We start from the raw sequence: 57,671 nt of genomic DNA, 5'->3' as shown, positions 1-57,671 counted from the left end.
CGATAGGGTTTTCTTTTGGCACAAACTCCAAAAAACTTTAATCATAAGAAAATAAACACTTTAGGGAACAGTCCAAAAAACTGGACTCTAATTTGGCATAAGGCTTCAAAAATAACTTAATCATATGAAAAATTTCAATGATAGCCTTATCAAAAAAATGGAACGACTTGCTGAAATAACCATCAGCAGCCTGCAACTCGGGAAAATTACTCGTGTAAAAAGATGTCTCGAAATCGCCGAAGATTTATTGCTCAAAGGAAACTCAGAGATGAAAAATGCGATTACAAATGTCTATGTTTTTTCTGTTTCCCATTATATGGAATTCAACAGAATCGCAATTTCAAAGTTTTTTCCAAAGACACTTTACAAAGAATATGTAAAACAAATTAACACTTCTGGAGTATGATGACCGCCACTTTAATTCTCGTCGGGCTGATTCTTTTTGCCCTTGTGTATTTCTCGATTTATTATTTTGATAAAATCTAAAAAACTATGGTAGCCCTTTTAATTATTGCAATTGCGGTTTTTGTTTATATCATTTATGTTTTACTTAAACCCGAAAAATTTTAAAAAATGAATACAGAAATTTTAGGAATTGTAGCAATGTTTTTACTCACTTTGCTCCTGTCGATTCCATTAGGAAAATATATTGCGAAAGTATATTTAGGCCAGAAAACATTTTTAGATCACGTTTTAAATCCGATTGAGAAATTCTTCTACAAAATAAGCGGAATCGATTCAAAAAAAGAGATGAATTGGAAACAACATTTGGTAGCTTTATTAGCCATCAATGTGATTTGGTTTTTATTAGGAACCGCGATTTTAATGTGCCAAGGCTGGCTTCCGTTAAACCCTGATTCAAACCCAAATATGACGGCTGATTTAGCATTTAATACAATCATCTCTTTCTTGGTAAATTGTAATTTGCAGCATTATTCAGGAGAATCAGGTTTGAGTTATTTGAGCCAGCTTTTCTTGATGTTCTTGCAATTTGTCTCTGCGGGAATCGGATTAGCTACAGCCGCAGTTTTATTCAACGCTTTAAAGGAAAGAACCACCGAATTTCTTGGTAATTTTTATAACTATTTCATCAAATCTTGCACCAGAATTCTATTACCAATATCAATAATCGTTGCAGTAGTATTATTGTTCAACGGTACTCCGATGACTTTTGAAGGAAAGCAAGAAATGACGACTTTGCAAGGCGAAAAAGTAGAAGTTTCCACTGGGCCAGTCGCAGCATTTGTCGCCATAAAACACGTGGGAACAAACGGTGGCGGTTTCTTTGGAACAAATTCTGCACATCCTTTAGAAAATCCTAATTATTTGACAAATGTCGTTCAGATGATTGCTCAGATGATTATTCCTTTTGCGATGGTTTTTGCTTTAGGTTTTTATCTGAATAGGAAAAAATTATCGTGGATGATTTTCGGAGTGATGACTGTCGGATTCCTCGCTTTGACAATTCCAACAGTTATTACTGAAATGAACGGAAATCCGGCAATAACTCAAATGGGAATTGACACTTCTGCTGGAGCAACTGAAGGAAAAGAAGTTCGTTTTGGAGCTGCGGCTTCGGGATATTGGAGCATTGCAACAACGGTAATTTCCACAGGTTCAGTAAATTCTATGCACGACAGCGCAATGCCTTTGTCAGGAATGAACCAGCTTTTAGCAATGATGGTCAACTGTTTTTACGGAGGCTGTGGTGTTGGAATCTTGAATTTCTACATCTTCATCATTCTTGCGGTTTTCATTAGCGGTTTGATGGTGGGAAGAACGCCAGAATTTTTAGGAAAGAAAATCGAAGCTCGGGAAATGAAAATCGCGATGATTATTGCGCTACTTCATCCGTTTTTAATTTTGGTTGGAGTGGCACTTTCTACTGCATTTCCAGCACTTGGTGCGAGTACTTTAAACAATCCTGGCTTCCACGGATTCAGCGAAATTGTTTATGAATACACGTCTTCGGCTGCAAATAACGGCAGCGGTTTTGAAGGCCTTGGCGACAATAATCCCTGGTGGAATATCACAACCGGAATCGTTTTATTGCTTTCAAGATTTCTGCCAATCGTCGGCCCAATTGCCATCGCTGGAATTTTAGCTTCTAAAAAGCACATTCCAGAAAGCGCCGGAACTTTAAAAACCGATACGTCAACTTTTGGATTAATGGTTTTTGCCGTAATTTTTATCATTGCAGCATTGTCTTTCTTCCCAACATTGACTTTAGGTCCAATTGCAGAATATTTCACTTTATATTAATCTACTGATTTTCAAATTATATGAAAACTCAAAATAAATCATTATTTCAAAAAGAGCTCATGCGCGAAGCATTTCTTCAGTCTTTTTTTAAATTAAATCCAAAAACGCTCTTCCGAAATCCGATTATGTTTACGGTAGAAATCGGTACAGCCGTCATGCTTGCGGTTTGCATTTGGATTTTAACAGGCGAAACCTCGCAAGGAAGTTTTGCTTACAATTTCACCATATTCATCATCTTATTCATGACGCTTTTGTTCGCTAATTTCGCCGAAGCAATTGCCGAAGCAAGAGGAAAAGCACAAGCCGACAGCTTGAGAAAAACGCGAGAAGAAACACCAGCAAAGAAAATTTTTCCTGTTGGAGAAATGCGCGTTGATGAAATTCAAATTGTTTCATCTTCGAGTCTTGTGAAAGGCGACATTTTCATCTGCGAAGCCGGCGATGCGATTCCCACTGATGGTGAAATTATCGAAGGGCTTGCCACGATTGACGAAAGCGCAATTACTGGCGAAAGTGCTCCGGTAATTCGTGAAGCCGGTGGCGATAAAAGCTCGGTAACCGGCGGTACAAAAGTACTTTCTGATAAAATAAAAGTACAAGTTACTACCGAACCTGGCGAAAGCTTTTTAGATAAAATGATTGCCTTGGTCGAAGGCGCTTCTCGACAAAAAACACCAAATGAAATTGCTTTGACTATTCTTTTAGCGGGTTTTACCTTGGTTTTTATCATCGTATGCGTGACGCTGAAACCATTTGCCGATTACGCAAATATTAACATTACAATTGCAGCATTCATTTCCTTATTTATATGTTTAATTCCCACAACAATCGGTGGTTTATTATCAGCAATTGGAATTGCCGGAATGGACAGAGCTTTACGTGCTAATGTAATTACTAAATCTGGAAAAGCGGTAGAAACTGCTGGAGACATTGATGTTTTGCTTCTTGATAAAACGGGAACCATCACCATTGGAAACAGAAAAGCAACTCATTTTTATCCTTCAAAAGGAATTTTAGAAAGTGATTTTATAACTGCAAGCGTACTTTCATCTTTGGCTGATGAAACTCCTGAAGGAAAGTCAATTATTGAGCTAAGTGAAAAGTTAGACGTAAAAGGTGAGACCAAAGCTATTCTCTCACATCCATCATCTCACATTTTACAAACGATTAAATTTACGGCTGAAACCAGAAGCAGCGGCGTCAATCTTTCTAACGGAAAAATAATTAGAAAAGGTGCTTTTGATTCCATCCGAAATTTATCTGAAAAAGCAGGAAATCCTTTTCCGAAAGATACAGCCGAAAAAGTCACAGAAATTTCGAGTAACGGTGGAACGCCACTGGTAGTTTCTGAAAACGATAAAGTTTTAGGTGTAATAGAATTGCAAGACATAATCAAACCCGGAATTCAGGAACGCTTTGAACGACTTCGAAAAATGGGCGTAAAAACCGTGATGGTAACGGGAGATAATCCGTTGACTGCTAAATTTATTGCGGAAAAAGCAGGAGTTGATGATTTTATCGCCGAAGCAAAACCTGAAGATAAGATGAATTACATCAAAGACGAGCAAAAACTGGGCAAGCTTGTCGCAATGATGGGCGACGGTACCAATGACGCACCGGCTTTGGCGCAAGCAGATGTCGGCGTTGCGATGAACAGCGGCACTCAGGCTGCAAAAGAAGCCGGAAACATGGTCGATTTAGACAATGATCCTACAAAATTAATTGAAATTGTAGAAATCGGGAAACAGCTTTTGATGACACGTGGCACATTGACCACTTTCAGCATCGCCAATGACGTGGCCAAATATTTTGCCATCATCCCGGCTTTGTTTATCACAGCGATTCCTGCTTTGCAAAGCTTAAATATCATGCAATTGCACAGTCCCGAAAGCGCCATTTTATCAGCCGTAATTTTCAATGCAATTGTGATTCCGTTTTTGATTCCGCTTGCCTTAAAAGGTGTGACTTACAAGCCAATCGGCGCTTCAGCCCTGCTCCGACGCAATTTATTAATCTATGGTTTGGGAGGTGTGATCGTTCCTTTTATTGGAATTAAAATCATCGACATCATTGTAACTTTATTCCTTTAAATTATTTATAAAATGAAAAATCAGCTCATCATCGGATTAAAACTGACATTGGTCACTTTAATCTTTTTCTCGGGAATTTATACCGTTTTTATTTTCGGAATTGCCCAAATTTCTCCAAACCAAGGAAAAGGAATTATGGTGGAAAGTAACGGGAAAAAATTCTACAAAAATATAGGACAATCCTTCACTGAAGCCAAATATTTCAATTCACGTCCATCCGCAGTTGCCTATAACGCTGCGGGTTCAGGCGGAAGCAATAAAGGACCGAGTAACCCAGAATATTTGGCAGAAGTTCAGAAAAGAATTGATACCATTTTGATTCAAAATCCAGATATTAAAAAGAGTGAAATTCCTGCCGATTTGGTAACTGCAAGTGGTAGCGGTTTAGATCCAAATATTTCTGTAACAAGTGCAAAAGTTCAAATCAAAAGAATTGCAAAAGTCAGAAATCTTGAAGAAAAAAAATTAGAAGATTTGATTGCAACTACCACTGAAAAACCACTTTTTGGATTATTCGGACCTGAAAAAATAAACGTTTTAGCATTAAATATCGCTTTAGATAAATTGAAATAAAAAATGAAAAATGTAATTACAACCGCTTTTTTAGCGCTTACCACTTTGGGTCAAGCCCAAATTGACTCTACCGAAACCAAAAAAAATCCCTTAAAAATTTCAGGCTACGCCGAAGTTTATTACGCCTATGATTTTGGAACTCCAGAAAATAATACGCGTCCGAGTTTTATTTATTCGCACAATCGTCATAACGAAGTCGCGTTAAATTTAGGCTTCATAAAAGCAAATTATGAGAATGAAAAAGTGAGGGCAAATTTGGCAATAATGGCGGGAACGTATAGCAATGCAAATCTTTCTGCCGAAGAAGGTGTGATGAAAAATATTTTTGAAGCAAACGCCGGAGTGAAACTTTCTCCAACGAAAAACTTGTGGATTGATGCGGGAATTTTTTCTTCACACATTGGTTTTGAAAGTGCAATAAGCAAAGATTGCTGGACACTATCACGAAGTATTCTCGCCGAAAATTCTCCTTATTATGAAAGCGGTGCGAAAATTTCTTACACAACAGACAGCGGAAAATGGTTTGTCAGCGCTTTAGTTTTAAACGGCTGGCAAAGAATTAAGCGAGTCGACGGAAACAAAACACTTGCTTTTGGACATCAACTGACTTACAAACCAAACTCAAATATAACGTTAAACAGCAGTTCTTTCATCGGAAATGATAAGCCAAATAGTGATAAGAGAATGCGCTATTTCCACAATTTATATGGAATCTTTCAACTGAATCAGAAATGGGGGTTGACAGCTGGATTTGACATTGGGGCTGAGCAAAAATCAAAAGGAAGCGAAAGCTATAATTCGTGGTATTCTCCTGTTTTCATTGCAAAATATAAAGCTTCTGAGAAAGTAAGTTTGGCTGTCAGAGGCGAATATTATCAAGATGAAAACGGTTTAATCATTGCCACAGAAACTCCGAATGGATTTCAAACTTTTGGGTATTCTTTGAATTTTGATTATGCTATTTATGACAATGTGGTTTGGAGAATTGAAGGCAGAAATTTAAACAGCAAAGACGAAATTTTTACGGAAAACGGAAATCCAACGAAGCAAAATTTTATGGCAGTCACTTCATTAGCAATTTCATTTTAATCTATAAAAAAGAAAATTTTGGACGGAAATAAAGAAGATAACGTACAGCATTTTTTAAACCTAATCCAGAAATCAAGAAAAGGAAAGTTTAAGGTCTACATCGGAATGAGCGCCGGTGTAGGCAAAACTTTTCGTATGCTTCAGGAAGCGCATTCGCTGTTGAAAAACGGAATCGACATTAAAATTGGTTTTATTGAAACGCACAACCGAGAAGAAACGCACGATTTGCTAGACGGCTTGCCGATAATTCCGCGTAGAAAATTATTTTACAAAGGAAAAGAATTGGAAGAAATGGACGTTCAGGCAATTATCAGTTTGCGTCCCGAAGTGGTGATTGTCGATGAATTGGCGCACACCAATATTGAAGGAAGCAAAAACGAAAAACGCTGGCAAGATGTGATGGAAATCTTGGAAGCGGGAATCAATGTTATCAGTGCAATAAACATCCAACACATTGAAAGTCTGAATGAAGAGGTAAAATTTATTACTGGAATTGAAGTAAAAGAGCGAATTCCTGATAGTGTTTTGGCGCAAGCCGATGAAGTTGTAAACATAGATTTAACTGCTGACGAATTGATTTCCAGATTAAAAGAAGGAAAAATTTATAAGGCAGATAAAATTGAAATGGCTTTGAAAAATTTTTTCAAAAGCGAACATATTCTGCAGTTGCGAGAATTGTCTTTAAAGGAAGTTGCAAGCCAAGTGGAGCGAAAAGTGGAAATTGAAGTTCCGAAAAATAAAAGCGCACGACACGAAAAATTTATGGCTTGCATCAGCAGTAATGAAAAAAACGCCAAGAAAGTCATCCGGAAAACGGCACGTCTTGCCAATTATTACAATAGCAGTAAATGGTATGTTTTATATGTTCAAATGCCTCAAGAAAGTGCTGATAAAATTGCGTTAGACAAACAACGCCACTTGATTAACAATTTTAAATTGGCCACAGAATTAGGTGCAGAAGTTATTAAAATTGAGCATACAAAAATTGCCAAAGCAATAATCGAACAAGCTGAAAACAAAGATATAACAACAGTTTGCATTGGAAAACCAAGAATGAATCTTTTCAAAATCATTCTTTCCACAAATGTTTTTAAGGAGTTATTAAACAAACTATCTTCGAGTGAAATTGATTTAATTATCTTAAGTTGATAGCATTAACTAAAATAAAATGATTAATAATACTAACATAAAAGAAATCTCCTTTAATTTTGCAGTAAAAGTTATAGGCGTTTACCAACATATTGCTGAAGTGAAAAAAGATTTTTTACTTTCAAAACAGCTGGTAAAAAGCGCTACTTCCATCGGAGCATGCATTAATGAAGCCGTTTTGGGGATATCAAATAAAGATTTCCTGCAACACATGAACGAGGCTTTGAGGGATTCTCAAGAGACAGAATACTGGCTGCGCCTTTTATACAAAACAAATTATTTGTCAGAAAAAGAATTTAAAAGTATCTATAATGAAAGCGTAGAATTGATAAAAATGCTTTCGTCGATTATTGAGAGTTCAAAATTAAAACCACAATTATAAAATATCAGTTTTGAAAATTAAAGCAAAATTAAGACTTGGAATTGGATTATTATTTTCCTTGATTGTAATTCTCGTGGCGCTCGCTGTGAGGCAAGTTCACGTGATTGCTGAAGACACGGAAAATATTCTTGTTGCCAATTACAACTCACTGGATTATTCTCGAAATATGCTGAAAGAACTCGATAAAATTGAGCTTGAGCAACAGAATTTCGACAGTTTTGATGCTTTTTTAAACTTCCAAAATAATAACATTACGGAAGTTGGCGAGAAAGAATTGACCCAAAATCTTTTGGAAGATGTGAAAATTTTTAAAGAAAATCCAGATAATAAAATTGCCAGAAATCAAATCAGAAATGATTTAAACGACATCATGAAACTCAATATGGATTCTATCCAAAGGAAAAGTATTGTGGCAAAAAATTCTGCAGAAAGCGGTATTTTTTGGATTTCTATCACGGGGCTGACTTGCTTTATCATTGCGTTTACTTTGCTTGTAAATCTTCCGAGTGATATTGCGAATCCGATTAAAGATTTAACTGAAAGTATTCGCCAAATTGCCGATAAAAATTATTCGCAACGTGTTAATTTTGAGACCAATGACGAGTTTGGAAATCTGGCCAAATCGTTTAATACGATGGCGCAAAAACTTCAAGAATACAGTGACAGCAATCTGGATAAATTGATGATGGAAAAAAAGCGTATTGAAACTTTAATCGATAACATGCGCGACCCAGCGATTGGTTTGGATGAAAACGAAAAGATTCTTTTTGCTAATGAAGAAGCGTTGAAAATTTCTGGACTAAAAGCTTCAGATATTATAGGAAAAAATGCCAGTGACGTCGCACTTTCTAATGATTTGGTTCGTTCCCTACTTCAACATCTGGTGCAAGGAAATACAGAAAAAAAGCAAGAAACACTTAAAATTTATGCTGATAATAAAGAGAGTTATTTCGAAAAACAAGTGATTCCCATAATCATTTTGCCAACAGGCGAAGAAGAAAAAAAAGAAATTGGTTCGTTTATAATTCTCAGAAATGTGACTGCTTACAAAGAGCTAGATTTTGCAAAAACCAATTTTATTGCTATGGTTTCCCATGAATTTAAAACGCCAATTGCTTCGATGAAAATGAGCTTGCAATTGCTTGAAAATAAAAATATTGGAAACTTAAATACCGAACAAAAACAGTTGGTTTTAAGCATAAAAGACGATGCAAAACGATTGCTTCGAACCACCGGAGAATTGCTGAATATTACGCAGGTTGAAACTGGAAAAACGCAACTAAAAATAGAAAATTTTGATGCAAAAGAAAGTATCTCAGAAGCACTTGAAGCTACAAAAATTTTAGCGGAACAAAAAAACATTTCTATTAAAGTAAAACTTCATAAAGAAATCCCTAAAATTTTGGCAGACAAGGAAAAAACAACCTGGGTAATTTCAAATTTAATCTCAAATGCAATCCGTTATTCTTATGAAAATTCATTTGTAGAAATTTCAGCTGAAGAAAAAATTGATTTCCTACAAATAAAAGTAAAAGACAGCGGAATGGGGATTTCTCCTCAATATAAAAACAAAATCTTCGACAAATATTTTAGAATTCCGGGTTCTGAAAAAGAAGGAACCGGCTTGGGATTAGCCATTAGCAAAGAATTTATAGAAGCGCAAGGAGGCTCAATTTCTGTGGAAAGTGATTTGGGTTTTGGAAGCGAATTTTCGATAAAACTTCCAATAAACGTTTTAGACATAACTAATTTTTAATCAATTGCTTATAATTTCACTTTTTAATAAACTGAAAAAATCTGATTTATGTGACAGCCGTAAATAAAGCAATTTGTACATTTACATCTTGTTTAAACGATTTTTTAAGACGCTCCCAATTTATGGGCCACTCTTACATCTAAAATCATAAACCTTAAATAAAGATGTCTGTAGCAAAAAAAGATTATAAAAGAATTACGACCAAGTCATTAATTGAAATGAAAGCCAACGGCGAAAAAATTTCAATGCTTACTTCCTATGATTACACAATGGCAAAAATTGTTGATACTGCTGGTGTTGACGTGATTTTAGTTGGTGATTCAGCTTCAAATGTAATGGCGGGGCACGAAACTACGTTGCCAATTACGTTAGACCAAATGATTTATCATGCGTCAAGCGTAGTTCGTGCGGTTTCAAGAGCTTTGGTGGTAGTCGATTTGCCTTTTGGAAGCTATCAATCTGACCCAAAAGAAGCCCTTCGTTCCTCTATCAGAATCATGAAAGAAAGTGGCGGACACGCAGTAAAATTAGAAGGCGGAAGCGAAATCAAAGATTCTATCAAGAAGATTTTAAACGCAGGAATTCCGGTTATGGGACATTTAGGTTTGACACCGCAATCTATTTATAAATTTGGAACTTACACTGTTAGAGCGAAAGAAGATGCCGAAGCTGAAAAATTAATTGAAGACGCGCAATTATTAGAAAGATTGGGATGTTTTGCAGTGGTTTTGGAGAAAATTCCAGCACATTTGGCCGAAAAAGTAGCCAAAAGTATTACGATTCCAGTAATTGGAATTGGAGCTGGCGGTGGCGTTGACGGACAAGTTTTGGTAATCCACGATATGCTTGGAATGAACAATGAATTCAGCCCAAGATTTTTAAGAAGATACATGGATTTATACGATGGAATGACGACAGCAATTGGTCAATATGTGACGGATGTAAAAAGCAGTGATTTCCCGAATGAGAAGGAGCAATATTAATCAAATTATAAATTTTGGCAATTTGATAACTTGATAATGAAAGTCATCTCAGATAAAAATAATCTTCAAGTTTTACACGAAGACAATCACATTATCGTGGTCAACAAGCGCGTTGGCGATATCGTGCAAGGCGATAAAACCGGCGACAAACCGTTGAGCGACGTGGTCAAAGAATATATAAAAGATAAATACAATAAACCCGGTGAAGTTTTTCTTGGCGTCGTACATCGTTTAGACAGGCCGACCACCGGGATTGTTGTTTTTGCTCGAACTTCAAAGGCTTTGACTCGTTTAAATGAATTGTTTAAGAATCGGGAAACCCAGAAAACCTATTGGGCTGTTGTCAAAAATAAACCTTCGGAAAAAGAGGCCAAACTCGTTCACTACTTAAAAAGAAACGAGAAAAATAATACTTCAAAAGCACATTTAAAAGAAGTTCCAGATAGCAAAGTGGCGAGTTTAGATTATAAAATAATCAAGGAACTCAACAATTATTTTGCTCTGGAAATCAATCTTCATACTGGAAGGCATCATCAAATTCGCGCCCAACTGTCAGCAATTGGTTCTCCGATAAAAGGCGATTTGAAATATGGTTTTGACCGAAGCAATCCTGACGGTGGCATTCATCTACACGCCAGAAAATTGGTTTTTGTGCATCCGGTTACAAAAGAGAATATCCAAATTATTGCCCCAGTTCCCGATGACGCAATTTGGAAAGCGGTGTGAAAACCGAACGGTAAAATTTTTACGTTAATTTAAGATAATTCAGTATTAAATTTCCTAAATTCATAGTAAAATTTACCACCAATGAAAAATATACTATTATTATCTTGTTTCCTGACTGGATTCGGAGCTTTGGCACAAGAACATTTTTCAGGAATTTCCACTTCCAGAAGAGGCGGACTTTTAAATGCGGGAATGAATCCTGCCGAGCTTTCAAATCTTCAGACAAAGTACGAAGTTTCGGTTTTGTCCGCGAGTTTTAATCTGTCGAGCAACCGATTAGGATTCAATGATTTGGTTGGAGGAAGTAATCTCGAAGACAAGCTTTTTGAAGGAAATAAAGATGTTGATTTGCGTTTTGACGGAGAAATTTACGGTCCGGGTTTCGCAATAAAAGTAGAAAAATGGGCATTTTCTTTTCAAACAAAAACTTACGCCAAAGTCAATTTTGCAGACGTTGACCCCACAATTGGTGATGCAGTAACGAACAGCGCGGTCAATGCTTTATTTGGTTCTTCGACAATTCAAAATAACAATAATCAGCGCGCAAACGGAACCGCTTGGGGCGAAGTTGGGCTTGGGATTTCACGGATTTTATATGAAGATGACGAGCATAAATTTAGTGCCGGCGTGAACTTAAAATTACTTTTCCCTGGTTCGTATGCCAATCTTGGTGCCGATAAATTTCGAGGAACAATAAATAATGATTTAGGTCAAGTCACTTTAACAAATGCGACTGCCAATTTAAACATCGCTTATTCGGGTGAATTGGCGCAAGATTTTACAGAATTTAATAATTATACGAGTTCATTATTTGGAGGTTTAAATGGATTTGCAACTGATTTCGGAGTAAATTATCAATGGAAAGATTTGATGGATACTGACAATAATAGCTATAAATTAAATGTCGGTTTGGCCGTAAGAAACATTGGAAGCATGACTTTTAAATCGAGTAACAATCGTGCAACGAATTATATTTTGAATGTTCCCGAAGGTGAATTTTTAGACCTAAATCAATTCCAAGATGTTTCAAGTTTAGAAGAAGTGGAACAGTTGCTTTTGGAAAGTGGTTATTTGAATTCGCTGCCTGTTAGCCGTGATTTTAAAGTAAAATTGCCTGCCGTTTTTTCAGCGTATGCCGATGTAAAAGTCATTCCTAATTTATATGTAACCGTTTTTGGACAGCGAAAATTGAGGGAAGATGATGCTAATGACCAAGTTACAACACAAAATGTGATTTCTGTCACACCAAGATATTCAACCAAAAAATTTGAAGTATATTCGCCATTGGCATCCAATGAAATTTCTGGTTTTACCGCTGGATTGGGCGTTGGTGTCGGTGGATTTTTCATCGGTTCTGGTTCCATTTTAACCGCTTTGGGCAATGGCGAACAGGCTGATATTTACTTAGGTTTTAGATTAGGATTGCAATAATTTTCAACTATGAACAACAACGAAATTAACGTAAGAAAAGAGAAATTAAAGAAGTTTCTGCACACAATTAATGAAAATGAAGAAGCCATAATCAAGGCTTTATCTGACGATTTTAAGAAACCTCCATTTGAAACTTTTTTGACAGAAATCAATGTGGTTCAAAGTGATTTGAAAGATGCCATCAAAAACATAAAATCTTGGGCAAAGCCAAAAAAAGTCAGGTCGTCTATTTTAAATTTTCCTTCTTCGGATTATATTTACAATGAACCTTACGGAAAAACTTTGGTGATTTCTCCGTGGAATTATCCGTTTCAATTGGCACTTTGTCCAGTAATTGCTTCGTATGCGATGGGAAATTCTGTCGTTTTAAAACCATCTGAATTAACTCCGAATACTTCTTCATTGATTTCAAAATTAATTCGAGAAACTTTTGACGTAAAAGAAATCGTAGCAGTTTTAGGCGATGCCGAAGTTTCAAAATCGTTGCTAGAAAAAAGATGGGATTACATTTTTTTCACCGGAAGCGTTTCGGTCGGAAAGGAAGTTGCTAAAGCTGCGGCTAAAAACCTGACTCCGATAACTTTAGAATTAGGCGGAAAAAATCCTTGCATAATCGACAAAAGTGCGAATCTTCAAATCGCAGCGAAAAGAATTGTTTGGGGTAAATTTTTAAATGCGGGACAAACTTGCATCGCTCCAGATTATTTATTGATTCACAGCAAAGTGAAAGCCAAATTTATTTCGTTATTGTTCAATGAAATTGAAAATGCGTATGGCGAAAAACCTGAACTTTCTCATGATTACACCAGAATTGTAAACAAAAATCACTGGATGCGTTTGGTCGATTTAATTGAAAATAATAAAGTGGTCGCTGGCGGAAACTATGAAGAAGAAAATCTCTACATCGCTCCCACTTTGATTGATGAACCGTCTTTGGAAAGTAAAATTATGAAGGATGAAATCTTTGGGCCATTGCTTCCGATGCTTTCCTTTGACACTGAAAATGATTTTAAAAAAGTAATTTCCCGATATGAAAAACCGCTTTCGTTATATGTTTTTTCAGACGATAAATCCTTTTCTGAAAAAATAATTCAGGATTTTTCTTTTGGCGGAGGTTGTGTAAATGACACAATTATACACTTTTCAAACAAACGATTGCCTTTCGGAGGTGTTGGAAATAGTGGAATTGGAGCGTACCACGGAAAGAAAAGTTATGAAACATTTTCACACCAAAAATCAGTTGTAAAAAAAGGAAACTGGTTTGACAATCCGGTTCGATACGCGCCTTATAAAAATAAATTGAAATGGATAAGAAAAATGCTGAAATGGTTTTAGTTAGACCTTTTTTATACTTAATTTTGCAGCATCAATTTCAAGAGATTAAATGAAGAATACGACCAAGCTAAAGCTGGAGGAAATCAAGAAAAACGGTTATAATTTAAATGTCGGTGACGTGCTGTCTGAGACTTTAAAAAATTACAAAAAAACAGTTTGGGTAAACGGTGCAGGATTTTTACTTTTTGCATTTGTTTTGGTCGGAATTACCATGGGTTTATCAGCAATTGTTTTTGGAGCTGATACTTTTTCAAACGCTTTTGGAGATTTTCAAATCGCTAATTTTTCTTTAGTCCAAGTTTTATTTTCGCTTTTAATCGCGGTGGTAATTGCAGCAATTATTTATCCGTTTTACGCTGGTCTTTTAAAAGTTTCACATCACGCTTCCACTCACAAAACCTACAGTTTTAGCACTGTTTTTGATTATTATAAAAGTGATTTGCTAAGACAATTGATTATTTCTGGCGTTTTAATTTCGTCTGCTTCGAGTCTAATTGTCACTTTGATAAAGTTTTCAGGATATATTTTTTTAGTGGAATTCATTACTTATTTTATCCAATTTCTTACTGTATTTACAATTCCATTTATCATTTTTGGAAAATTAAAAGCATTGGAAGCAATTGAAGCAAGTATTCTGATTGTTTCCCGAAACTTTTTTGCAATACTTCTGTTGATGATTATTTCGATCATCTTAACCGCGTTTGGATTGATTGCGCTGTTAATCGGAATCTTTTTTACACTTCCGATTATTTTTTCAATGCAATATATAATCTACAAAAAAGCTGTGGGAATCTATGATGACGACAGCATTGACGACATTGGAATCGATATCCAAAACCTTTAATATTTATCCGAGACTTTATTTCAATTGCAATAATTTAACATTTTTTCCTGTTTTGATTTGAAATTTATTTTTTGAATCTAAAAATTCCTTTTATTTGTATTAAAATTTACAAATATGAAATGGTCAGGCAGACGTCAAAGTGAAAATATGGAAGACCGCAGGGGAATCTCTGGCGGAAAAGTCGCCGTTGGTGGCGGTGTAATTGGAATCATCATTCTATTGGTGAATATGTTTGGTGGCGAAAGCGCTCAAAACTTGGCCCCAATTTTAGAACAGTTACAACAAGGGCAGTCTGCACCCACAGAACAGCGCGATTTAACTGCAAAAGAGAAAGAGGAAGGCGAATTTGTCAACGCACTTTTAGTTGACAACGAAGATGTTTGGACAAAAATTTTCAAAGAAAATGGCTGGAATTATGAAGCTCCAAAATTAGTTTTATTCAGTGGTCAAGTGCAAACGGCTTGTGGTGGTGCGAGTTCTGCTTCGGGTCCATTTTACTGCCCCGGAGATAAAAAAGTTTATATGGATATGACTTTTTTCGAAGAATTAAAATCTAAATTCGGTGCCAAAGGTGGCGATTTTGCCGTGGCTTATGTTGTGGCGCACGAAATTGGTCATCACGTTCAAACACTTTTAGGAACTTCGGCAAAAATGAGACAAATGCAACAAGGTTTAAGCGAGGCTGAAGCCAATAAACTTTCAGTTGCTTTAGAGTTACAAGCTGATTTTTATGCCGGCGTTTGGACACATTACAATGAAGAAATGAACCAAATCCTGGAACCAGGCGACATCGAAGAAGCATTGAGCGCAGCGAATGCAGTTGGCGATGACGCGATTCAAAACAAAATGCAAGGTCAGGTTGTTCCAGATTCATTCACACACGGAACTTCTGAACAGCGAATGTATTGGTTTAACAGAGGATTTAAATCTGGAGATATTAAGAAAGGTGATACTTTTGCAGCAATTAAATAAAAAAATCGGAACCCATTTGGTTCCGATTTTTTTTTATAAAGATTTATAAAATTCTGACTCCTTAAATGACTTTTCGTATTCTTTTTGCGAAGCGGGCATCATCGGAAAAAAGAAAATTTCTTTATCTCTAAAAGTAAAAGTACACGTGTAGTTTTTTCCTTTTTTAATTGTTTTCAACGCTTTATCAATGTCTTTCTTTAGCTTTTTCTTGTCTTCTTTTTCAGCTTTTAGATATTCATTGATCGTTTTTGTAGCCAATTCATGATTGCGCTGACTGTCGATTATAAGGCCTATTAAAAATCCATAAGCTTCATTATTTTTACCAAAATAATAGTTTGATTTTGCGATATCGTAAATAATTCTTTCAGCATCTTGGACAACCCCTGTCCCACTCGATTCTTCGTAAGGAAATTCAAATATTGATTTCTTATAGTATTCAATCGCATTTTCGTATTGTTCCTTTCCAAAATAAAAATCGGCCAGAGCATGCGCGGCTAAATGTTTGACATTAAAAACTTCTTCATTGTTAAATGGCTTAACATGTTTTTCGAGCTCCTTTTTTGAAATAGCAGAAGAAAGTAAAAATTTAAATTCTTCAACATAGTCTTTGATGTTATATCTTGTAATGGGTTCGTTCAATTTCTCGAAGCTTTGAATTAACAACTTATCCGATTTATAAGGCTCAATCGTTATTATTTCTGCTAGTCCATCTCTAATTTCGTCAGTTCTGACGTCGTGATAAAGCGGAAATTTATTTGATTCTGCTTTTTCAGAAGCAATCAATTTCAATCGTCTATCTTCAATATTTCCCATCGAATTTCCCGCATTAAAAATATCTTCTCCAGAAATCGAAATTTTAAAAGCATAAATAATAATTCGAGGATTTGGATAACTATCATACTGATTATCAATACTCACAATGTACATCCAATCTGAATTCCCGCGAACAAACGACAACGAAAGTGGTTCGTCAACAGCAATTTCTGTCTTGTTTTCAACATAATTGCCTTCCGCTTCAAACTCAGCAAGCATCATTTTTCGAAACAGATTTGTACTTCCAATTGTTTCAATTGTATGCAAATACTTTTGCACATAATCTTGAATATCAGCTTCTTTAGCATTCATTGCCGAAATATTTACCTTTTCATTATCATACGAAAATTTGGCTGGAGCTATTGTTGGCTTCTCATCTCCTTTTGAAATCACGAACGCAATTCCCACATTGTCTTTTGTGAAATCATCTTTGCTTAGTTTCACAGATTTATCAAATTTATTTTTTACAATTTTAAGGAATTTCAGTTCGTCAGTTTCCTTTGAATACGAATCAATTGCTGATTTAACAATAGCATCAATTTCTGAATAATTATTTTGCCCAAAACAAATGCTCGAAAAAATTAAAGCAAAAAGTGTAATTATTTTTTTCATAAGTAAAATTTTAAATTAACCCAGCCAACCATCACGATCCAAACTTCTATATTGAATTGCTTCTGCAATATGATGTGACAGCACATTTTCAGAGTTCTCTAAGTCAGCGATTGTTCGTGAAACTTTTAAAATTCGGTCATAAGCGCGCGCTGAAAGATTTAATCGTTCCATTGCAGATTTCAATAATTGTTTGGAATTTTCATCCAAAACACAAAACTCACGAATCTGTTTTGTATTCATTTGTGCGTTGTAATTCACTTTTTCATTCTCGGTAAAGCGAACTGTTTGAAGCTCTCGCGCTTGCGTTACGCGCTGTCTGATACTTGAACTGCTCTCCGCTTTTCTATCATCAGAAAGCTTCTCAAACGGAACGGGTGTTACTTCAATATGGATATCAATTCGGTCCAAAAGTGGTCCAGAAATCTTGCTTAAATAACGATTCATTTCATTTGGCGACGAAGTATTTGGACTTCCCGGATCATTAAAAAATCCACTCGGACTTGGATTCATACTCGCGACCAACATAAATGACGACGGATAAGTCACAGTGAATTTTGCCCTAGAAATCGTAACTTCGCGATCTTCCAGAGGTTGGCGCATCACTTCCAAAACTTCTCGTTTAAATTCTGGTAATTCATCCAAAAAAAGTACTCCGTTATGGGCCATAGAAATTTCGCCAGGTTGCGGATAACTTCCTCCTCCAACTAATGCTACATTTGAAATAGTGTGGTGAGGCGAACGAAAAGGTCGTTGATTCATCAAGCCCGCTTCTTTTATCTTTCCAACGACGCTATGAATTTTTGTAGTTTCCAAAGCTTCTCGCAATGTCATCGGTGGTAAAATACTCGGCAATCTTTTGGCAAGCATTGTTTTTCCTGCTCCAGGTGGACCGATCAAAATTAAATTGTGCCCTCCTGCGGCCGCAATTTCCATACATCTTTTTATAGATTCTTGACCTTTTACATCACTAAAATCATATTCAGGAAAATCTAAAGTCTTGTAAAATTCCTCTCTTGTATCAAAAATGGTGGGTTCAATTGTGCCTTTTCCTTCGAAAAAATCAATAATTTCTTGGACATTTTCAATTCCGTAAACGTCTAAACCAGAAACTATTGCTGCTTCTTTTACATTTTGCTTTGGCAGAAAAAAACCTTTAAAACCTTCTTCCTTTGCTTTGATTGCAATTGGCAAAGCGCCGCGAATGGGCTGTAAACTTCCATCTAGAGAAAGTTCGCCCATTATTATATATTTATCGACTTCTCCGGATTGAATTTGACCAGACGCCACCAGAATTCCCATTGCCAAAGTTAGATCATAAGCAGAACCTTCTTTTCTTAAATCGGCGGGTGCCATATTGATGGTAATTTTTTTTCCGGGAAGTTGATATCCGTTGTTTTTTAAGGCGGCCGCAATGCGATAACTGCTTTCTTTTATCGCGTTATCAGGAAGACCAACCAAGTGGTAGCCGATTCCTTTGTCAATATTTACTTCAACGGTTACGGTTGTTGCTTCAACCCCAAAAACTGCGCTTCCAAAGACTTTTACTAACATGGCTTGTAAATTTAGTTTTGTTAAAAATAATAAAAAATACGAACAAACAAAAGATTATTAAAACAATTGATTGTCGATGTTAAATTATCTCCTGTTTTTAAATTATCCCAAGTTAAAATAGACTGGTTGCACTTGATAACTTGATCATAAACATATTATAAAGTTCGTGTAAATGACGCTTGTCTTATCAATTTTATTTAAATTTAAGAAATACGAAAAAAATAAAATCTATAAATGACGTATTCAGACCTTTTCGATTTCAGCACTTACAACATTCATCTTTTGCTAATTGGAATCGTTGTACTTCTCGCAGCAACAATTCCTAATTTACTAAAAAACAAAAATATCTCAGAGCCAATTATTTATATTGCAATTGGTGTTTTAATTTTCCTTTTAGGAAATAATTATTCTTCCATTGCGCCCTTAAATAATGTGAAGGTCATCGAACAAATTACTGAGTTTGTGGTTATAATCGCTTTAACGAACGCCGGATTAAAAATTAAAAATCCGTTTTCTTGGAAGACTTGGAAATATTCTTTTTGGCTTTTGGCAATCGCAATGCCACTGACAATCGTCGCCTCGGCATTTGTAAGTTCTTGGATTTTAGGCTTTGCTCCTGCTACAGCAATTTTGTTCGGCTCGTTAATTTCACCAACTGATCCAGTTTTAGCAGCCGATTTACAAACAACAAAACCAAGCCAAAATGACATTTCAAAAACAAGATTAGCTTTAACTTCAGAAGCAGGAATCAACGATGGCCTCGCTTTTCCTTTCACTTACTTCGCGATTTTTTTGGCAACTCGAGGGGATCATTATTCAGAGTGGATTGGCGAATGGTTTTTAGTAGATTTTCTTTTAAAAACTATTATTGGAGTCGTCGTTGGCCTTACTTTGGGTTGGATTTTGTATAAAATCATTTTTCCGTTTACCTCAAAAAACCAACAGTCGAATATCACGCGTGGCATACTTTCTTTATCGCTGACATTAATTCCGTATGCCGTTACACAAATGCTTGGCGGTTATGGATTTATCGCTGTATTTTTAGCAGCAAGTGCTTTCAGCCATCGAGAAAAAGATGTGCAACACATGGATAATCTCCACGACTTTACCGAAGAAATTGAGCGTATTTTTGTGGCCTTGCTTTTTGTAATTTTAGGAATTTACCTTGGAGCCAACTTTCCAGAACTTTTAAATTATAAATTAATTTCAGTCGCATTGATCTTAATTTTAGTCATCAGACCAATTGCAGGATATTTGTCTTTATTGGGCAAAAAAATCAGCAGATTTGAGAAATTTGTCTTATCTTTTTATGGAATTAGAGGCGTCGGTTCCATATATTATTTAATGTTTGCTTTGGCGACCGTAAATTTCGCTGAATCAGAACAATTGATACAATTAACAGCCATAACAATCATACTTTCAGTATTGGTTCATGGCATTTCGGCTGCAACTATTCAACGAAAATTAGACAAATACGACGTAGATTAATACTAAAAAATTATGGAAAAATATAAATTGGTTATCATCGGAGGCGACGCAGCAGGAATGACCGCGGCGTCAAAAGTTCGTCGTGAAAATGAAAATTGCGAAATAATCGTCTTTGAAAAATCAGAATATGTTTCTTATTCCGCTTGTGGAATTCCTTATTTTATTTCAGGAAAAGTAACTTCTTCGGAAGAATTAATTGTCAGAACTCCCGAAGAATTTATCAAGAAATATAAAATTGATACCCGAATTTCCCACGAAGTTATTGAAATTGATACCGATAAAAATCAAGTTTTGGTTCATAAATCAGACGACAAAACTCAGTTTTGGGAATCGTATGACAAATTGTTGATTGCAACTGGAGGAAAAGCATATTGTCCGGATGTGGAAAATCGTGATGCTGATGGAATTTTTGGAATTTCAACTTTAAGAAGCGGTATAAAAGTCGATAATTTCATCAAAAATAAAAATCCTAAAAACGCTGTGATCGTTGGCGGAGGCTATATCGGCTTAGAAATGGCGGAAGCTTTGTTAATCAAAGGTTTGAAAGTTTCGCTTATCAATCGTTCCGAAGAAATCATGAACACTTTGGATCCAGATATGGGCGCGTTGGTGAATATGGCAATGAAAAATTTAGGCGTTAAAATTTATACTCAAGAAGAATTAAAAGGATTTACAGCTGATAAAAACGGAGTTACTTCGGTGGTTACGAATAAAAGAACTTTAAAAGCAGATTTGGTTATTTTAGGCATGGGAACCAGCCCAAATACTGCGTTTTTAAAAAATTCTAAAATTAAATTAGACGAAAAAGGTGCGGTAATTGTAGCAAAAACGCAACGCACAAATATCAGAAATGTTTGGTCCGCCGGAGATTGCGCAACGACAACGCATTTGGTTACCAAAAAACCATTTTACATCGCATTAGGAACTGTCGCAAATAAAACTGGGTTAGTTGCAGGAAAAAATATTGGTGGCGGAAAAGCCGTGTTTCCCGGCGTTGTGGGAACTGCCGTTTGCAAGATTTGCGTTTTTGAAGTAGCTCGAACGGGCTTATTGGAAAAGCAACTTCAAAAGTTAAATATAGATTATGTCGCAACGATGATCAAAACAAAATCACGCGCCGGATATTATCCAGATTCTAAAGATATCTACGTAAAATTAATTGCCGAAAAACGAACCGGAAGACTTCTCGGCGGACAAATTATCGGGGAAGAAGGCGCCGCGAAAAGAATCGACGTTTTGGCGACAGCACTAACATATAAATTGACTTTGCGAAATATTATCGATTTGGATTTATCGTATGCGCCTCCGTTTTCTCCAGTTTGGGATCCAGTTCAAACGGCTGCAAGAAAGCTGATTACACTTTTAAAAGAGAGTTGATTTTCAAATACTTAAACTATAAAAAATCTTATTTTTGTCAAAATTAATAGGATGCTTTTTCATTTTTTCGTAAATTTGCACCATCGAATAAATAAGGAAACTCCTTATTTTCTTATTGGCTATTTTCTGTAGCACCAAAATTTCCCTATTTCAGATGCATTGAAATAAATGTGGCTTTTTTAAAGTCGCACAGAAACTTGCGTTCGCTAAATTCAGAATTTGCCAAATATTAATGGTAAAAACTTAAATTATGGAAACCCAAACAATTAAATTCTGCGCTTACGAAAACACATTATTCAACAACGATCAAATTGCCGATTTTCTGCACGAACATCTCGACCAATTCGGCGATGAAAAAGATGCAATTTTAAAATGTCTGGAATTTGTTCAGGATAAAAATAAAGGTGGGGAAATTATTTTGGCTACAAATGAAAACGAGATTATCGGAGCGGTTGTCTTGAATAAAACAGGAATGGGCGGTTATATTCCTGAAAATATTTTGGTTTACATCGCCGTTGATAATTTTTATAGAGGAAAAGGAATCGGAAAAAAATTAATGCAATACGCCATTGAAACTTCCGAAGGAAATATTGCTTTGCATTGCGAACCAAATAATCCTGCGCTAAAACTCTATGAAAGCTTAGGTTTTACCAATAAATACCTTGAAATGCGATTAGAGAAATCGTATTAATTTTAATATTCTCCAAACAAAATTAAGATGGCTTTTATCAAATTAGACCAAAAAAAATTACAGCATAATTACAACTTTTTGCAAAATCTTTTTCAGTCTAGAACTATTGAATGGGGCGTTGTTTCAAAGATTTTATGTGGAAATAAACTTTTTATCAATGAAATAATAAATTTGGGTACCAAAGAAATTCACGACTCCCGAATTAGCAATCTGAAAACGATCAAAGAAATTTCTCCCGATGTTCAAACCGTTTACATAAAACCGCCCGCAAAGCGAAGTATTTCAAAGATTGTAAAATATGCCGACGTCAGTTTCAACACTGAAATTGATACTATAAAAATGCTTTCTGAAGAAGCTGGAAGGCAAAATAAAATCCACAAAATCATCATCATGATTGAAATGGGCGATTTGCGCGAAGGCGTGATGGGCGAAGATTTAATTCAGTTTTATGGCGAAGTTTTAAGTCTTCCAAATATTGAAATTCGTGGTATCGGAACCAATTTGAATTGCTTGAGCGGCGTGATGCCAAATCAAGACAAATTGATTCAGTTGAGTTTGTACAAACAACTGATTGAGGCAAAATTTGACATTTCGATTCCGTGGGTTTCTGGAGGCACTTCGGTTGCAATTCCCTTGATTTTGAAAAATGCGCGACCAATGGCCGTGAATCATTTTAGAATTGGAGAAGCTTTATTTTTTGCAAATGATTTGTTCACCGGAAAAATTATTGAAGGAATGGAAAGTGAAGTTTTTAAACTCTACGCAGAAATCATTGAAATCACTGAAAAACCAGATATTCCGAGTGGTGAATTAGGAGAAAATGTGGCCGGAAATACCTTTGAAACAAATGAAAATCATGATTTGGGAAGTTCTTCGCTTCGCGCTATTTTAGACATCGGACTTCTTGATATGCAACCACAATACATCGAACCAGACGACAAAAATATCACGATGATTGACGCCAGTTCTGATATGCTGGTTGTGGACATTTCAAACTCTGAAAATAACTATAAAATTGGTGATTTGATTTCGTTCAAAATCAGATATATGGGCGCTTTGTATTTGCTAAATTCCAATTACATTGAAAAAATTGTGGCTTAATTAAAAAGATTCTTCCTTTTCAAACGGTTGATAGCTCCGTTTAACTCAAAGCCTAAAAGTAAAATCATGCAGTTTAGCCAGATGTAAATCATCAGAATCAAAAGTGTTCCGATAGAGCCATACAGTTCGTTATACTTTGCAAAACGCACGACATAAATACCAAAGACAAACGACGTTAGAATAATCAGAACGGTGGTAAAAATAGACCCGATGCTGAAGAAAGAATTGCGTCGGGTTTGCTTTGTTCCAAATTTAAACAGTATGGAAGTGGCCGTGAGAATCATAATGCCTACGAAGACAAACCTTCCGATGGAAACAAGATTGATATTATCAAAAATCCCTTGGCTTTTCATCGTTTGGATGATGTATTCAAAGACCACGATTGACGAAACCGTGATAATCAGCAGAAGCGAAAGTAGCATGGCAATGCCAATGGAAACCGCATATTGGCGAAAAAATCCGCGGGTAACGGTAATGTGTCTTGAGTTTTCGAAACCTCCCAAAATTGCGTTGACACCATTCGCCATTAAAAAGATAGACAGCAAAAAACCCGAAGAAAGCAGGCCTTGATATGAATTATTCAAGATATCGTTGATGATTTTATAAATTGCGTCATAGGTATTCGGCGGTACGCTTTCTTCCACAAATTGCAGAAAATCGGCTTGGAAATTTTCAATAGGAATATACGGAATCAAGTTCAAGATAAACAGCGCAAAAGGAAAAAGCGCCATAAAAAAGCTGAACGCAATGGCACTCGCACGATATGAAAATGCGCCTTTTGCAATCCCGATAAAGTACAATTCAAGCAAATCATAAAACGAAAGTCCTTCGAGCCACGGCAATTTTATCTTTTGCGTGAAATGCATCAGCGGACGTATGACCGGAATCTTTTCGAGCTTGTCTTCTATTATCTTGGTCACGTTTTTGTGTTTTTTAAATGGCTTTTAGGCTTAAATCCATGTTGTAAACCGAATGTGTCAATGCTCCAGAAGAGATATAATCAACGCCACATTCAGCATAATTTCTAATGGTTTTTTCATTGATATTTCCAGAAGATTCTGTTTGGCATTTGTCTCCAATCAAAGCGACAGCCGTCTTGGTATCTTCAAAATTAAAATTGTCAATCAAAATTCTGTGTATCGAATCTGATTGCAATATCTCCTTGATTTCATCTAGGTTTCTGGCTTCGACAATTACCTTTAGGTCTAAATTATTTTCTTTTAAATAAGAAGTCGTTTTGTCAATCGCTTTTGTGATTCCTCCTGCAAAATCAATATGGTTGTCCTTCAGCATCACCATATCATACAAGGCAAAACGGTGGTTCTCGCCTCCTCCAATCTTCACGGCCCATTTTTCGATGGCACGAATTCCTGGAGTGGTTTTTCTGGTATCAAGAACTTTTGTTTTTGTTCCTTCCAATAGATCAGCAAAGAATTTAGTCTTGGTTGCAATGGCCGACATACGTTGCATCGCATTCAAGACAAGGCGTTCTGATTTTAAGATAGATTGTGAACTTCCGGTAACGTGAAAAACCACGTCTCCATATTTTACAGGCGTTCCGTCTTGTATAAAAGTTTCTATTTGTAATTTTGGATCTACGTAGTTAAAAATCATTTTGGCAAATTCCACACCGGCAATCAGTCCGTCTTCCTTTACCAAAAGTTTTGCTTTTCCTTGTGCATCCGCAGGAATACAAGCTAAAGAACTGTGGTCTCCGTCGCCCACATCTTCGCGGATTCCGTTTTCTATGATTAATTTTAATTCGTTCTGAAATTGTGCTTCTGAAATCATTTTAAAAATTTAATTGAAGCTAAAATAATAAAATCTTTCTGACTACCACGTTATTTTTCTGTAATAAAACGAAGCGGTTCCGCATTCTGCAAGCTTTCAACTGATTCTGGAAACTTCTGCGCATAAAAAAACCCAATCGTTTGATTGGGCTTTTCAAAATTCAGTAAGAATATTATCTCGTTGGCGGTACGTTTGTTCCGGTGCCAATTGGCGTTGTTCCCGTTCCAGACGGTTGCATTGTTCCTGGATTTGTGGTCGTACCATTCGGATTTACTGTTCCATTCGGATTTGTGGTTGTTCTATTTGGATCCATTGAACTGTTTGGATCTGTTGTTGTTGGCGTTGAAGTCCCTGGATTGTTTGGGTCATACGTAGAATTGTTCGATCTTGTACTTCTCATATCCGTGCTTCTTGTTGTCTCAGAAGTTGTCGTTTTTTTCTTCGTACTTTTTTTCTTCTGAGGATCTTGTTGCGTTGTTGTCGAGCTGTTTGTCGTTGTACTTCTCGTCGTTCCTGTTTTCGGGTCCGTCTGTGCGGATGCTACGCTGAAGGCAAAAAATGCGCCCAGCAATAAAAGATTCTTTTTCATAATATTTTCTTTTAGTTTACAATTTTGAAACCATTGTTTTTGAATGGTGTTTTACAAATTTCGGTTAAGAAAAGGAAAAAATCGTTATACCTTTTTTAGATAAATTTTCATAATATGTTAGTTTGCAAAACATTAACAAATAAAAATCCAACCCGTTTTGAAAACCTTTCAGGAACTAAAACTTTGTAACTTTGCACCACAGAAACTTTGCAACTCAAGAAATGAACATCAAGCTCATCGCCATTGGCAAAACCGACAATAAATCTTTGCAGACCTTAATCGACGATTATCAAAAGCGATTGTCGTTTTATATCAAGTTTGATTTAGAAATTATTCCGGATATTAAAAATGTAAAAAATCTTTCAGAAGCACAGCAGAAAGAAAAAGAAGGCGAATTGATTCTGTCAAAATTAACGCCAACCGACCAATTAATTCTTTTGGACGAAAACGGAAAGAATTTTTCTAGTGTAGGTTTCTCCGAAGAATTGCAGAAAAAAATGAATTCGGGAATCAAAACTTTGGTGTTTGTAATCGGAGGTCCGTATGGTTTTTCAGAAACCGTTTATGCTAAAGCACAAGGGAAAATTTCATTGTCGTTAATGACGTTTTCGCATCAAATGGTTCGTTTGTTTTTCATCGAGCAATTGTACCGAGGTTTTACGATTTTAAGAAATGAGCCTTATCATCATCAGTAAGAATTTATGATTTATGATTTGAGATTTATGATTTATGATTTATGATTTTTGGACTGTGTGAATCTTTGCAATCTTGTCATCGCAATCTTGTTTTTCCGACGAAGGAGGAATCTCATTAAGTAATACCTTATATGGTAAAATTTAAAAAGGCATATAACGAAAACGCTATTTAAGTCAAATGTTTAATGCGGAATATAGTTTCACACATTCCACCGCTTCTTTCACATCGTGAACTCTCAATATCTTCGCACCTTTCATCAAAGAAATGGTATTTAAAAACGTAGTTCCGTTCAAGGATTCTTGAGGCGTAGTTTCCAATGTTTTATAAATCATCGATTTTCTTGAAATTCCAGATAATAACGGTAAATCTAGCATTTGCAACAACTCCAACTTATTCATGACTTCAAAATTTTGTTCCAAAGTCTTTGCAAAACCAAAACCCGGGTCGATAATCAAATCGTTTATTCCAAAACTTCTGGCTTCGTTCACTTTTTCCGAAAAATAAAAAAGCATTTCCTTTATGATATCGTCATAATTCGTCAGGCTTTGCATCGTTTTTGGGTCGCCTTTCATGTGCATCATAATATAAGGAACATTATACTTTGCAATGGTTTCCATCATTTTGGCATCCAAATTACCCGAAGCAATGTCGTTGATAATCGAAGCGCCCGATTCAATCGAAGCTTTCGCCACTTCACTTCTGAAAGTATCCACTGAAATTAAAATATCAGGAAAAACTTTAATCAGCAATTCAATTATCGGAATAATCCGCTGTAATTCTTCAGCCTCCGAAACAAATTCGGCATTTGGTTTTGAAGAATACGCCCCGATATCTATGAAAGTCGCTCCGTCAGAAAGCATTTTTTGCACCTTGTCAAGTATCGTTTGTTCGCTGTCATTTTTCCCGCCGTCATAAAAAGAATCAGGCGTGATATTTAAAATTCCCATTACTTTGGGCGTTGATAAATCGATGAGTTTTCCTTTGCAGTTCATTTTTGGGTCTAGGGTTTTGGGTCTAGGGTTTTGGGCTAATTGTGACGAGGAAAATTTACAATGCAAATCCTTGCACCTTTTACCTTTCACCCTAAACCTTTTTTCACTATTTTTGGACAAATTTCATACAAATATACACCAATAATGAATAACACTTCTCAACAATTTGACAGCGTTATCGGCATTTGCCGAACTTTATTTATCAATAAAATGACCGATTATGGAAGTGCTTGGCGTATTCTTCGCTTGCCTTCATTAACCGACCAAATTTTCATTAAAGCGCAACGTATCAGAAGCTTGCAGGAAAATGAAGTACGAAAAGTGGACGAAGACGAAACCGGAGAATTCATCGGAATCATCAATTATTCGATTATGGCTTTGGTGCAATTGGAACTTGGCGTTGTGGACCAACCTGATTTAAATGTGGAAAGAGCCACAAAATTATACGACGAAAAAGTAGCGCTGACAAAAGCCTTGATGGAAGCTAAAAACCACGATTATGGCGAAGCTTGGCGCGAAATGCGCGTGAGTTCCTTGACTGATTTGATTCTTCAGAAATTGCTTCGCGTAAAACAAATCGAGGATAATAAAGGCAAAACGATTGTGTCTGAAGGCATTGACGCCAATTATCAAGATATGCTGAACTATTCGGTTTTTGCCTTGATTTTAATGGGTTTTGCCAAATAACAAGTCATTAACAACTTAAAATTTGCACAAGCCTTATTTTTGAGAAAACTTACATAAATGGAAAACTTTAAAAAATATTTACCGTGGACAATTAGAATAATTATTTCTTTTTTATTCCTAATTTCTGCTGTTGCCAAATTATATCCGAGTCCGTATTTTGCCATTTCAACTTTTGAAGTAAAACAATTATATCCGATGGGATTTTCGGAAGATGTGGCTGTCTTTTTCTCCCGAATCTTAATCGGAATTGAACTCGCACTCGGAATTTTACTGCTTCAAAATAATTATTTACGTAGGATAATTATTCCTGCTACGATATTAATGTTGGTCATTTTTACAACACATTTGACCATCGACACGATTCAAAACGGAGGAAATTCTGGAAACTGCGGTTGTTTCGGAAGCCTTTTGCCGATGACACCAATTGAAGCGATTATTAAAAATGTGGTTGCCATTATTTTACTGGTAATTTATTTATACGTAGTTCCAAAAATCACGAACGAAAAAAGCAATTTCTGGGTATTGACAACGGTAACTTTCGCTTCGATTCTGACTTTATTTATGATTGCTCCAATTCAGCCAAAAGTGGAAGAAATCGTATCGGAAGAAGTGGAAATTCCTGCGGAAACAGTAGAAACTTTTGATACGCCGTCGGCAGAAGCAATTGCAATAACTCCAGCGGAAACAACAACTTCAGAAGAAGCTAAAGCCGAACCTGCAAAACCAGTTTCAGACGAACCTGCCCAACAAAAATCAGGTTATTCTCAGTATTTTTCTAACATTGATAAAGGTAAAAAAATCTTGGCATTATTCGTTCCGGGTTGTGACCATTGTCGCGACGTGGCAAAAGAATTGACCGAAATGAAGGCCAAAAATAAAAACTTCCCAGAAGTGGAAATTATCTTTATGAACGAAGAACCAGAGAAAATTCCTGAGTTTTTCGCTTTCGCAGGAGCAAATTATCCTTATAAAGTAATTGAGGTGATTCCGTTTTGGAAACTTTTGGGCAACAGCAAAGACACGCCGGGAGTTATCTATCTTTGGAACGGTAACAAAATCAAGGAATGGGACGGAATCAATGATAAAAAATTCGTCGGTTCTGAACTGCAAACTGTCCTGAAAAAGAACTATTCTGAACTCAAAAAATAGTGATAAAATACCTTTTAAATAAAATAGGATATGCGCTGTTGACACTTTTTGGAGTGGTCACGGTCATATTCTTTTTGTTTAATGTTTTGCCGGGCGACCCAGCGAGAATGATGCTTGACCAAAACGAAAACTCAGAGCAATTGGCGATTGTCAAAAAAAAATATGGTTTTGACAAGCCGATTTCCACACAGTATTTTTATTACCTGAATGACCTCTCGCCTATTTCTTTCCACAGCAAAAATTCAGAAGATTATACTTTTCTTTCCGAAGGAAAATACAATGCCGTTTCGCTGTTTTCCATCGGAAGCAATGAAGTGGTTTTGAAGTCGCCATACTTACGCGAAAGCTTCCAAAAAAGCGGTAAAAAGGTTTCTGACGTGATTGGAAATACATTGCCGAATACCTTTCTTTTGGCGCTTTTTGCCATTGTCATTGCCATTTCCATCGGAATTATCCTCGGAATTATTTCTGCATTGTACAAAGATACTTGGATTGACCGAATTATTGCCTTGCTAAGTACGCTCGGAATGAGCATTCCTTCTTTTTTCAGTGCTATTTTATTCGCTTGGTTTTTCGGATTTCTGCTTCACAATTATACCGGATTAAATATGACGGGAAGCCTTTATGAAGTGGATGATTTTGGCGAAGGTTCGTATATTCAATGGAAAAATATTTTGCTTCCGGCGATAGTTCTAGGCATTCGTCCGCTTGGCGTTGTGATTCAATTGATGCGAAATTCTTTGTTGGAAACTCTTGGCCAAGATTACATAAGAACAGCAAGAGCGAAAGGTTTGTCTGAATTTCAAATCATTAGAAAACACGCAGTTAAAAACTCTTTGAATCCTGTGGTTACGGCTATTTCGGGATGGTTTGCGTCGATGTTGGCCGGAGCTGTTTTTGTGGAATATATCTTTGGTTGGAATGGCCTTGGAAAAGAAATTGTGGAAGCCTTGAACAACTTGGATTTGCCAGTAATTATGGGTTCTGTGATTGTGATTGCTACGACTTTTGTGGTAATTAATATTTTAGTGGATTTGGTTTATGCTTATTTGGATCCGAAGATTCGCATTGGGTAATTTTTATTCCACGGAGGTTTAAAAAGTCATTGCGAGGAACGAAGCAATCACATAATCTGAATAGTTAAAACTTTTGAACACGAATAAAATTGCGATTTTCTTCGGAATTTTACGGTTTTATTTTCTCATGCTTAATTAGTCTGTATCGTCCATTTTCAAATAATTTTACTTTGATTATGTGATTGCCTCGTTCCTCGCAATGACTTTGAGCAACGAAAACGCTTTCGCAAAAAACTCCTCACCAATTAAAATTTAATAAACCTTTCTGAAAACTAAATATTATATTTGCTTATCTTAAAAAAGAACACACAATGAAAAAAGTACTTTTATCATTACTTATAATTTTGGGAACAATTTCTTGTTCTCAAGCTCAAAAAACTGAATTTTCTAAAGAAGCTTTAGCTGAAAAACTAGTGACTTTAGACGGAAAAGAAATTTCGTTTCAAGATATTTTAGCGAAGCATAAAGGAAAAACTTTGGTCTTGGATTTTTGGGCGTCTTGGTGCAGTGACTGTATCAAAGCGATGCCGAAAGTTGAAGATATGATTGCTAAAAACCCAAAGGCCGATTACGTGTTCATCTCTTTAGACAAAACGGCCGACAAGTGGAAAACGGGTATCGAAAAATATAAATTAAATTCTGGCGACCATTATTTGGTAAAAGATGGAATGAAAGGAACTTTTGGAAAAGCAGTTGATTTAGACTGGATTCCGAGATATATTGTGATTGACAAAAAAGGAAAAATAGTGATTTACAGAGCTATTGAAACTGATTTTGATAAAATAAACGCTACATTAAAAAAACTAAAATAATGAGAACAAAGATTGTTGCAGGAAACTGGAAAATGCATAAAAATGCGGAAGAAACTGAAGATTTATTAAACGATTTGATTGACAAATTGCCAAACGACGTTGAAGCTCGCGTAATCGTGGCGCCAACATTTGTGAATTTATCTTCAGCTGTTGAGCATTTGCAGTTTACAAACATCGGCGTTGCTGCACAAAATATGCACCAGTCAGAATCTGGCGCTTTTACAGGAGAAATTTCTGCAGATATGTTAAAAAGCATTGGTGTTAACATCGTGATTTTAGGCCATTCAGAAAGAAGAGCTTACTTCCACGAAACGGATGCGCTTTTGGCAGAAAAAGTAAATACGGCTTTAAAACATGAGTTAGAAGTTATTTTCTGTTTTGGAGAAGAATTGAAAGACAGACAATCAGAGCAACATTTTAATATCGTTGAAAACCAGTTGAAAGACGGTTTATTTCACTTGGAAGCTAAAGATTGGGAAAATATCATCTTGGCTTACGAACCAGTTTGGGCTATTGGAACCGGAGAAACGGCTTCGCCAGAACAAGCGCAAGAAATGCACCAATTCATCAGACAAACTATCGAAACTAAATTTGGTGCTGAAGTGGCTGAAAACGTATCAATCCTTTATGGAGGAAGTGTTAAGCCAGAAAACGCTAAAGAAATTTTTGGAAAACCAGACGTTGACGGTGGCTTAATTGGTGGTGCCGCTTTAAAAGCGACTGACTTTTCTGCTATTGTTGCAGGAGTTTAGAACAAAATAACCGCAGATTGGCAGATTTTTTTACAATATAATATGTTTTAAAAAAAATTGAAATTTGGAAATCTGCGGTAAAATACCAAGCCTAGAAATTTTTCTAGGCTTTTTTATTTCCTAAATATTAAGCAAACATTAAGCGGTAACTTTTTAGAAACATTAACGCACTCGAACTTAATCTTTGTTTTATTTGGAAGTAATCATTACTTAATAATACAACTTGACTTTTGCGGTACAATTAACAAACCACAACTATGTCAAAAAATTACACAAAATTCAAAAGGGGAATACTACTCTTTTCGGTCTTTTTGATTACCCAATTATCTTGGGGACAAAACTTGATGCATTATTGGAATTTCAATAATAATGCGTCTGTTGCAACAATTACCGCACCTTCGCAAACCGCTGGAGGCGCATCGATTACAGCAATTCCGGGAGGAATTAGCGCCATAGATTTCGCTGGCGGTACCAACCAAAACTTCAACGTTTTAAATTTAAATGCCCAAAATAGCGATGTTTCTGGAACACATTTGCGTTTTAATGACCCAATTGGTGGCGCTCTGGTTTTCGCTTTGCCAACAACAGGTTACGAAAACACAATTATAAAATTTGCTACAAGACGTTCGGGTTCAGGAGCGGGAACTCAAAAATGGTCGTATTCTGTAGACGGAACAAATTATATTGCTTTTGCAGACGTGATTCCAAATAATGGAGACCCAGCTTTAGCAACTTTGGATTTTAGCTCAATTGCATCAATAGATAATAATCCTAATTTTAAGTTAAAAGTAGAATTTGAATTAGGGAATGGTGGCACTGTTGGGAACAATCGTTTTGACAATTTCACCGCTTCGGGAACTGTAATTCCAGTTCCGGTTTTAGTTCATTACTGGAATTTTAATAATGCAACTTCTGTTGAGACAATTACAACTCCAACAGAATCTCAAGTTGCTGGCGCTTCAATCACAGCCTCCAATTCAAATACAAGTATGATTGATTTTGCGAACGGAGTCAATCAAAACTTCAACGTTCAAAATCTAAACGCTAGAAACGGCGATGCTTCCGGGACACATTTGCGTTATAATTTGCCAATTGGAGGAAATTTAGAATTCGCTTTGCCAACCACTGGTTTTGAAAATATCATCGTGAAATTTACGACGCGTCGTTCTGGTTCTGGAGCTGGATTGCAAAAATGGTCTTATTCTGTAAATGGAACTACTTTCATTCCGTTTTCTGACGTAATTCCTGTTGACGGAAACCCGGTTTTGGAAACTTTAGATTTTACTGCAATTGCCACAGCGAACAACAATCCGAATTTTAAATTGAAAGTGGAATTTGAGGCTGGCGCAAATAACGGAACGGTCGGAAACAATCGTTTTGACAATTTTACTTTAGATGGAACTGCCCTTGGCGGAACTGATATTTCTGCTCCAAACATAGTTTTTGCTCCTGCGAACGCAAGTACAAATATTCCTGTAGCTGTAAATCCAACATTGACTTTCAACGAAAATGTTCGGCTAATTAATGACAGCGCGATTACTAATGCTAACGTGGCTTCTTTAGTAGAACTTCGCTTGAATAATGTTTCTGGTGCAATCTTTCCGTTTACGGCAACTTTTGCTTCCAATATAATTACGATTGTCCCTACTTCCCCTCTATTGAACAGCCAAAATTATTATGTGGCTTTGCTTCCAAATTTGGTTGAGGACTCAAATAACAACGCCATTACAACTTTAAAATCAGCAACTTTTACAACAGCCTCTTTTGAAGCAAAAATTTCAATGGCTTCTAATTTTGTTACTGTAAATGAAAATGCAGGAACTTTAAATTTTGTATTGAATTTAGTAAGTCCAACAACGGGTTCTGTTGATTTAGTTGTAAAACCTGCACCTTTTAGCACTGCCGATTCAAACGACTTTACTTTGACAACTCAGACTTTGAATTTTACTGCTGGAAGTCCGTTGACACAAACAATCCAAATTCCGATTATTGATGATACTTTGGAAGAACAACACGCAGAATATTTTGTTTTAAGCCTCGAAAACGCAATGAATTTTACCATTACTGGAAATCCGCAAGCAACAATTTACATTAAAGACAATGACCGTTTGGCTCCGGTTCCAAACCAAGATGTTACCTTGGATTATATCGGAAGTTTTGATCCATCAGGAACAAATTCAAGTACATGCGAAATTGTGGTTCACGATCCAGTTTCTCAAAGATTGTTTACTACGAGTGCCGTCGCTGGATATTTAGACATCGTAAATTTCGCTGACCCGACGAATTTATCCGTAATCACTTCTATTAATATGAATCCTTATGGAGGCGTGACGAGTGTGGCTGTGAAAAACGGAATCGTGGCTGTGGCTTCGCCAAATGCAAACGAAACGCTTGACGGTTCTGTAATATTTTTTGATACCAATGGAGTTTTCCAAAAACAAGTTACCGTAGGCGCTTTGCCTGATATGATTACGTTTACGCCAGACGGAACCAAGGTTTTGACAGCAAACGAAGGTCAGCCAAACGCGGATTATTCTGTTGACCCAGAAGGTTCTGTGAGCATTATTAACATCGCTGGAGGAATTGCCAACTTGACGCAAGCGAACGTAACTACAATGTTGTTCACGCAATTTAATGCTCAAGAAGCCACGCTTATCGCAAGTGGTGTTCGCAAATTAAAATCAACAAGTACACTATCGCAAGATTTTGAACCTGAATACATTACAATCAGTCCCGATTCTCAAAAAGCTTGGGTTGCTTTGCAAGAAAACAACGCCATTGCAGAAATCAACTTGACGAATAATACTTACGCTTCAGTTTGGGCTTTGGGTACAAAAGATATGAGTCTTCCAGGAAATGGAGCCGATATTTCTGATAACAACGGACAAATTTTAATTGCAAACTGGCCAATAAAATCATTTTATCAACCTGACGGAATTGCTCATTACACTGTCGGCGGTACGAATTTCATCGTGACGGCAAATGAAGGTGACGAAAAAGAATATACTGGTTTTGTGGAAAGAACGACTGTTGGAGCTGCAACTTACGTTTTAGATTCTGCCGTTTATCCACAAGCGCAAATGTTGAAAGAAACATTTAATGCCGGAAGATTCAGGTCTTCAGCTTTCTCTGGAAACACTGATTCTGACACTGATTTTGAACAAATTTACGCTCTTGGAAGCCGTTCTTTTTCAATCTTCAATACAGATACAAAACAAATTGTTTATGACAGTGGCGATGATTTTGAAATGTACACTGCTTTGACTCCAAGTATTTCTGGTTTGTTCAATTCTGACCACGAAGAAAATGGCTTTAAAGTAAGAAGCCGTGCTAAAGGTCCAGAACCAGAAGGCATTACTTTGGCAACAATCGCCGGAAAAACATTTGCTTTCATTGGTTTAGAAAGAATTGGCGGTGTGATGGTTTATGACGTGACTAATCCAAATGATGTGAAATTTGTGGATTATAAAAATAACAGAACTGTTTCAGCATATTCAGGAGATCACGGTCCAGAAGGAATTTTGCATATCAAAGCGGCTGACAGTCCAACGAGCAAGGATTACATCATCGTGGCCAATGAAATCAGCGGTACTTTGACTTTATTTGAAGTAAATGCTGACAATCTTTCCACACCAGATTATGGTTTTGAACCAAAAACTTTTGTGTTGTTTCCAAATCCTGCTACAAATGGAATTGTGTATTTCAACCGAGTTGCTGATATCGAAGTTTTTGATTATTCTGGAAAATTAATCCATTCTGAAAAAGAAGCTTTGACTATAAATACATCTGGATTTGCTACAGGAATTTATCTTGTAAAAACTTCCGAAGGAATAACTAAAAAACTTGTTGTGAAGTAGTTTAGTTCCTTTCAATTGATAACGCTTGTTCTTTAATTTTTAATCAATTGAAAACAAAATCCCGCTGTTCTGGCGGGATTTTTTTATGCAATATTGTGAAGTTTGTAAACAATTTATTACTTTTAGTTTGAAACAAATTTTGCAACTTATGGCGACATTACAGGATTTTAAAAATCGTTATGAAAAACTCAACGACGATTTCATGATTTTTACTTCTAAAAAACAACCGGCGACTTTAGAAATAATTAGAAAATACGAAAGAGATAAGGCTATTAAAATCAATAAAAATGTGGAAGAATTTTTGCTCACTTTCGGGTCGCTTATCTTAGAAGTCAAAGAAGAAATCTGGAAACGTCCCGAAGAATTTGACGTCTTGCCATCGTGGAAATTTGGCTATGGCTTTTTTGTGTATGGATTATCAGCAGATGAAAATTTTCCAGATTGGCTTTCTTACGAAGAAAAACTTTTGGAAGCTGAAAATTATGAAGCCACTTCTCTCGGCCAAATGTTTTTCAAACGAAGTGGCAATTTATACCGAGCCTATTTTAATGACGAAACGATTTCCATCGAATTTGACAAATACGGCGAAGACCGCGAAATCTTCGACGGAAATTTTTATGATTTCTTGATTTCTGAAGTGAATAATTTGGAAAAAGATTATTTGGAATATATTAATGAGAAACATAAAAAAAGCCCACCGAAGTGAGCTTTAAAATTATATTCCGATTTCGACTTGAAATCTAACATACCAATTTTGTTTGTTGGTTCCGTCAAAATAATCCAAATCATCTAACGTCACTTCGCCTTGTAATTTAAACGCGTGCTCCCATAAATATTTGGTCACGCCGAGGCTGTATTGTTTTGCATTTGGTGCCAAAGTTTCAATATCTTGATGCACTTTTTGAGTTGAAAATCTTCCGATAATTTCATAGTTTGTTGGAAAAAGGTAACTCGCTTGATAGTCAAAACCGCTTCCGGTGTACACATAATTAAATCCGGTTACATCTTCTGGATTGAAGGTAATTGGGTCTTTCGCCGTTCTTGACATATAACTTGACATAAATGCCCAGCCATTATATTTTAGCATTGCATCAGCAAAAACAGCTTTCATGGTTCGTTGTTCAAACAAATCCTGGCCTAATTGTCCTTGTGTTCTTCTGGCGTGATTGTTCTGCTGAAAGCCTCCGGAAAGCATGACTTTTGGTGTTTTTTCACGGGCAATATCGCCTTCATAATAAACTCCGTCTTTTGTAAAAGCGCCCAATGGCAATATTTCTAATTTTCCAGTCAAAGCGACTCCGTTATCGTTACTTTTTGTCCAATTTCGGCCTTCTCCTGTTGAAACTGCCGTTTTTACATTGTATGAAAATTTATCAGCATATTCGTTTAAATAATAGGCTTGGAAGCCAAAATCACGGTCAATTGTAAATTTTGCATTGTTAATGGTTCTGTCGGTCAATTGTAAACCTCCCGAAGAATTCACCCTTTGTCTGTTTCCAGGTAATTTTGTCTGTCCAAAACTGAAACTCCACGTTTTATTTGGTCGATAATAGACCACAGCGTCACGAATAATATTGATGTTTTCGCCTTCCTCAATTTCGCCCACATCGCCCGGAGCGAATGAAAGTTGCAATGCGTATAAGAATTTTGGATTTCCAACGTAACCGTCAAAACGCAAACGCAATCTTCTGATTTGTCCATCATAAGACGCATCTTCGCCTTCATTTTGGATATAACTCACACGATTTTGCATTCTGAAACGAAGATTTAGCTGAAAAATACTGTCGGGCGAAGTCAGTCCAACGCCTCGACCGAAGTTGTAATAAGGTAACGTTGGCAATTTTAAGTCGTTGTCCTTTGTGGTAACTTTGACTTCCTGCGCTTGAGAATGAAATCCCAAAAAAAGCAGACCCAGTAAGAAGATTTTTTTCATGTTGCGTTGTGTGTTTAGTTGATACGGCAAGTTTACTTCACAATTTGGAAACATTTAGGAAAAAATAGTTTCGTAAATTTGAATCAAAATTCGCTTACATTATCATTGCGCAAACTTAATATTAATTTTGATGCGCCAATGTTATGAGAATATTACCTTTGCAAAAAATTAATGTTATGGCAATTACCTATCTGGGATATCATTTTAAAGTCGAGCCAAAAGAATTGGGTTCAGAAATTTTAGTAGCTGAACTGGGCGAAAAACCATTTGAGAGCTTCATCGAAACTGAAAATGGCGTAAACGCTTACATCCAGAAAGCACTTTGGACAGAAGATGTCTTGGAAGATATTTTTATCTTAAATTCCCCTGAATTTACGGTAAGTTACACGATTGAAGAAATCGAGCAAGTCAATTGGAATGAAGAATGGGAAAAGAATTTTGAAGCCATTGATGTGGACGGAATCTGCCACGTTCGCGCGCCTTTTCACGAGAAAACCGATGCGCAATATGACATTGTGATTGAGCCAAAAATGTCTTTCGGGACCGGTCATCACGAGACCACGCACATGATGATTCAACACATTTTAGAGAATGATTTCGAAGGAAAGAAAACTTTAGATATGGGTTGCGGAACAGCAATTTTAGCAATTCTAGCAGAAATGAAAGGCGCTCAACCAACCGATGCGATTGATATCGACAATTGGTGTTATTTGAACTCAATTGAAAATGCCGAACGTAATGATTGCAAGCACATTTCCCTTTATGAAGGCGACGCTTCTTTATTGGAAGGAAAAAAATACGACATTATTATTGCCAATATCAACCGAAATATCTTGCTGAATGATATGCAACAATATGTGGATTGTTTGAATGAAAATGGCACTTTATTTTTAAGTGGTTTTTATGAAGAAGACATTCCGGCGATTGATGCTTCGTGCACCGAAAAAGGATTGACTTACGTTAAAAAACACCAAAGAAATAATTGGGTTGCCTTAAAATACGTAAATTAGAGTAAAGTTTTTATTATGAGTACTAAAGAACAAATTTTAGAAGAAGTTTTAGTTGAAGAACAGGTTGGCTTAAATAACGAAATCATTGTTTATAATGACGATGTGAATACGTTTGACCACGTGATTGAAACCCTGATTCGCGTTTGTAACCATACTTCTGAACAAGCCGAACAATGTTCCTTAATTATTCATTACAAAGGAAAATGCACGGTTAAAACAGGAGTTCTTGATGAATTGAAACCACAATGCACAGGGCTTTTGGACGCCGGATTAAGTGCCGAAATAGTTTAAAAAGAAAGGCTGTCGAATTTGACAGCCTTTTTTTATTTCTTAGTTTTTAGTAAGAACTTTTACGACTTTCACAGGAACTCCGCTGACGTCAGTAGTATTTTCATATCGCAATTCCGAGCCGTTGAGAATGGTAATATCATAGTTTTCGTTCCCAATTGTCAATGTGGAATTATTTTTGTCCCAAGTAGAAAGGTTTTCTTCTTCGAAACACACGTTATTTTGGTTTTTATTGACCAAAACATCTCTGTAAGTGCCTCCCAAAACAAATTCTACATAGTCTTTCGAACAGCCATTTTCGTGTCCGTCATAAACATTTTCAACGGGACTTCCGCCATTGGCAATAACAATTGTTTTATTATAATTCCATCTTCCAACAATGCTTCTTTCAAAATCTTCATCATCATTATTGCAGGAAATCAGAAATAAGCTCGCTATAGCAAACGCGCAAATCAAATTTAGGTTCTTTTTCATATTTGTATTTTTGGTTTGGATTATAAACTGAAAAGTAGCACAAAAATTGTGAATCCTTAAAAATACATTTTAAAAACAGCTTGTGAAGTTTTCATTTCAAATCGTATATTCGTAGCACTTTATTAACTTAATTACCACTTTTTGTTTTGTCTAAAAAAATAATTCTACTGTTTATATTAAGTTCATTTTTGGGGTTTTCTCAAGAGTTGCCTCCTATTTTAAAATATTCGTCAAACACGTATAATGCTGGAAATCAGAACTGGATGATTACCCAAGATTCACAGCAGTTCATATATTTCGCCAATAACGAAGGACTTTTGGAGTTTAACGGTGCTAATTTTACGCTTTATCCATCGCCAAACGAAACGATTATTCGTTCGGCAAAATCCATCGGAGACCGCATTTATACTGGCTGTTATATGGAATTTGGCTATTGGAAAAGACAGTCCAACGGAATTTTGAAATATTATTCGCTAAGCAAAAATCTAAAACATAAGATTTTAGACGACGAACAAATTTGGAACATCATCGATTTTGACCAATGGGTTGTTTTTCAGTCGTTAAACCAAATATTTTTATTCGATACCAAAACGTCGAAATTTAAAATTATCAAGCCAAAAAGTGCTATTTCAAGAGCTTTTAAGACAAACGAAGGCATTTATTATCAAACGTATGGTGAAGGACTTTTTGAGATTGAAAATGGAACTGGAAAACTGATTTCTGGCGATGCGTTGCTGATGAAAAATAAAATCGTAAACATTTTTTCAAGAAACGGAAAGCTTTTAATCCAGACACAATTCAACGGATTCTTGGAACTTTCAAACGGAATTATTTCCAAATGGAACACTGACGCCGATGCTGATTTATCGAACACCAGCATTTACAGCAGTCAACAATTGAGCGATGGCGGTTTTGCTTTGGGAAGCGTTTCAAACGGAATTTTTATAATTTCAAAGGAAGGAAAACTCATTTATCACATCACACAAAACAAGGGCTTGAGCAATAATACTGCGCTTTCCATCTTTGAAGATTTTGATAAAAACCTTTGGATTGGATTAGATAACGGAATCAACTGCATCAATTTAAATTCGCCAGTTCGAACGTTTTCTGATGATACGGGAATTCTTGGAACGGTTTACACTTCGATTTTGCATGACGGAAAATTATACGTAGGAACCAATCAAGGTTTGTTTTACAAAACCTATAATTCCAATGAAGATTTTAAGTTTGTCAACGGAACAAAAGGGCAAGTTTGGACGCTTTTTTCAAATGACAACACGCTTTTCTGCGGACACGATTCTGGGACTTTTGTAATTAACGGAAACGTTTCTCAGCATATTTTTGCCAATTCTGGAACCTGGAAATTGGAAAAAGTTCCGGGTCATCCCGAATTATTAATGCAAGGAAATTACTTCGGATTATCGATTTTGGAGAATAAAAACGGCAATTGGGCCTTTAGAAACAAAATTTCCGGATTTGATTATTCTTCTAAATATTTTGAAATTACAAAATCGCTTGAAGTTTATGTAAGTCATGAATATAAAGGCGTTTTCAGGTTTCAATTGGATAAAAATTTGACCAAAACTGATAAATTCCAAACGTATAAAAATCCTTCGAAGGGAAAAAATGCGAGCTTGACACAATTCAATGACAATATTTATTACTCCTATAAAGAAGGAATTTTTAAGCTGAACAAAAAGACAAAACAATTTGAAAAAGAGGAAACTTTAAGCGATGTTTTCAAAAAAGACGATTACACTTCAGGGAAATTGATGGTTGATAATTCAAATCGGTTGTGGTTTTTTACCAAAAATTACATCAATTATTTCTCTTTTGGAAAATTGAGTTCGCAATTGAAGCATAATATTGTCCCGATTCCTTCGTCTTTGACCAATTCAATGCTTGGTTATGAAAATATTACGCAGATTTCAAATTCCATTTATTTGATTGGAACTACTGACGGTTATTACACTTTGAATATTGACGAATTGAAATTCAATAAATACAAGATTTCGATGTCTACTATTTCCATCAATAAAGTAAATGAAACCTTGCGAAGTGCTTCTATTAAAGGACATTCTGATTTTAAATTTGCCGATAATAACATCACATTTTCTTATACCGTTCCTGAATTTAATAAATACATCAATGCTGAATACCAATATTTATTAGAAGGTTCTCAAGATATTTGGAGCGAATGGAGCACCAAACCGACTATTAATTTCAAGAATCTTCCTGCTGGCGATTATACTTTTAAAGTTCGAGGAAAAATTGGAAATGAGCTTTCTGAAAACGTGGCCTCTTATTCATTTACGATTTTAAAACCTTGGTACAGAACTAATTTGGCTGTTTTAATTTACGTAATCATTTTATGCATTTGTGCCTATTTTATCAATCGCGCTTACAAGAATTATTACCATCAGCAAAAAGAAAAGCTGATTGAAGAAAACAATCGTCTGCTTGAAATCAAAGAATTAGAAACCGAACAAGAATTGATGAAAATCAAAAACCAGCAATTGGAACAAGATTTTGAAAGTAAAAATAGAGAATTGGCTGCGTCAACGATGAACTTGATTAAGAAAAATGAATTCTTAAGTATGATTAAAGACGACTTAAAGAAAAATTCTGAAGAAGGAAATAAAAATATCAAATCGGTTATTACAACGATCAACAAAAATATTAGCGAAGAAGATACTTGGAACATTTTCAAAGACGCTTTTAACAATGCCGATAAAGATTTCTTGAAAAAAGTTAAAAATCTCCACTCATCATTAACTCCCAATGATCTCCGACTTTGTGCTTATTTGCGATTAAATCTTTCTTCTAAAGAAATTGCTCCACTATTGAACATTTCTGTAAGAAGTGTGGAGATAAAACGATATCGTTTGCGTAAAAAAATGGATTTGGCGCATGAAGAAAGCCTTGTAGAGTATATCTTGTCTATTTGACGAACCACAACATTATTAGATTTTACCTATACAACACCACAACAATAACGTTGTAACAGCGATTTTAAGAAACTTTATGACTGCATTAGCAAATAATTAATATTGTCTTAAAATACTGTTAACACTGACTTTGTATTATGAATTATATAATTTAAAGTACCTTTTTTTGAATTGTATATTTTTTGTTGTGGTTGATTTTATCAAATTATCACTCAACTAAATTAATTTTAACTATCACAAAAAACAAATTATATGAAGTCAAACATTTTCCTCATTGCTTTCATTCTAATCTCTTCATTTTGCCACGCGCAGAATCATGATATTAGTGGAACAGTAACGGAGGCTCAAACAGGTTTAGGGTTACCTGGAGCCAATGTATCCATTAAAAATGGTACGCAACAAACAACCGCAGATATAGACGGAAATTTTACACTGGCAAAAGTTCCATCTGGATCAACTTTGGTTATCAGTTACATTGGTTTTGTAACAAAAGAAGTTGCTGTTAACTCAAATAGCTCAATTTCTGTCCGACTTGAATCAGATCAGCAGTCGTTAGACGAGGTTGTTGTAATTGGTTACGGTTCGCAAAAGAAGAAAGAAGTAACGGGAGCTGTAAGTACGATTTCAAGCCAAACTCTTGAAACTTTAAAACCAATTAAAGTAGAGCAAGCTTTACAAGGTACAATTTCTGGTGTTAACGTAACGTCTCAATCCGGAGCGCCGGGTGGAGCATTGGATATTAGAATTAGAGGTATTGCTACAAATGGAAATAATGCCCCAACTGCAATTATCGATGGATATGTTGGTGATTTAAGTTTATTAAATCCAAACGATATTGAAACTATTACGGTATTAAAAGATGCACAAGCTGCAATTTATGGTACGATTGGTGCAAATGGTGTTATTTTAATTACAACTAAAAAAGGAAAACGTAATTCAAAAGCTACTGTTAGCTATAATGTTTACAGCGGATTTCAAGAAACTTCAAGAAAACTTCCAACATTAAATGCTACAGAATTTGCTTCCTATATTAACGAAGCTTATGCAAACAATGGAAATGCGCTTCCGTTTCCAAACGCAACAGGTTTAGGAAAAGGAACTGATTGGCAAGATCAAGTTTTTGGAAAATCAGTGCCAATTGTCAATCACGATATCAATATTTCTGGTGGTTCAGAAAAAATTTCTTACTCCATCAGTGGATCGCATCTTGATCAAGAAGGTCTTGTTGGCGGTAATAAATCTGGTTTCTTAAGAAATACGGCTAGAATGAGCATTAACGCAGACATTACTGATAAATTAAAAGTAAATGCAAATGCAATTTATACCTTTTTTGATAGAAAAACTTTGAATGAAAACGTTTTAGGCTCTGTATTGTTCAATGCTTTGAACATCGCTCCTACTTTGAATCCGTATGATACAAATGGCGCTTTAACATTGGTTCCAAATGAAGCGGTTTATGGTTCTGAGATTATCAATCCTTTGGCTCAAATCGAAAACACTTATAATTCTTATAATTATAAAAAGTTAAACGGAACATTTGGTTTAGAATACGAAATTGTAAATGGTTTGAAATTGAACAGTAGAATGGGTTTCAATACTTCAAATTCTGAAGGAAAATCATTTGCAAAACAAATTGATTATGGCGGAAAAATCTACAATGTTCCAAGAAGCAGTGTAACTCAAAACACGGTTAATGATAACAATTACTCGTTTGACTTATTTTTAGATTACAAAAAGTCGATTGCAGAATCTCACAATTTTGCTTTAACAGTTGGTACAACAATTTTCAAAGAATGGGGAAATGGTCTTGGAGCAACTGGTTATGATGTACCAAATAATTCTTGGGAATTTGCAGATATTTCGCTAACAACCGGAACTTTAAATGCAAAACAAAACTCTTCTTACAATTATGACGAAAGAAGACTTTCTTACTTTGGAAGACTTCAATATGATTTCAAAGGAAAATATCTTTTGTCAGCAATTTTAAGACGTGACTCATCTACAAAATTTGGGCCTGAATATTCTGTTGCTTATTTTCCATCATTCACTGCTGGTTGGGTTGTTTCTGACGAAGGATTTTATGGAGAATCTTCTCTTGTAAACTTCTTCAAAATTAGAGCAAGTTATGGTACTTTAGGAAATGATCAAATTGACCCAAATCAATACCTTGGAATATTAAACGGCGAAGCTACTTATGTTTTCGACGGAAATTTAACGGCAGGAACTGCTGCAGGCGCAAGTCAAAATCCTTTCGTTAAATGGGAAGAATCTAAGAAATTTGACGTGGGTGTTGATTTAAATTTATTTAAAGACAAAGTTTCTATCGTAGCCGATTATTTTGTTGACACAAGAGCCGACTTACTAATTAAAGAGATTCCTGTTTCCACAATTATCGGAATTGGTGCTCCTGGTGCAAAAGCTCCAACTTTAAATGCTGGTGACGTAAAAAACTACGGGTATGAATTTGCAATTGGTTATAAAGACAATGTTTCCGAAAATTTTAGCTTCGACATCAATTATAATGTAACATTCATCAAAAATAAAGTTACAAGGGTTGAAAATGGAACTGGTTTTGTTGAAGGCGGAAACTTTGGACTCAGCACAAGAACTTCGAGAATGGAAGTGGGAATGCCACTGGGCTACTTTTATGGATATCAAACAGACGGAATTTTTCAAAACCAAGCTGAAGTGGACGCGCATCCATCACAATTGGCGCTTGGCGCAGAAGCAAAACCAGGTGATTTACGTTTTGTTGACGTAAATGGCGATGGAATAATTAATGCAAACGACAGAACAAACATCGGAGATCCGATTCCTGCAGCAACAATGGGTTTCAACCTTACTTTAAAATATAAAAACTTTGACTTCTCTGCTTACACTTTCGCTTCTATTGGAAATGATATGGTAAGAAATTATGAAAGAGACGTTCAATATGGTAATAAATTGAACTATGTTCTTGACAGATGGACTGGCGAAGGAACCAGTAATTCTGTACCAAGAGCAACAATTGGAGCAACTTCAAACAAAGTTTTTTCAAGTTATTATGTAGAAGATGCATCTTATGTAAGAATTCAAAACGTGCAGATTGGTTATAATATGGCGCCAGATTTATTTGGAAATTCTGGAATTTCAAAAGCAAGGATTTATGTGGGTGTAAATAATCTTTACACTTTCACAAAATACATGGGTTATGATCCAGGTGCTTCTTCTGGAGCTCCAATTGGTGGCGGTGTTGATTACGGATTTTATCCAATACCAAGAACTTTCTTATTAGGTGCAAACATTAATTTTTAATTCTATGAAAATGAAAAATAATATATTCAAAGCTATTGTTGCTTTTGGACTAATAGCCTCTCTAACGGTTTCTTGTAGCGATGATTTTGTCGCAAGAAAACCAGCTTATTCTATTGATTCTGAAAATTATTTCAATTCAAAAGAAGAATACGATTTGGCATTAGTTGCCGCTTATGACATTTTGCAATCTACTTATGTCAATGTGATGCTTGGAGAAATCGCTTCAGACAATACACTTGCCGGTGGAGAAAGTGCAAATGACACGCCAGGTTTTCACCAAGTTGACGATATGATTCACACGCCGGTAAATCCAAATGTGAAAAACGTGTGGGATTGGATGTTTGCAGGAGTTAACAGAGCAAACTACATCTTAGAATTCAAAGACAAAACTGATTTTGAAGGAAAAGAACAAGTTATCGCACAAGCTCGTTTTTTAAGAGCTTATTACCATTTCGAATTGGTAAAATGGTTTGGTGGAATCCCGATGAAAGGCGATGCGCGTTTTAAATTAGGCGACGAGGTAACAATCCCGCGTTCTTCAAAAGAAGAAGTTTATGCTTCAATCGAGGCAGATTTACTTTTTGCAATTGACAATTTAAGTCCAACTCCAGCACAACAAGGCAGAGTTACAAAAGGCGCAGCGCAAGCTTTACTTGGAAAAGCTTATTTATTTCAAGATAAATTTACTGAGTCTGCTGAAGTATTAGAAAACTTGATAAACAATGGCGGTTACACTTTAGTTGCAGATTACAACACCATTTTTGAACACGCTGGTGAAAACGGTCCAGAATCAATCTTTGAAGTACAATATACTGATGTTGAAGGTGCTGGATTTGATTGTTTGCAATGTTCTGAAGGAAATGTAGCCGTAGGTTTCAGCGGTGTTAGAAATTATTCTGGTCCTTTATTTTCTTCTGGATATAGCTTTAATGTTCCAACGCAAGAAGCTTTCGACGCTTTTGAAAATGACGATTTAAGAAAAAATGTTGCAATTTTAGATATTGCCGCTTGGGCAACACAAACTGGCGCAACTTATGGCGAAGGTTATCAACATACTGGTTATTTCAACAGAAAATACATTCCAAGAACTAGATCGACTGAATCACAAGGAGATTTGAACTTAACAAATCCAAATAACTACAGATCAATTCGTTATGCTGATGTTTTATTGATGGCTGCGGAAGCTTTAAACAGAGGCGGAATCAGTGATACAAGAGCTTTGGGTTATTTAAACCAAGTGAGAAGAAGAGCTTTTGGAAACAATAACCACGATATAAATGCTACGGGTTCAACTTTGACAACATTTATTTGGCAAGAAAGAAGAATTGAACTTGTGGGCGAAGGTCACCGTTTCTTTGACTTAGTTAGAACCGGAAGAGCTCCTATCGAAATCACCGGATTTACTTCAAATAAAAACGAGGTATTCCCGCTTCCAATCGAAGAAATTCAATTTTCAAATGGCAATTGGCAACAAAATCCTGGATACTAAAAATATATAGTTATGAAAAATATTAAATTAATAGCAAGCATTTTCTTTGTGTCATTATTGCTGGCCTGCTCGCAAGATGACTCAGATACAAGCTTTTTTGATAATGCTGATGCTCCGGCAAATTTATCGGCTTTATTTACAATTGCCCAAAACAACTCGGGTTTAGTGACAATTGCTCCTCATGCAGAAGGCGTTGTTAGTTACCAAGTATATTTTGGCGATGCAACGGCAGAACCGGCAGCAGTTGGTGTGGGTCAAAACACAACGCACACGTATGCTGAAGGTCAATATGATGTAAAAATTATTGCAACCGGAATTAACGGTAAAACCACAGAAAAACTAATTCCGTTGACTGTTGCTTTTGTAGCCCCAGAAAATGTGGCAGTTACAATTGACCCAGTTACTGGTGATTCGTTTTCAATAAATGTTTCGGCTTCAGCAGATTACGAAACTTTTTTTGAAGTTTGGTTTGGAGATGATGTTAACGCAAATCCAGTGCAATTTATGCAAGGAGACATTATTCCACACACTTATACCGCAATCGGAACGTACCAGGTTAGAGTTGTCGCTTACAGCGGAGGTGTTGCTACGACAGAAGTTATTGAAACGGTAACAATCAGCAATCCTGTAACGTTGCCAATTACTTTTGAAAATGCATCCTTAAATTACCAATTCTCAGATTTTGGAAACGCTGCTACAAGTATGGTTGCAAATCCAGATGTTTCTGGAATCAATTTAAGCGCAAAAGTTGGGAAATCGATCAAAACTGCTGGTGCAGAAGTTTGGGCCGGAACAACAATGGTTTTAGACAGTCCAATTGATTTTTCTACTTTGACAAAATTTAGAATTAAAGTTTGGTCTCCTGCTGCAGGTGTAACCGTAAAATTGAAAATTGAAAATTTGACGAACGCAGATATCAATCACGAAGTTGATCAGGTAACTACAGTTGCAAATGCTTGGGAATATCTAACGTATGATTTCGGAACTGTAAATACTGCAAATTCATATTCAAAAGTAATTTTGTTTTTCAACTTTGGAACAAATGGTTCAGGCGATACTTACTATTTTGATGACATTCGCCAAACCGACGGAAGCGCTCCAAAAATATTGCCATTGACATTTGAATCAACTACCTTAAATTATGGTTTTGGAGATTTTGGAAATGCTTTTGCTTCAAGAGTTGCAAATCCACAATCAAACGGAATCAACACCAGCGGTTTTGTTGCTCAAGTTGTAAAAACTGCTGGTTCAGAAGTTTGGGCCGGATCAGCAATCACATTGACAGAACCAATTGATTTCTCAACGTATCACAAGATCAAAATTAAAGTTTGGTCTCCCGCTGCCGGAATTCCGGTTTTATTAAAACTTGAAAATAGTGGAAACACAGGAATTAACACAGAGCTTTCTGTAACAACAACTGTCGCAAACGCTTGGCAAGAACTGACTTATGATTTCACAGGAATAAACAACAATAACAATTATCAAAACGTGGTGCTTTTCTTCGATTTCGGAACAAATGGAACGGGAGCTACTTACTATTTTGATGATGTTAAACTTTCAAATTAACAGCTATGAAAAAGATTTTAAATAATTTAGGAATTTTACTGATGCTTTTAGTATTGGTAACAGCCTGTCAAAATGACGACAAGTCATTCGGAAGCTTAAGCGGTCCAACAAACATTCAATTTAACTATGAAATTGTGGGTGTTGATGCCGAAAATCCAAATGGTGATGGATCTGGAAATGTGGTTTTAAAAGCGAGCGCAGACAATGCAATTAGCTTTAAATACATCTTCGAAGATTTATCAAATGTGACCGTTTCTGGTGGGCAATACACAAAACGTTTCACAAAAAACGGCGTGAATTCTTATCAAGTTACCGTTGTAGCTTTAGGAAAAGGTGGCGTTGCAAGTAGTGCATCATTCACAGTAGAAGGCGTTTTGAGTAACTTCTCTGATCCAGAAACGATCGAATTACTTACAAATGGAGCAACAAAAACATGGTATTGGGCTGCTGCAGTTCCAGGACATTTGGGCGTCGGTCCAAACAATGGCGATCTTCAGGCAAACCACGTTCCTGGTTATTATGCGGCCGCTCCTTTTGAAAAAGAAGCTTCGCCAGACAGCAACTGTCTTTATGATAATGAGCTTACATTTACAAAGGACGGCGAAATCTTAAAATATTCTTTGAATAATTTCGGAAAAACATTCTTTAATGGTGCTTATACAGGCCAATTTGGTGGAACTCCCGGAACTGATTTCTGCTTAAATTATGATACAGGTGCAGAAAAAATCGTAACACTTGGGCCATCTTCTTCCCTTGTTTCTGATGAATTTAAAACAGGAACTGAAATGTCATTTACTGACGGAGGTTTTATGGGATATTATATCAATGCAACAACTTATGATATTTTATCAATCACTGCTAATCAAATGGTTATCAGAGCCGTTCCCGGAAACGATCCTGGTTTAGCGTGGTATTTTATCTACAGTTCACAACCTCCTGTTCAAGGTGGCGGTGGAGAACCTGAACCAGATTATACGAATTTAGTTTTCGCTGATGAATTTGATGTGGACGGTGCGCCAAACACAGCAAATTGGGGTTACAACATTGGAACTGGCGATAACGGCTGGGGAAATTCTGAATCTCAATATTACACAAGCAGACCAGAAAACGTGATCGTTCAAGGCGGATTCTTGAAAATTATCGCTAAAGCGGAAAACTATATGGGTTCAAACTATACTTCTGCACGTTTAGTTTCAGAAAATAAATTTGAATTTACCTACGGAAAAGTAGAATGGAGAGCAAAATTGCCAACCGGCGGCGGAACTTGGCCTGCACTTTGGATGCTCGGTCAAAATTACGTAGCAAATCCGTGGCCAGCTTGCGGAGAAATTGATGTGATGGAACACAAAGGAAATCAGCAGAATACAATTCATTCAACGCTTCATTTCCCAGGAAATTCTGGAGGAAACGGACCAACGGCAACAACAACTGCATCAAACGTTGGAAGTGAATTTCACGTTTACAGAGTAGTTTGGAGTCCAAATTCAATCAAATTTTCAATTGATGACCAACCGGCTTTCCAAACCGTGGCAAATAATGCAGGAACACCGTTCAACTTAGATTTCTTCTTAATTATGAACGTGGCGATGGGCGGTACTTTTGGAGGCGCAATCGCTCCAGGTTTCTCACAATCTTCTATGGAAGTCGATTACGTAAGAGTTTACCAATAATTTCCCCAAGTTTAATAGATAAGAAGGCTTTACCACAGCCTTCTTATTTATTTAATTTCAAATCAATATAATGAAAAACAACACAATAAAATATGGATTGTTCACAGTTTCGTTGGCTTTTGCCATAAGTTGTGGCACTCCAAAAGCCAAATTTTCTGAGCGTGAAAAAGATCCAATTACTGAAAAAGTAGATTCTGTTTTGAAACTAATGACTTTGGAAGAAAAAGTCGGACAGATGAATCAATACAACGGATTTTATGACGTTACCGGCCCTGCTCCATCGGAAGGCGAGGCTTCAAAAAAATACGAAAACATCAAGAAAGGTTTAGTTGGTTCAATGCTAAATATTCGTGGTGTGAAAGAGGTAAAGGCAATGCAAAAAATCGCCGTGGAACAAACTCGCTTAAAGATTCCAATGATTTTTGGCTTTGACGTCGTTCACGGATATAAAACGGTAAGTCCAATTCCTTTGGCGGAAGCCGCTTCTTGGGATTTAAAAGCAATGGAAAAATCTGCCGAAATTGCCGCCGCTGAAGCTGCAGTCGCTGGTTTAAACTGGACGTTTGCGCCAATGGTTGACATTACCCGAGACGCACGTTGGGGACGCGTTATGGAAGGCGCCGGCGAGGATCCATACTTAGGAAGCCAAATCGCAATCGCCAGAGTTCGCGGTTTTCAAGGCGATAAATTCGACGCTTTTCACACTGCGGCTTGTACAAAACATTTCGCCGCTTATGGTTTTGCAGAATCGGGTCGCGATTACAACACGGTTGATGTGAGCGACAATACGTTGCACAACATCATCCTTCCTCCTTTCAAGGCGACGGTTGATGCGGGCGTTTTGACGTTCATGAATTCGTTCAATGAATTGGAAGGAATTCCGGCAACGGGAAATAAATATTTACAAAGAGATCTGCTAAAAGGCGAATGGAATTTTAACGGATTTGTGGTTTCTGATTGGGGTTCTTTGGCCGAAATGATTCCTCACGGATACGCAAAAGATCTAAAGGAAGCATCGATGTTTGCAGCGAACGCGGGTTCTGATATGGACATGGAATCCTATGGATATTTGAACCATTTGGTCAATTTGGTCAAAGAAGGAAGAGTTTCTGAAGATAAAATTGATGATTCTGTCAGAAGAATTTTGAGAGTAAAATTCCTATTAGGATTATTCGAAAATCCGTATAAATTTTGCGACGAAACTCGTGAAAAAGAAACCACCGGAAAACAAGAATTTCAAGACGGAGTTTTAGATATGGCAAAAAAATCAATCGTACTTTTAAAGAACGAAAATAATTTGCTACCGCTAAAAAAATCAGGTCAGAAAATCGCTGTAATCGGAGCTTTGGCAAACGACAAAACAAGCCCACTTGGAAGCTGGAGAATTGGTGCCGATGACAACACAGCCGTTTCTTTCTTAGAAGGAATGAACGCTTACAAAGGAAATTCGGTTACTTATGAAAAAGGTGCTGACGTGGCTTTAGGAAATCCAAAATTCATCGAAGAGACTAAAATTAATATGACCGATAAAAGTGGTTTCGACAAAGCAGTTGCTGTTGCAAAAAATGCCGATGTCGTGATTATGGTTTTAGGCGAACATGGTTTGCAATCTGGCGAAGGAAGAAGCCGTTCAGAAATCGGACTTCCAGGCGTGCAACAAGAATTATTGGAAACCGTTTTCAAAGCAAATAAAAACATCGTTTTGGTATTGCAAAATGGTCGTCCGTTGACAATTCCTTGGGCTGCAAAAAATATTCCTGCCATTGTTGAAGCTTGGCATTTGGGAACACAAAGCGGTCACGCCATCGCGCAAGTTTTATACGGAGATTACAATCCGAGTGGAAAACTGCCAATGACTTTTCCAAGAAATGTGGGGCAATTGCCAATTTATTATAATTACAAAAACACAGGAAGACCTTCAACAGACAATCCTGAAAGCGTTTTTTGGTCGCATTACACCGATGTTGAAAATACGCCACTCTACCCTTTCGGATTTGGTTTGAGTTACTCAAAATTTGAATATTCGAATTTGAAATTAGACAAGAATTCTTTTGCCAAAGGCGGAAAAATTACAGTTTCGGTGAATGTAAAAAACAATAGCAAAGTTGACGGAAAAGAAGTCGTTCAATTGTACATCAGAGATTTGGTTGCCAGCGTAACACGTCCGGTTCGTGAGCTGAAAGATTTTGAATTGACTGAAATTAAAGCGGGAGAAACCAAAACCGTTTCCTTTGAAATTGACGAAAAAACAATCGAATTTTATTCGGCTAAAAAAATATGGGAAGCAGAATCTGGAGATTTTAAAGTTTTTATTGGAGGAGATTCAATGACAAAAATGGAAGCTTCGTTTAATTTTTCAAACTAATATTATATGAAGAAAATAGCACTATTATTTCTTTTGACCGGAAGTTTTTCTTTCGGCCAAGCCAAAAAAGGAAAACTGATTTGGGAAGAAAATTTCAACGGAAAAAGCCTAAACGAAAAAGTTTGGAACTATGAATTAGGCGACGGTTGCCCAAATATCTGCGGATGGGGAAATAACGAACGCCAAGTTTATACGAAGGAAAACCACAAATTCGTGAACGGAAAATTAGTGATTACCGCTAAAAAAGACGGCGATAAATACACTTCCACAAGAATCACGACGGCTGGAAAAAAAGAGTTCAAATATGGTTATATGGAAACTCGTGCAAAACTTCCGGTTGGTCAAGGAATTTGGCCTGCGTTCTGGATGTTGGGTTCCAATATAAAAGAAATCGGTTGGCCAAAAGCTGGTGAAATTGACATCTTAGAATACGTTGGAAAAGAACCGCAAATGGTTTACACAACGCTTCACACGCAAGCAAACCACGGAGATCACGCAAGTTCAAGCAAGAAAAAAATTGAAAATATAGAAGAAGGATTTCACACTTTTGGCGTGGATTGGACCAAAGAAAAAATGGATTTTTATGTAGACGACAATTTGGTTTACACTTTTAATCCAAAGGATAAAAACCAAGACGTTTGGCCATTCGATCAGCCGTTTTATTTCATCTTAAATGTGGCAATCGGGGGAAATTTTGGTGGTCCAGAAGTGGATGACAAAATTTTTCCGCAAGAATTTATCATCGACTATGTTCGAGTTTATTCGAACTAAATTTTGTTATAAGGTTTGAGTTAGTAGGCATTCGCAGGGAACATTTGTTTCCTGCGATTGTTTTTTACGGCAATTTGATATGGTAATTTATACCAGTATAAATAAATTTTATAGTTGATTTGTTTGGTATTGTAAAAAAGCTGTAAATTTGCCTAACGGTGTTAAACAATTTAATACTACAGAAAATGGCAAGCAAAGATCGAATTTTACGTCAAAAAGAAGAAACCAGAAAAAACATTCTGGACGCTGCCTATTCTATTGCTAAACAAGAAGGCTGGCAAGGTTTGAGTATGCGAAAAATTGCAGATCGAATTGAATATACCGCGCCAATTATTTATGAATATTTTTCTAATAAAGAGGCAATTCTTTCTGAATTAACAGGAAGAGGTTTCAATATGTTGTCAAAAGAATTAGAAAAAGCTAAAACCAAATCAGAAAATCCGGAAGAGCAATTGGAAGCAATGTGGATGGCTTATTGGGAATTTGCCTTCACTGATACAGAAATGTACCAAGTAATGTTTGGCGTTCAAATGAACTGTTGCGCCAGCCAATGTGAAGCTTCTGATTCTCCATATAAATTATTTACTGGAGTAATTTCCGAAATAATGAAAAATGCCAAGCCAACAGAAGAAGTTATTAAGCAAAAATATTTCTTGTTCTTTTCAATAATCCACGGTTTGATTTCGATTAACATTGTCAATCAGAATCAAGCTTTAGAAAATATTAATAAACAAATTTTAAAAGACGCGATTGGTGGAATTATCCAAACCATCAAATAAAAAAATTTCCTAATTCACTTAACACTGTTAGATAATTTATAGAAGTAAAAAGATGCAAATCTTTTTTTTTGAAAACCAACTTAACACTGTTAGATGATTTAATTGCAATTTATTAGGAGATATTTTGGACACATTTTTTTATAAATTTTTTCACAAACTTACTTAACATCGTTAGATAATTTAATACCAATAAATATGAACTTGAGATTTTAGCAGTACCAATCCCCAACCCACAGTTTTTAGTAGATCAAATTTTTAAACAAATTCAAAATCAATACTCTGATGAAAAATGCAATTTTAACAACAACCCTTTTCGCTTGGACATTAATCGCGTGTTCGGAAAAAACAGAAGCTCCAGTTGCCGCCACGCCTACTCTTCCTGTTTTTGACATTCAAAATGCAAGCGCAACCACTGATACCGATTATCCAGCTTCTATTCAAGGAACTGTTGACGTGGAAATTCGTCCGCAAGTAAGCGGTAATTTAGACAAAGTTTTTGTCGATGAAGGCGCTTATGTAACTAAAGGTCAGCCTCTTTTTAAAATCAACGAACAGCCTTTCCGTGAGCAATTAAACAATGCCTTGGCAAATCTCCACGGAGCTGAAGCGGCTTTGATTAACGCCCAATTAGAAGTCGATAAATTAACGCCTTTGGTTCAAAACAAAGTAGTTTCTGACTATCAATTGAAAACTGCAAAAGCTTCCCACAGAATTGCTTCGGCAAATTTAGACCAAGCAAAAGCTGTAGTTGGTTCTGCCAAAATTAATTTAGGATACACCACAATCACAGCGCCAGTAAGCGGTTACATCGGAAGGCTTCCAAAAAAACAAGGAAGTTTGGTTTCGTCCGCTGACATTGAGCCATTGACAAAACTTTCTGATGTGCACGAAGTTTACGCTTATTTTTCTCTAGGAGAAACAGATTTTATCAATTTTAAAGCGCAATATTCTGGAAACACAATTAATGACAAAATCAAAACTTTGCCTCCAGTTACCTTGATTTTAGCGGATAATAACGCTTACACGCAAACAGGAAAAATAGATATGGTTGATGGCCAGTTTGACAAAAACACAGGAGCAATCACACTTCGCGCGACTTTCCCAAATGCTAACGGAATTTTACGTTCAGGAAATACAGGCAGAATCCGTTTGGGAATTCAACACGCCGATGCGATTTTAGTACCGCAATCTGCAACTATCGAAATGCAAGACAAAGTATTCGTCTTTACTGTAAACAAAGAAAATAAAGTGGCCAAAATGCCAATCACAATCATCGGAAAAAGCGGTAGCAATTATCTGATCAAAGACGGTGTGAAATCTGGCGATCAGATCGTTTTAAGCGGTATCGACAAACTTCAAGAAGGTCAAGCAATTCAGCCTGAAAAAGCAGCTAAAATTGCCCAAGTAATTACTAAAAAATAATTTTTACGAAAATGTTCAAAATATTCATACAAAGACCGGTACTCGCAACCGTAATCTCCATTTTATTGGTGATTTTAGGTGTACTCGGACTTACAAAGTTGCCTTTACAACAGTTTCCTGACATTGCGCCACCATCGGTTTTGGTGACTGCAGTTTATCCCGGAGCGAATGCTGAAACGGTTTTACGTTCGGTGGCGCCATCTTTAGAAGAATCTATAAATGGTGTTGAAAATATGACGTATATGAGCTCAACTGCCAGTAACGACGGTACTTTAGCCATCACAGTTTTCTTCAAATTAGGAACTGACGCCGATCAAGCCGCAGTAAATGTGCAAAACAGAGTTGCCCAAGCTACAAGTCAATTACCTTCAGAAGTTGTGCAACAAGGAGTTACGACTGCAAAACAGCAGAACAGTTTCATCATGGCCATCGGGATGTTTACGGAAGATGAGGCCAAATATGATCCAACTTTCGTAGCAAATTATGCCCAAATCAATATTATTCCAGAAATCAAGCGTATTCCTGGAGTTGGTTCGGCTGCTATTTTTGGAGGAACAAAAGATTATTCGATGCGTGTTTGGTTAAATCCAACGCAAATGGCGACGTATAATGTAACTCCAAACGAAGTTATGGCTGCGATTCAAGACAAAAGTTTGGAAGCGGCTCCAGGTAAATTCGGAGAAAGAAGTGACGAAGTTTTCGAATATGTTATCAAATACAAAGGGAAGCTGACCAAACCAGAAGATTATCAAAATATTGCAATTCGTTCCAATTCAGATGGTTCGATTCTTCGTGTAAAAGACGTGGCCCGAGTGGAACTTGGTTCGTATTCTTATAACAGTTTGACTCGTTTGAATGGCAAAAAAGGAATCGTAATTGGTATCATTCAGTTGGCTGGTTCAAATTCAAATGACATCCAAGTTGCGATTAACGAATTGATGGTCAAAGCTTCAAAAGATTTTCCAAAGGAAATAAAACACAATATTTTTTACAGCACAAAAGTTTCGTTAGACCAATCTATCGAGCAAGTGGAACACACTTTATTGGAAGCATTTATCTTGGTATTTATCGTTGTATTTCTTTTCCTTCAGGACTTTAGATCAACATTAATTCCAGCAATTGCGGTTCCGGTTGCGATTTTAGGAACGTTCTTCTTCATGCAATTATTCGGATTTTCGATAAATCTGTTGACACTTTTCGCTTTAATTCTAGCGATTGGAATTGTGGTCGATGATGCAATTGTCGTCGTCGAAGCCGTTCACGCCAAAATGGAACACAAACATTTGTCCCCAAAAGTGGCAACCAGCGAAGCTATGCACGAAATTACCGGAGCGATTATTTCGATCACTTTGGTTATGGCCGCAGTATTTTTGCCTGTTGGTTTTATGGAAGGTTCCACGGGAGTTTTCTATCGTCAATTTGCTTTCACGATGGCAATTGCAATTGTAATTTCGGCTATCAACGCTTTGACTTTAAGTCCTGCCCTTGCTGCTTTATTTTTAAAGGATAATCACGCAACACACGACGATGAAAAACCATACAAAAAACCAAATTTTAAAGAAAAATTCTTCATCGGATTTAACAATAGTTTCAATGCTTTAACCAATCGTTATGTTGGTGGATTGAAATTTCTGATTCGAAATAAATGGGTTAGTTTGGGAGGTTTGGCCTTGATTACCGTTGCGACAGTTCTTATGGTAAGATCAACTCCTGCCGGATTTATTCCTACGGAAGACCAAGGATTTATCGCCATCGCGGTAAATACACCTTCAGGAACTTCATTAGACGGAACTCAAAAAGTAATGACCCAGGCCGAAGATTTATTGAGTAAATTAGACGCTTCACGCGATGTAACTGCAGTTTCTGGTTTCAATTTATTAACCAATTCCACAAGTCCGTCGTCAGCCGTTGTTTTTGTATTGCTTAAGCCAAATGAAGAACGTGGCGAAGTGAAAGATATTAACCAAATTATGGCGCAAGTTCAAGGCAAATTAGGTGCGATTTCCGGAGGAAGTTTCTTCGTATTCAGTTTCCCA

Annotated in this window: 47 protein-coding genes (1 of these 47 only partly in view); 39 read left to right on the top strand and 8 right to left on the bottom strand. The window is 36.4% G+C overall.

Annotated elements, in window-relative coordinates:
• Positions 1-124: 124 nt before the first annotated feature.
• From ACFPVY_RS03825 to ypfJ, 15 genes are all read left to right on the top strand, one after another.
• Positions 125-406, top strand: coding sequence for a DUF7674 family protein (locus ACFPVY_RS03825; protein ID WP_379790429.1), 282 nt, complete (start codon positions 125-127; stop codon positions 404-406).
• Positions 407-492: 86 nt separating this feature from the next.
• Positions 493-570 carry a potassium-transporting ATPase subunit F gene (locus ACFPVY_RS03820; protein WP_379790976.1) on the top strand — a complete coding sequence of 26 codons (78 nt, stop codon included), beginning with the start codon at positions 493-495 and terminating at the stop codon, positions 568-570.
• A gap of 3 nt (positions 571-573) precedes the next feature.
• The gene (gene kdpA, locus ACFPVY_RS03815; protein ID WP_379790428.1) at positions 574-2,262 is read left to right on the top strand and encodes a potassium-transporting ATPase subunit KdpA; all 1,689 of its coding nucleotides are present in this window, start codon (positions 574-576) and stop codon (positions 2,260-2,262) included.
• 20 nt (positions 2,263-2,282) lie between these two features.
• Positions 2,283-4,352, top strand: a complete 2,070-nt coding sequence (gene kdpB / locus ACFPVY_RS03810) for a potassium-transporting ATPase subunit KdpB (RefSeq protein WP_379790427.1) — start codon at positions 2,283-2,285, stop codon at positions 4,350-4,352.
• Between the two features lie 12 nt (positions 4,353-4,364).
• Positions 4,365-4,925 (top strand): K(+)-transporting ATPase subunit C, encoded by a 561-nt coding sequence (locus tag ACFPVY_RS03805; protein ID WP_379790426.1) that lies wholly within the window; start codon positions 4,365-4,367, stop codon positions 4,923-4,925.
• A gap of 3 nt (positions 4,926-4,928) precedes the next feature.
• A complete protein-coding gene (locus ACFPVY_RS03800) occupies positions 4,929-6,014 on the top strand; it encodes a porin (protein ID WP_379790425.1) in 1,086 nt (361 codons plus the stop codon).
• An 18-nt stretch (positions 6,015-6,032) separates the two neighbouring features.
• The gene (locus tag ACFPVY_RS03795; RefSeq protein WP_379790424.1) at positions 6,033-7,163 is read left to right on the top strand and encodes a sensor protein KdpD; all 1,131 of its coding nucleotides are present in this window, start codon (positions 6,033-6,035) and stop codon (positions 7,161-7,163) included.
• Between the two features lie 19 nt (positions 7,164-7,182).
• Positions 7,183-7,545 (top strand): four helix bundle protein, encoded by a 363-nt coding sequence (locus tag ACFPVY_RS03790; protein WP_379790423.1) that lies wholly within the window; start codon positions 7,183-7,185, stop codon positions 7,543-7,545.
• A gap of 10 nt (positions 7,546-7,555) precedes the next feature.
• Entirely contained in the window at positions 7,556-9,301 is a 1,746-nt protein-coding gene (locus tag ACFPVY_RS03785; RefSeq protein WP_379790422.1) for an ATP-binding protein, read from the top strand.
• A 164-nt stretch (positions 9,302-9,465) separates the two neighbouring features.
• Complete coding sequence (panB, locus tag ACFPVY_RS03780) at positions 9,466-10,284, top strand: 3-methyl-2-oxobutanoate hydroxymethyltransferase (RefSeq protein WP_379790421.1); 819 nt, start codon at positions 9,466-9,468, stop codon at positions 10,282-10,284.
• Between the two features lie 36 nt (positions 10,285-10,320).
• Positions 10,321-11,010 (top strand): RluA family pseudouridine synthase, encoded by a 690-nt coding sequence (locus ACFPVY_RS03775; protein WP_379790420.1) that lies wholly within the window; start codon positions 10,321-10,323, stop codon positions 11,008-11,010.
• Between the two features lie 81 nt (positions 11,011-11,091).
• Complete coding sequence (locus ACFPVY_RS03770; RefSeq protein WP_379790419.1) at positions 11,092-12,441, top strand: hypothetical protein; 1,350 nt, start codon at positions 11,092-11,094, stop codon at positions 12,439-12,441.
• 9 nt (positions 12,442-12,450) lie between these two features.
• Positions 12,451-13,776 (top strand): aldehyde dehydrogenase, encoded by a 1,326-nt coding sequence (locus ACFPVY_RS03765; protein WP_379790417.1) that lies wholly within the window; start codon positions 12,451-12,453, stop codon positions 13,774-13,776.
• A 49-nt stretch (positions 13,777-13,825) separates the two neighbouring features.
• Positions 13,826-14,620: a DUF2189 domain-containing protein gene (locus tag ACFPVY_RS03760; protein WP_379790416.1), complete on the top strand. Its 795-nt coding sequence runs from the start codon at positions 13,826-13,828 to the stop codon at positions 14,618-14,620.
• 114 nt (positions 14,621-14,734) lie between these two features.
• Positions 14,735-15,592 carry a KPN_02809 family neutral zinc metallopeptidase gene (gene ypfJ / locus ACFPVY_RS03755; protein WP_379790415.1) on the top strand — a complete coding sequence of 286 codons (858 nt, stop codon included), beginning with the start codon at positions 14,735-14,737 and terminating at the stop codon, positions 15,590-15,592.
• A gap of 33 nt (positions 15,593-15,625) precedes the next feature.
• Here ypfJ and ACFPVY_RS03750 read toward each other — a convergent pair whose 3' ends face one another.
• A complete protein-coding gene (locus tag ACFPVY_RS03750; protein ID WP_379790414.1) occupies positions 15,626-17,017 on the bottom strand; it encodes a hypothetical protein in 1,392 nt (463 codons plus the stop codon).
• Between the two features lie 15 nt (positions 17,018-17,032).
• Positions 17,033-18,568 carry a YifB family Mg chelatase-like AAA ATPase gene (locus tag ACFPVY_RS03745; RefSeq protein ID WP_379790413.1) on the bottom strand — a complete coding sequence of 512 codons (1,536 nt, stop codon included), beginning with the start codon at positions 18,566-18,568 and terminating at the stop codon, positions 17,033-17,035.
• A gap of 234 nt (positions 18,569-18,802) precedes the next feature.
• On the opposite strand from ACFPVY_RS03745, the gene ACFPVY_RS03740 reads away from it, so the two are divergent.
• The 4 genes from ACFPVY_RS03740 (at position 18,803) to ACFPVY_RS03725 (ending at position 23,225) form a co-directional block, all read left to right on the top strand.
• A complete protein-coding gene (locus ACFPVY_RS03740) occupies positions 18,803-20,056 on the top strand; it encodes a cation:proton antiporter (RefSeq protein ID WP_379790412.1) in 1,254 nt (417 codons plus the stop codon).
• Positions 20,057-20,068: 12 nt separating this feature from the next.
• Positions 20,069-21,433, top strand: a complete 1,365-nt coding sequence (locus ACFPVY_RS03735; RefSeq protein ID WP_379790411.1) for a CoA-disulfide reductase — start codon at positions 20,069-20,071, stop codon at positions 21,431-21,433.
• A 250-nt stretch (positions 21,434-21,683) separates the two neighbouring features.
• Complete coding sequence (locus ACFPVY_RS03730; protein ID WP_379790410.1) at positions 21,684-22,124, top strand: GNAT family N-acetyltransferase; 441 nt, start codon at positions 21,684-21,686, stop codon at positions 22,122-22,124.
• Positions 22,125-22,151: 27 nt separating this feature from the next.
• Entirely contained in the window at positions 22,152-23,225 is a 1,074-nt protein-coding gene (locus ACFPVY_RS03725) for an alanine racemase (RefSeq protein WP_379790409.1), read from the top strand.
• Here ACFPVY_RS03725 and ACFPVY_RS03720 read toward each other — a convergent pair.
• The 3 genes from ACFPVY_RS03720 to ACFPVY_RS03710 all read right to left on the bottom strand — a co-directional run bounded on the left by ACFPVY_RS03720 (position 23,222) and on the right by ACFPVY_RS03710 (position 25,605).
• A complete protein-coding gene (locus ACFPVY_RS03720) occupies positions 23,222-24,145 on the bottom strand; it encodes a YihY/virulence factor BrkB family protein (RefSeq protein WP_379790408.1) in 924 nt (307 codons plus the stop codon). The genes ACFPVY_RS03725 and ACFPVY_RS03720 overlap by 4 nt on opposite strands.
• Positions 24,146-24,158: 13 nt before the next feature.
• Positions 24,159-25,016, bottom strand: a complete 858-nt coding sequence (gene nadC, locus ACFPVY_RS03715; protein WP_379790407.1) for a carboxylating nicotinate-nucleotide diphosphorylase — start codon at positions 25,014-25,016, stop codon at positions 24,159-24,161.
• 172 nt (positions 25,017-25,188) lie between these two features.
• Complete coding sequence (locus ACFPVY_RS03710) at positions 25,189-25,605, bottom strand: hypothetical protein (RefSeq protein ID WP_379790406.1); 417 nt, start codon at positions 25,603-25,605, stop codon at positions 25,189-25,191.
• A gap of 221 nt (positions 25,606-25,826) precedes the next feature.
• On the opposite strand from ACFPVY_RS03710, the gene rlmH reads away from it, so the two are divergent.
• Complete coding sequence (gene rlmH / locus ACFPVY_RS03705; protein WP_379790975.1) at positions 25,827-26,300, top strand: 23S rRNA (pseudouridine(1915)-N(3))-methyltransferase RlmH; 474 nt, start codon at positions 25,827-25,829, stop codon at positions 26,298-26,300.
• Between the two features lie 174 nt (positions 26,301-26,474).
• On the opposite strand, the gene folP is transcribed toward rlmH, so the two are convergent.
• Entirely contained in the window at positions 26,475-27,293 is an 819-nt protein-coding gene (gene folP / locus ACFPVY_RS03700; RefSeq protein WP_379790405.1) for a dihydropteroate synthase, read from the bottom strand.
• A 144-nt stretch (positions 27,294-27,437) separates the two neighbouring features.
• On the opposite strand from folP, the gene ACFPVY_RS03695 reads away from it, so the two are divergent.
• The 7 genes from ACFPVY_RS03695 to ACFPVY_RS03665 all read left to right on the top strand — a co-directional run bounded on the left by ACFPVY_RS03695 (position 27,438) and on the right by ACFPVY_RS03665 (position 36,332).
• Complete coding sequence (locus tag ACFPVY_RS03695) at positions 27,438-27,980, top strand: DUF1599 domain-containing protein (protein WP_379790404.1); 543 nt, start codon at positions 27,438-27,440, stop codon at positions 27,978-27,980.
• Between the two features lie 57 nt (positions 27,981-28,037).
• Positions 28,038-29,129, top strand: coding sequence for a MauE/DoxX family redox-associated membrane protein (locus tag ACFPVY_RS03690; RefSeq protein ID WP_379790403.1), 1,092 nt, complete (start codon positions 28,038-28,040; stop codon positions 29,127-29,129).
• Positions 29,129-30,205, top strand: coding sequence for an ABC transporter permease (locus ACFPVY_RS03685; RefSeq protein ID WP_379790402.1), 1,077 nt, complete (start codon positions 29,129-29,131; stop codon positions 30,203-30,205). Before ACFPVY_RS03690 ends, ACFPVY_RS03685 begins: the two co-directional genes overlap by 1 nt.
• A gap of 311 nt (positions 30,206-30,516) precedes the next feature.
• Positions 30,517-31,017, top strand: a complete 501-nt coding sequence (locus tag ACFPVY_RS03680) for a TlpA family protein disulfide reductase (protein WP_379790401.1) — start codon at positions 30,517-30,519, stop codon at positions 31,015-31,017.
• A complete protein-coding gene (gene tpiA, locus ACFPVY_RS03675) occupies positions 31,017-31,769 on the top strand; it encodes a triose-phosphate isomerase (protein WP_379790400.1) in 753 nt (250 codons plus the stop codon). Before ACFPVY_RS03680 ends, tpiA begins: the two co-directional genes overlap by 1 nt.
• Before the next feature lie 257 nt (positions 31,770-32,026).
• On the top strand, positions 32,027-35,626 hold the full coding sequence (locus ACFPVY_RS03670; RefSeq protein WP_379790398.1) for a choice-of-anchor I family protein: 3,600 nt from the start codon (positions 32,027-32,029) through the stop codon (positions 35,624-35,626).
• Between the two features lie 148 nt (positions 35,627-35,774).
• Entirely contained in the window at positions 35,775-36,332 is a 558-nt protein-coding gene (locus ACFPVY_RS03665) for a hypothetical protein (protein WP_379790395.1), read from the top strand.
• 9 nt (positions 36,333-36,341) lie between these two features.
• Here the strand turns inward: ACFPVY_RS03665 and ACFPVY_RS03660 are convergent, their stop codons facing one another.
• Positions 36,342-37,559 carry a porin gene (locus tag ACFPVY_RS03660; RefSeq protein WP_379790394.1) on the bottom strand — a complete coding sequence of 406 codons (1,218 nt, stop codon included), beginning with the start codon at positions 37,557-37,559 and terminating at the stop codon, positions 36,342-36,344.
• 176 nt (positions 37,560-37,735) lie between these two features.
• Here ACFPVY_RS03660 and prmA point away from each other — a divergent pair, with 176 nt between their 5' ends.
• Both prmA and ACFPVY_RS03650 read left to right on the top strand, forming a co-directional pair.
• Positions 37,736-38,569 carry a 50S ribosomal protein L11 methyltransferase gene (prmA, locus tag ACFPVY_RS03655; RefSeq protein ID WP_379790393.1) on the top strand — a complete coding sequence of 278 codons (834 nt, stop codon included), beginning with the start codon at positions 37,736-37,738 and terminating at the stop codon, positions 38,567-38,569.
• Positions 38,570-38,584: 15 nt separating this feature from the next.
• Positions 38,585-38,860 carry an ATP-dependent Clp protease adaptor ClpS gene (locus ACFPVY_RS03650; RefSeq protein ID WP_379790392.1) on the top strand — a complete coding sequence of 92 codons (276 nt, stop codon included), beginning with the start codon at positions 38,585-38,587 and terminating at the stop codon, positions 38,858-38,860.
• A 39-nt stretch (positions 38,861-38,899) separates the two neighbouring features.
• On the opposite strand, the gene ACFPVY_RS03645 is transcribed toward ACFPVY_RS03650, so the two are convergent.
• On the bottom strand, positions 38,900-39,331 hold the full coding sequence (locus tag ACFPVY_RS03645; protein ID WP_379790391.1) for a hypothetical protein: 432 nt from the start codon (positions 39,329-39,331) through the stop codon (positions 38,900-38,902).
• Positions 39,332-39,594: 263 nt separating this feature from the next.
• On the opposite strand from ACFPVY_RS03645, the gene ACFPVY_RS03640 reads away from it, so the two are divergent.
• From ACFPVY_RS03640 to ACFPVY_RS03595, 10 genes are all read left to right on the top strand, one after another.
• Entirely contained in the window at positions 39,595-42,279 is a 2,685-nt protein-coding gene (locus tag ACFPVY_RS03640; RefSeq protein WP_379790390.1) for a helix-turn-helix and ligand-binding sensor domain-containing protein, read from the top strand.
• 252 nt (positions 42,280-42,531) lie between these two features.
• Positions 42,532-45,573 (top strand): SusC/RagA family TonB-linked outer membrane protein, encoded by a 3,042-nt coding sequence (locus ACFPVY_RS03635; protein ID WP_379790389.1) that lies wholly within the window; start codon positions 42,532-42,534, stop codon positions 45,571-45,573.
• 4 nt (positions 45,574-45,577) lie between these two features.
• The gene (locus ACFPVY_RS03630) at positions 45,578-47,062 is read left to right on the top strand and encodes a RagB/SusD family nutrient uptake outer membrane protein (RefSeq protein WP_379790388.1); all 1,485 of its coding nucleotides are present in this window, start codon (positions 45,578-45,580) and stop codon (positions 47,060-47,062) included.
• Positions 47,063-47,074: 12 nt separating this feature from the next.
• Positions 47,075-48,628: a hypothetical protein gene (locus ACFPVY_RS03625; protein WP_379790387.1), complete on the top strand. Its 1,554-nt coding sequence runs from the start codon at positions 47,075-47,077 to the stop codon at positions 48,626-48,628.
• Between the two features lie 5 nt (positions 48,629-48,633).
• Complete coding sequence (locus tag ACFPVY_RS03620) at positions 48,634-50,298, top strand: glycoside hydrolase family 16 protein (protein WP_379790386.1); 1,665 nt, start codon at positions 48,634-48,636, stop codon at positions 50,296-50,298.
• A 70-nt stretch (positions 50,299-50,368) separates the two neighbouring features.
• Entirely contained in the window at positions 50,369-52,663 is a 2,295-nt protein-coding gene (gene bglX / locus ACFPVY_RS03615; RefSeq protein ID WP_379790385.1) for a beta-glucosidase BglX, read from the top strand.
• Positions 52,664-52,669: 6 nt separating this feature from the next.
• The gene (locus ACFPVY_RS03610) at positions 52,670-53,434 is read left to right on the top strand and encodes a glycoside hydrolase family 16 protein (RefSeq protein ID WP_379790384.1); all 765 of its coding nucleotides are present in this window, start codon (positions 52,670-52,672) and stop codon (positions 53,432-53,434) included.
• Between the two features lie 185 nt (positions 53,435-53,619).
• Complete coding sequence (locus tag ACFPVY_RS03605) at positions 53,620-54,213, top strand: TetR/AcrR family transcriptional regulator (RefSeq protein ID WP_379790383.1); 594 nt, start codon at positions 53,620-53,622, stop codon at positions 54,211-54,213.
• Positions 54,214-54,495: 282 nt separating this feature from the next.
• Complete coding sequence (locus ACFPVY_RS03600) at positions 54,496-55,635, top strand: efflux RND transporter periplasmic adaptor subunit (RefSeq protein ID WP_379790381.1); 1,140 nt, start codon at positions 54,496-54,498, stop codon at positions 55,633-55,635.
• 11 nt (positions 55,636-55,646) lie between these two features.
• A protein-coding gene (locus ACFPVY_RS03595) for an efflux RND transporter permease subunit (RefSeq protein ID WP_379790379.1) crosses the window boundary here: on the top strand, positions 55,647-57,671 show its 5' portion. Its footprint extends 1,149 nt past the window's final position; the window shows 2,025 of its 3,174 coding nt (coding positions 1-2,025); its start codon is at positions 55,647-55,649; its stop codon lies beyond the right edge, outside the window.

The sequence above is a fragment of the Flavobacterium qiangtangense genome, from assembly GCF_042658345.1.
Taxonomy (GTDB): domain Bacteria; phylum Bacteroidota; class Bacteroidia; order Flavobacteriales; family Flavobacteriaceae; genus Flavobacterium; species Flavobacterium qiangtangense.
Note: the sequence above shows the minus strand (reverse complement) of the source record. Positions and strands in the feature narration are given on the sequence as shown.

What these genes read in the sequence shown, in the direction of transcription:
- ACFPVY_RS03825 (WP_379790429.1), top strand. Translation starts at nt 125, where the DNA reads ATGAAAAATTTCAATGATAGCCTTATCAAAAAAATGGAACGACTTGCT.
- ACFPVY_RS03820 (WP_379790976.1), top strand. Translation starts at nt 493, where the DNA reads ATGGTAGCCCTTTTAATTATTGCAATTGCGGTTTTTGTTTATATCATT.
- kdpA (WP_379790428.1), top strand. Translation starts at nt 574, where the DNA reads ATGAATACAGAAATTTTAGGAATTGTAGCAATGTTTTTACTCACTTTG.
- kdpB (WP_379790427.1), top strand. Translation starts at nt 2,283, where the DNA reads ATGAAAACTCAAAATAAATCATTATTTCAAAAAGAGCTCATGCGCGAA.
- ACFPVY_RS03805 (WP_379790426.1), top strand. Translation starts at nt 4,365, where the DNA reads ATGAAAAATCAGCTCATCATCGGATTAAAACTGACATTGGTCACTTTA.
- ACFPVY_RS03800 (WP_379790425.1), top strand. Translation starts at nt 4,929, where the DNA reads ATGAAAAATGTAATTACAACCGCTTTTTTAGCGCTTACCACTTTGGGT.
- ACFPVY_RS03790 (WP_379790423.1), top strand. Translation starts at nt 7,183, where the DNA reads ATGATTAATAATACTAACATAAAAGAAATCTCCTTTAATTTTGCAGTA.
- panB (WP_379790421.1), top strand. Translation starts at nt 9,466, where the DNA reads ATGTCTGTAGCAAAAAAAGATTATAAAAGAATTACGACCAAGTCATTA.
- ACFPVY_RS03775 (WP_379790420.1), top strand. Translation starts at nt 10,321, where the DNA reads ATGAAAGTCATCTCAGATAAAAATAATCTTCAAGTTTTACACGAAGAC.
- ACFPVY_RS03770 (WP_379790419.1), top strand. Translation starts at nt 11,092, where the DNA reads ATGAAAAATATACTATTATTATCTTGTTTCCTGACTGGATTCGGAGCT.
- ACFPVY_RS03765 (WP_379790417.1), top strand. Translation starts at nt 12,451, where the DNA reads ATGAACAACAACGAAATTAACGTAAGAAAAGAGAAATTAAAGAAGTTT.
- ACFPVY_RS03760 (WP_379790416.1), top strand. Translation starts at nt 13,826, where the DNA reads ATGAAGAATACGACCAAGCTAAAGCTGGAGGAAATCAAGAAAAACGGT.
- ypfJ (WP_379790415.1), top strand. Translation starts at nt 14,735, where the DNA reads ATGAAATGGTCAGGCAGACGTCAAAGTGAAAATATGGAAGACCGCAGG.
- ACFPVY_RS03750 (WP_379790414.1), bottom strand. Translation starts at nt 17,017, where the DNA reads ATGAAAAAAATAATTACACTTTTTGCTTTAATTTTTTCGAGCATTTGT.
- ACFPVY_RS03745 (WP_379790413.1), bottom strand. Translation starts at nt 18,568, where the DNA reads ATGTTAGTAAAAGTCTTTGGAAGCGCAGTTTTTGGGGTTGAAGCAACA.
- ACFPVY_RS03740 (WP_379790412.1), top strand. Translation starts at nt 18,803, where the DNA reads ATGACGTATTCAGACCTTTTCGATTTCAGCACTTACAACATTCATCTT.
- ACFPVY_RS03735 (WP_379790411.1), top strand. Translation starts at nt 20,069, where the DNA reads ATGGAAAAATATAAATTGGTTATCATCGGAGGCGACGCAGCAGGAATG.
- ACFPVY_RS03730 (WP_379790410.1), top strand. Translation starts at nt 21,684, where the DNA reads ATGGAAACCCAAACAATTAAATTCTGCGCTTACGAAAACACATTATTC.
- ACFPVY_RS03725 (WP_379790409.1), top strand. Translation starts at nt 22,152, where the DNA reads ATGGCTTTTATCAAATTAGACCAAAAAAAATTACAGCATAATTACAAC.
- nadC (WP_379790407.1), bottom strand. Translation starts at nt 25,016, where the DNA reads ATGATTTCAGAAGCACAATTTCAGAACGAATTAAAATTAATCATAGAA.
- ACFPVY_RS03710 (WP_379790406.1), bottom strand. Translation starts at nt 25,605, where the DNA reads ATGAAAAAGAATCTTTTATTGCTGGGCGCATTTTTTGCCTTCAGCGTA.
- rlmH (WP_379790975.1), top strand. Translation starts at nt 25,827, where the DNA reads ATGAACATCAAGCTCATCGCCATTGGCAAAACCGACAATAAATCTTTG.
- folP (WP_379790405.1), bottom strand. Translation starts at nt 27,293, where the DNA reads ATGAACTGCAAAGGAAAACTCATCGATTTATCAACGCCCAAAGTAATG.
- ACFPVY_RS03695 (WP_379790404.1), top strand. Translation starts at nt 27,438, where the DNA reads ATGAATAACACTTCTCAACAATTTGACAGCGTTATCGGCATTTGCCGA.
- ACFPVY_RS03690 (WP_379790403.1), top strand. Translation starts at nt 28,038, where the DNA reads ATGGAAAACTTTAAAAAATATTTACCGTGGACAATTAGAATAATTATT.
- ACFPVY_RS03680 (WP_379790401.1), top strand. Translation starts at nt 30,517, where the DNA reads ATGAAAAAAGTACTTTTATCATTACTTATAATTTTGGGAACAATTTCT.
- tpiA (WP_379790400.1), top strand. Translation starts at nt 31,017, where the DNA reads ATGAGAACAAAGATTGTTGCAGGAAACTGGAAAATGCATAAAAATGCG.
- ACFPVY_RS03670 (WP_379790398.1), top strand. Translation starts at nt 32,027, where the DNA reads ATGTCAAAAAATTACACAAAATTCAAAAGGGGAATACTACTCTTTTCG.
- ACFPVY_RS03665 (WP_379790395.1), top strand. Translation starts at nt 35,775, where the DNA reads ATGGCGACATTACAGGATTTTAAAAATCGTTATGAAAAACTCAACGAC.
- ACFPVY_RS03660 (WP_379790394.1), bottom strand. Translation starts at nt 37,559, where the DNA reads ATGAAAAAAATCTTCTTACTGGGTCTGCTTTTTTTGGGATTTCATTCT.
- prmA (WP_379790393.1), top strand. Translation starts at nt 37,736, where the DNA reads ATGGCAATTACCTATCTGGGATATCATTTTAAAGTCGAGCCAAAAGAA.
- ACFPVY_RS03650 (WP_379790392.1), top strand. Translation starts at nt 38,585, where the DNA reads ATGAGTACTAAAGAACAAATTTTAGAAGAAGTTTTAGTTGAAGAACAG.
- ACFPVY_RS03645 (WP_379790391.1), bottom strand. Translation starts at nt 39,331, where the DNA reads ATGAAAAAGAACCTAAATTTGATTTGCGCGTTTGCTATAGCGAGCTTA.
- ACFPVY_RS03640 (WP_379790390.1), top strand. Translation starts at nt 39,595, where the DNA reads ATGATTACCCAAGATTCACAGCAGTTCATATATTTCGCCAATAACGAA.
- ACFPVY_RS03635 (WP_379790389.1), top strand. Translation starts at nt 42,532, where the DNA reads ATGAAGTCAAACATTTTCCTCATTGCTTTCATTCTAATCTCTTCATTT.
- ACFPVY_RS03630 (WP_379790388.1), top strand. Translation starts at nt 45,578, where the DNA reads ATGAAAATGAAAAATAATATATTCAAAGCTATTGTTGCTTTTGGACTA.
- ACFPVY_RS03625 (WP_379790387.1), top strand. Translation starts at nt 47,075, where the DNA reads ATGAAAAATATTAAATTAATAGCAAGCATTTTCTTTGTGTCATTATTG.
- ACFPVY_RS03620 (WP_379790386.1), top strand. Translation starts at nt 48,634, where the DNA reads ATGAAAAAGATTTTAAATAATTTAGGAATTTTACTGATGCTTTTAGTA.
- bglX (WP_379790385.1), top strand. Translation starts at nt 50,369, where the DNA reads ATGAAAAACAACACAATAAAATATGGATTGTTCACAGTTTCGTTGGCT.
- ACFPVY_RS03610 (WP_379790384.1), top strand. Translation starts at nt 52,670, where the DNA reads ATGAAGAAAATAGCACTATTATTTCTTTTGACCGGAAGTTTTTCTTTC.
- ACFPVY_RS03605 (WP_379790383.1), top strand. Translation starts at nt 53,620, where the DNA reads ATGGCAAGCAAAGATCGAATTTTACGTCAAAAAGAAGAAACCAGAAAA.
- ACFPVY_RS03600 (WP_379790381.1), top strand. Translation starts at nt 54,496, where the DNA reads ATGAAAAATGCAATTTTAACAACAACCCTTTTCGCTTGGACATTAATC.